Origin of the sequence: Spirulina subsalsa PCC 9445 (assembly GCF_000314005.1) — a bacterium.
GTDB classification, from domain to species: domain Bacteria; phylum Cyanobacteriota; class Cyanobacteriia; order Cyanobacteriales; family Spirulinaceae; genus Spirulina_A; species Spirulina_A subsalsa.
Map to the genome: position 1 here is coordinate 2325957 of NZ_JH980292.1, position 57671 is coordinate 2383627.

Consider the following 57671-nt stretch of genomic DNA (forward strand, 5'->3'; position numbering starts at 1 on the left):
TGGGTTTAGCATTGGCGTCTGAGGACTGGGGCAAGCTTCACAAGTTAGGCTTGTGTGCATTAATGGGAGGCTGGGACAGGAGAGATTACTGTTCCGCTCTCCTCCCCTTATATTGAGGATGTTTTTCATGAAACTGCAACGCACCACTTGGGGACTCTTCATTGCTGCCCTTGTGTTGGGGGGAGGAGTCTATGTTTATGAAATGGTTGTCAAGTCTTATCAAACTGAGGTGGCGGCACGACAACGGAAGGTGATCGACTTGAAGGAGCAGGATATTCAAGAGATTACCATTGAAAAGGACGGTGAAACGCTACAGTTTGAACGAGTCGAGGCGGAAACCTATAATTGGCGGATGGTGAAACCGAATGAGGAAATCGCCAATGATGCCGCGATCGCCTTTTTAACCAATTTGTTGGTGGAAAAGGAGCGGGATCGGATGTTTCTGATTGGGGTGGCCGAGAAGGAAACCTATGGTTTAGAGGAGCCTTTTGCGACTCTCACCTTGAATGTGGCCGGACAAGATCAAACGCTAGTTTTGGGTCGGCCTAACTTTGATCAAAAGTGGGTCTATGCTCAAATTAACCCACCCTCGGAGACTCCCCAAGAGTTAGAAGTTACTCTGATCCCTATTGAGTTTAGATACGCGGTTGAACGGGATCTTAAGGAGTGGAGGCGTTCGAGTCAGTAGCCAGAAAAGGCAGGGGGGAGTATCAACCAGCGCTTTCCCTATTCCCCAATGCTCCAGAATTCGGCTAGGCTGTAAGAAGAGCGGGACTGGGGGCGGGGACATTGACTAAATCAGAACAACCGATTAAAAAATATTTAAATCCCAATCAGACTATTGGGGTGGAGTCTGAGACTCACCCGGATTTGCCCTTTGCCAATGAAGAACAAGCGGCGGATCTGTTGGAACAAGGAATGCAGGCACTCCAACAGGGTGATTTAGAGATCGCGCTTTATGCTTTGCAAGAGTCGGTTCAGCACTATCGCGGGGTGGGCAACCCGGAACAAGAGGCGAAAGCTCTGTATTATGTTGGCTTGGTGGAATATGGACGGGGTAACTATGAACTGACGTTAAGTTGGGCTGAGTCTTGTTGTGATCTTTTGACTCCAAGGCCGCTGTGTCGTTTGTTGGGACAAGCCTTGAGTTTGATGGGCAATGCTTATCGCCATTGTCACTCTCCCGAGGAAGCGATCGCATTCCAAATTAAAAGCCTCAAGGTTTTTCAACAACTCGAAGATGCTTCGGGTCAAATGGCGGCCTACAATAACCTTGGTTTGGCTTACAAGGCACAGGGGCAAATGCAGAAGGCGATTGAGTGCCAACAGGATGCGCTGAAAATTGCCCAACAACTGGAGGATCGGAATATTATCGCCCAAATTCTGCGCAATTTGGGCAATGCTTGTTATTCTTTGGGCAATTATCGGGGGGCGATTCGCTACTATGAGGAGCGCTTTAAACTGGCCCAGGACATGAAGGATGAACGGACGGCGGTGCAGATTTTGCGCAATTTAGCCAATGCCTCTTATACGATTGGGGATTATCAACGGGCGATCGCCTATAGTGAACAGCGCCTCTATATTGCCCGTCAACTGGGAGATCACCGTTCCCAAGAACAAGCCCTCGGGAGTTTAGGTGTGGCCTATGATGCTCAAGGGGATTATCAAAAAGCGATTCAATGTTACGAAAACCGTTTAAAGGTGGCTCGTCTACTGAAAGATCATCGGGTAGAACGTCAAGCGTTAGGCAGTCTTAGAACGGCCTGTTATGCTTTGGGAGACTATGCCAGAATTATGGAATATCAATCGGAAGTGTGATCTACTGTTTAACCACAGTTTCATTTAAGGCTTTTTTGGCGATTTTTGTCACATAAACTGTTACGGCAACTGTTGCAGCAAAACCCAGTATTCTAATCCCCCACTCGGCCACGGGATTGGCGCTGGGACTTTCTGCCCCAATCCGGGCTAAATTCCCGGCTAAGGAGCCAAGATAAACATACATAATCGTCCCCGGAATCATACCCACTGAAGCGACAACATAATCTTTTAAAGATACTCCGGTAATTCCATAAGCATAGTTCAATAAATTAAAGGGAAAAACGGGGGACAGTCGGGTTAGTAAAACAATTTTAAAGCCTTCTTGACTGACGGCCTCATCAATGGCTTTAAACTTTAGATTCTCGGCAATTTTCCCCGCGACCCAGCCTCTGGCCAGGTAACGGCCGACCAAAAATGCCCCAGTTGCCCCCAGTGTGGCCCCAATGAACACATAAACCGACCCCAAGGCTACACCAAACACAATCCCCGCGCCGAGGGTGAGAATAGAACCGGGCAGGAATGCCACCGTTGCGACACTATAAAGGACGATAAAGGCGATCGCACCAACAGCCCCTAAACCGTCAATCCATTGTAAAGCATTCAATAACCACCCTTGAGGACTCATCGTATTTCCGGTAACATCTTGGGCAAAAACGGGATTCGCGAGTAAAACTATCCCTAATGCAAAACTTGAAACGGCAAGGGTTTCTAAGATATAACTGCCTATAAAAGCACAAAATGCCAGAATTGTAAAGCCCTGCCAAGTAAAGGGTTTAAACCGATGTTTAGGAGATGAAGGGGGTAAAAGTTGATGTTTAATTCGATTTTTTCGGTTGAACATAGGTCTGAATATTTCACTCAGTTTTTGCTTTAAACACATGAGAGATTTTATAAAAATCTCATGGCTATAACATAAAAGAATTTATAGCGGTAAGACCATTAAACAGAGTAAAAATGAAGAGAAGATGAAAAGAAACTGTAGCAAAAATAAAAGTTCTTCTAGGGGGAAGGAGCAAGGCTATTTCATTCCCCCAGAGCAAAAGTCTATATTCTGATGAGGGCCTCATAGGGCAAATCCCCCCCTAGTTCAACCACAGCCCCCGTCATCTGGGAGCGAGAACGGTTTTCCAGTTTGGCAAGCTGATCAATTTTCGCCACTGTGGTTTCCGCAACATGGGCAGAGATGGTTTTGCCTTTAGTCATGAGCTACACTTCTAGAAGTTCTATAGAAATTAGAACCGGGCGGCGACCAAACCGTGATCAGCGTCGAAAGCCGCGCCCCCCTGCGGGAACTGCATATTAAGGACGACTAAGCCTAATGTGCTAAACAACGAGTCTGCTAAGGGGTTTCCGGATCTAAGAAAGGATGCGCCGCCCCCTTCTCTCTTCTTATCCCTCCCATAGGGGCTGGCTTTGTGGCAGATGAACTGAACGGTCTAGATGGCTTCGTCCATTGCCCGGTCTTGGTGGAATTTGCCGTAGGCTTTGAACTCAAGTACAATCAGGGTTGTATTGTACCATGCAGTATAGAAAGCCATCCCAGAAGGACGGGGCTTTAGATCCAGGTTGTTTGATCAAACGTTCAACTCCTCTGTCTCGATATGTCGATCATCTTGTTACCCTCCTATGTCCACCCTTGTTATTGTTGAGTCGCCCACTAAAGCCCGCACTATCCGCAATTATCTGCCTTCGGGATACCGCGTTGAAGCCTCGATGGGTCATATTCGGGATCTCCCCTCGTCGGCCGATGAAATCCCCGCTAACTACAAGGGCGAGGATTGGGCGCAGTTGGGGGTGAATGTACAAGCCCAGTTTGACCCGTTGTATGTGGTGCCGAAAACCAAAAAGCAGGTGGTGAAGAGTCTCAAAGAAGCCCTCAAAGCCGCCGATGAGCTAATTCTCGCCACAGATGAAGACCGGGAGGGGGAAAGTATCTCTTGGCACCTGAAAGAGGTTTTAAAGCCGAAAATCCCCATTAAGCGCATGGTGTTCCATGAGATTACTCAGGAGGCTATTCGGGCGGCGTTAAAGGATTGTCGGGATATTAACTACAATTTGGTTCATGCCCAAGAAACCCGGCGGATTTTAGATCGGTTGGTGGGGTACACCCTCTCGCCCTTGCTGTGGAAGAAAATCGCCTATGGCCTGTCGGCTGGACGGGTGCAGTCGGTGGCGGTGCGGTTGTTGGTGCAACGGGAACGGGAACGGCGGCGGTTCCAGTCGGCGGGCTATTGGGATTTAAAAGCCAGTTTGGAACAGGAGAAAAGCCCTTTTGAGGCGAAGTTAATCACCTTGGGGGGAAAAAAATTAGTCACGGGGAGCGATTTTGATGCCAATACGGGGAAAATCGCTCAGGGAAAAGATGTAGTGCTGTTGAATGAACAGGGGGCGATCGCACTCAAAGACCGTCTAGAGGGTAAAATCTGGACGGTGACGAACATTGAGGAGCGCCCCACCACTCGTAAACCTTACCCCCCCTTTACGACTTCTACCCTGCAACAGGAAGCCAACCGGAAATTAGGCTTATCGGCCCGGGATACCATGCGCATCGCCCAGAAACTCTATGAGGAGGGCTATATCACCTACATGAGGACGGATTCCGTCCATCTCTCAGAACAGGCCATTACAGCCGCCCGGACTTGCGTAGAGGAGATGTATGGCAAAGAGTACCTCTCCCCAAAACCGAAACAATACACCACCAAAAGTAAAGGAGCCCAAGAAGCCCACGAAGCCATCCGCCCCGCCGGTTCTCGCTTTCGTACCCCCAAAGAAACCGGATTAGGCGATCGCGAATTCCGCCTCTATGACCTGATTTGGAAACGCACCGTTGCCTGTCAGATGAAAGATGCTAAACTCACCCAAATTGCCGTTAATCTGGAAGTCGAAGACGCAGGATTCCGCGCCAACGGCAAGCGCATTGACTTCCCCGGCTTCTTCCGCGCCTATGTCGAGGGCTCCGATGACCCCGATGCTGCCATTGAAGATCAAGAAGTCATTCTGCCCCCCCTGAAAGTGGGAGACAAGCCAGACTGTAAAGAATTAGACGTAGTGGGTCATGAAACCCAACCCCCCGCCCGCTATACCGAAGCCTCCCTAGTCAAAACCCTAGAGAGTGAAGGAGTCGGTCGTCCCAGTACCTACGCCAGCATTATTGGCACCATTATTGATCGGGGGTATGTGCAGATGCGCAATAAAACCCTGATTCCCACCTTTACAGCCTTTGCGGTGTCTCGCCTACTAGAGGAACATTTCCCCGATTTAGTCGATACAAGGTTCACCTCCCGCATGGAGCAAACCTTAGATAACATTGCCACCGGGGAGGAACAATGGCTGCCCTACCTAGAGCAATTCTATCTCGGCGAGAAGGGATTAGAAACTCAAGTCAAAGTACGGGAAAGCCAAATAGACCCCAGCACCGCCAAAAGTGTCATTCTGGAGAACTTAGACGCCGCCGTTAAAATTGGCAAATATGGACCCTATTTGGAAGTAATGCAGGGGGAAGAAAAGGTCAGTGCTTCCATTCCCCCAGACCTTACCCCCAGTGATTTAACGCCCGAACAGGTGCAACTCCTACTCAAGCAGAAAATTGAAGGTCCCGACAGCTTGGGACTCCACGAGGAAACCGGAGAACCTATTTATGTCCTGACTGGGAATTATGGCCCTTATATTCAACTGGGGGACAAAACCGACGAAAACCCCAAACCTAAACGGGTATCCCTGCCCAAGGGAGTTAAGCCTGAAGACGTGACCTTAGACATGGCGATGGGGTTATTGTCTCTTCCCCGTTTATTGGGGGAACACCCGGAAACCGGGGCAAAAATTAAGGCCAGCTTGGGGCGGTTTGGCCCCTATGTGGTGCATGATCAAGGGAAGGACGGGAAAGACTACCGTTCCATTAAAGCCCCTGATGATGTGCTGACCATCACCTATGAACGGGCTTTGCAACTGTTAGCCGAACCCAAACGGGGACGGGGGGCGAGTCGAAGCAAGACCAAAACACCATTACGGGAGTTAGGGAATCATCCCGATGATGAACAAGCGGTGAATATTTATGAGGGGCCCTACGGGATTTATGTGAATCATGGCAAGGTGAACGCAGGTTTACCGGAAGGGGAAACGGTGGAAAGTATAACCTTGGAACGGGCGTTACAGTTATTAGCGGAGAAGGCCGCAACGAAGAAAACCACCCGCAAGAAGACCACAACCAAGGCAACCGGGACGAAAAAAACCACAACGAAAAAAACCACCAGTCGGAAAAAATCCAGTTCTTGAGTCAACGATCAAGACGTTCTGTCGGTTGGGTTGCGCTGTCGCTTTACCCAACCTAGGGCGATTCTGGGTTTAGCTCATCGTCGGGAAGCCCCGCACTGTACGTTCGCGTTCACTTCGTGACGCTTCGTGAACGCGAAGCGTTGCGTAGCAAATGTTCTCATTGTGGGTTTGTAACGGATAGGGACGTTGCGGCGGCGATGGTTGTTGAGCAACGTTGGGGGTCAAGCTGCCTGGGTCGGAAGAGGTTATCAGGGATGTCCCTAAAAAGACATCTAGAGCCTCCCGTAGAAGCACCGAAAGCCTCATAGTGATATGGGGAAGCCCGCACCGTACCCCTAGGGTCGGTGTCGGGAGGATGTCACGGTGTGATTTGATCTAGGCGATCGCGGGTAAAGCCTTGTAATTCTTGGGCTTTCTCGTAAGATGTAGTGCCTGCTTGGATTCGCTCCAATTCGTTCAAGATCCCCTGCAACTGGGCTGCTACCCGACTCCGATTCACCTGATCCGGATCATCCGGTGTGGTGGCAATCACCTGTTCTATAAGCTCCTGAGCCTTCAATAACGCTGTGGCAGACTGTTCCTCGGCCTCCCGACGCAAGCGGATTTGACCCAGATTTTGGGTATATTCTGCAATCAAGGTCTGAGCTTGTAAATACCCCTGACTTTCCTCGGGTGGGACTTTCTGCAATTCCTCAATCGCCCGTTCCCAAGACTGCTCAATCTGTTGCCATTTTGTCGCGGGATGGGGCGGATTCTGGCTGCTTTGGGCGGCGTGCCAAGCAAACTGTTTGGCTACTGTAACTAAGGTACTAGACCGTTCATTACTACTCACCACACCCGCCACCTCCTGAAAATCCCGTTGGTAGGCCTGGAGTTTTTGTTGAGCATTGCGTCCGGCAAAGGTATCTGGGGGCAGTTGGGTTAATTGATCAATGGCTGCTCGCCAGGACAAGACGGCATTTTGTTGTTCACTGGGATTCGCCGCTTTTTGATAATCGAGTTTTGATTCTTGAATGGCTGCCTCGGCCTGTTCAAGTTGTTTCAGGGCATTGGTTTCTTGAAATACTTTCGCTTCCATGCGCCCCACGTTTTTCCGCGCTTGCTCAAACTCATCAAAGGTGAACCGCCAAGTACAGCCAAACCAATTACAATAGGTGACGGGTTCGTAGCCTAAAAACCATACTGGGAGGGCGTTAAGGTGTTTTTTGGCTTCTGTTACCTTGCGCGCTCCTAGTTCAAAATCTTCTTTACTGGTGGAACGATTCACCAGTTGATCGGCCTGTTCTACTTTAGAGACGGCTTGGCGATAGTTGGAGTCCATGCTGATAAAACTGGGTAGCAGGAGGAGGGGGGCTGCTTTGGCGACTGGGCGACGAATGGGGGGGAAGGGCAGATTAATCACCCAGATCAGCCCAACTAAACTGAGAATGAAGATCACGGGGAATTTTAGCCCATCAAGTGCTGTGGTGGGGGATTGATGGGTCTTGGCGGCTTCTGCAATGACTTCATCGCTAAACTGGGGAAAGATATCTTTCACCGTTGCGGCAATTTCGGCTTCTGAGAGTAAGCGACCTGAGCCGTTCCGCAGTTTGTCGAGGCGTTTACGGACAATGCGGAGTTCTACCTGAGCGTTGAGGGGGGCTAAGGCTGCACATTGTTGGGCTTCTTGGAGCAGCAGATTATAGGCGCGAGGGGTAATACGGGGCATGGTTGATCTCCTGACGGCTACGGATCTTTTTGGTTGGGTTGCGCTGCGCTTCACCCCACCTACGGGATACTGCGGGGCTTGAGGGTTAAAAATTTCCCCATCTCTCCTGACTTTCGATTTTTTGGTTGGGTTGCGCTGCGCTTCACCCCACCTACGGGATACTGGGGGAGGAGTCTATGAGGTCAAAACGATTAACTGCCGCTGTTGTAAATGGCGAATCATTCCCAAATCCAGCACCTCCCCCGGACAAAGTTCCTCAATGGTTTGCTGAGTTTGCCCATTTTCAGCACACTTTTGCATAAAAGTAAACTCATCGTCAGATAAGTTTACAATTTGGTAGTTGTAATCAAACAGACATTTACTTTCCCAGCCGTCAATGCAGGGATGGAGTTCTGGAATGGCGGCGAGGAGGGTTCTGTCCTCGGACCAATCTTGACGGGGGAGGGGGGGTTTCGTGAGGAAAAACTCGTAGTGGGTGATGTTTTTGGGGTCGAGGAGTTCGATTAAACGGTAGCGATCGCGCTCCGTCAACCCTTCCCCCCGTGCCATTAACCCAGAAGCCCTACCCAGTAAGCGTTCCAGTTGCCAGAAACCGGGATTAGAAAACCCCACAAACTCCAAACCTGACGCATCAATCAATTCAAACAGCGTGCGGATGTTGTAGTCCACCTCTTGGGGATGAACATACATATCGGCAAAACACTGATCACGAGTATTTTCTAAAGACCAGCGTTCCTTTTCCCGTTGCACGAGGGGGTTATTTTCTGGCAGGGTGGCGAAAATCTCTCGTCCCACCTTCACCCCGTCGGTATAGTCTCCCCTCTGTTGGCCTTGGAGGAGTGCGATCGCCTCCTGCATTAACTGAATTTCCCAGCGCCCCAACTCTGCATAGACAAAAATATGAAAAATACCCCCCGGTGCTAGTTTTTGGGCTAAGGCTTGAATCCCGGCGATGGGGTCTGGGAGATGGTGGAGGACTCCCACACAGTTAATCATCTCAAATTCTCCCCCAAGGTGAGTGTCCACTGCCGTTAAATCCATTTGGTGGAACATCACACGGTCAGCCCCTGACCGACGACAGCGCTCCTGTGCCACTTCAAGGGTGCCGGAGCTAATATCCACCCCCGTCACCGTTGCCTCGGGGTTTAAATGCACCAGATACTCCGTCCCTACACCGCTCCCACATCCCGCGTCCAAGATACGGATTTTTGAGGTGTCCGGTTTGCGTCCCGTGCAGAAATTATAGGCTGCGATCCAATTCCAGCGCCAATTATACCCCGGTGGTGGTTCGTCTAAAATCGGCTCAGGCGGAAAGGGGTAAGTATCGTAGAGTTTGGCCACCGCTTGGCTAACAGTTTTTGCGTCGGGCATGGCTTAAGGGTTAAGTGTGAGGTCAACAGATCCAGATTAGATTCAGAGGGGACTTTGAGCAAGGGGCATGGAGGATGGGGGAATTGCCTATTTCCCCATGCCTTGACTTCTCACTTGGGGTCTTAACTTGTCAAGATTGCCTATTCCCTATTCCCCCTTCTCTCCCCTTTATCTTCTCTCCGACCTTGCCCCTGTACCACTTGTTTAACGGTGGTGAAACTTTCTAGACTGATTAAACCCCGTCGTTGCCCTTTTTGATTGGAAATGCCTAAAAAAACGGAATCACCCCGTTGAGGATTGCGGGTAAACCGGGGGGAGGAGTTAATGTAAATCAGGGCGCTGTTGATTTCTTGGGCGAAATGGCGACTTTCTAAGTAGGACTCTGTCACTAAACAGTCGGCATGGCCGCTACTATGTTCGTTAATCCAGGCGATCGCACCCTCTAAATCTGGCACCATCTTAAAGGCGACGATTTTGGTTAAATAGGCTAGATCCCATTCTGCCTCTTGAACAGGTTTTAACAGGTCAGGAAATTCGGCCACCAGTGACTCATCACCCCGTAGTTCAAAGCCTTTTTCTTGTAAATCACTGAACAACCGCATCAAATAGGACAGTTTTTGCCCTTCTTGAATTAATACCTTTTCAATGGCATTGACCGCATCGGGTTCTCCTTCGTGGCTGTCGAGAATCATCCAGCGCATTAAATCTAAGTCGCCACTGGGGGAATAGTAAAGGTAACAGTTGCCCAAAGCAGAACGCAAGACCGGAGCCGTTGCCCATTGGCTGACCTGTTGGACTAAACTGGCGCGTCCGTAGGGGAGAATCAAGTTGAGATAGTGATCTTGGGTGACTAATTCTTGGATGGGGGTTCCGGTTTCGGCGGGTATAATCTCAATGCTACTGGGGGGCAGTTGGGTTTCTGCGATCGCCTCTTGGATGATTTGGGCGATAATTTCTGCCGTGTGGCTGGATTCGGTACTCCCCCGCAGAATCAACGCATTGCCCGTTTTGAGGGAAAATCCGGCGGTGATGGCGGCTAATTCGGGGAACGCTTCATAAACTAAAGCAATCACCCCAAGGGGCATCAATTGACAGTAGGTTTGGGAGGTTTCTAGGGGGTGGGGCGCATTCATCAAGCGCAAAATGGGATCTGAGAGTTCCGCCAAGCGTCGCAGGAGGCGGATGGTTTTGTGCAGGCGTTCTGGGGTGAGTTTGAGCCACTCTTGTACAATCTCAGGGATGGCCATTTCTCGACTGGCTTCTAAATCGAGGGTATTGGCTTCGAGAATTTCCGCTTGAGCGCCTTCGAGCATTTTAGCGAGGGTTTGAATGCCCCGACTGCGCTCTACTCCGCTTAAGGTATCCAGTTCTAAGGAGGCGTGATAAGCGCGTTGGACGGCCAACTGAACGGGGGATAGGGAGTTCTGGGAGTTGTCTAATTCCATCACCTTGCTGCTAACGCCGATAGGATAACCAAACCATAAAAGCCGGGAGAAGAGCGAGTAATACGGCTAACATTACCCAAAAAATTACACTGAGTCCAGACGGCGATCGCAGAGCTAAGGGCAACCAGACAATCAATAACATAACAATAATCGTTAAGGCAATGGGTAAATAGCGATCGCTTACAGAGGGATTCGCTGTCACCCACCGAGTCCCTGTCCAGCGCCAAACCCGTTTATAAGGATAGGTCGTAGACAGTTGTTCAATGGTTTGACCTGTCTCATCCACCACAAAAATCTGCTGACACCGATTACAGCCTAGGGCTTCTGTGAGGACAATAGGCTGCAATAATCCTTTCCGCCGACAGGGACAAGGGTATTCATGGTTTAAGTTGATTTTCTGCACGTTCTGGGGTTAGAGCAAGAGAACAGAAGTTTTTCACTTAGCATCATGTTATCGAATCTCTTCTCAAAACGGTTGCACAAATGCAACAGCAAAGGGTTTCAGGAGAAAATACTGAAACCCTTTTTAGAGTTCTTTTAAGCGGGTAACGCGATTCGAACGCGCGACATTCACCTTGGCAAGGTGACGCTCTACCCCTGAGCTATACCCGCAGTAAATTTGAGTCACTCTTCTTATAGTCCCACAAATCACAACCTTTGTCAAGGGGTTGGGTCAATTTTTCTCCCTCCTAGATTTTAAGCCTGATTAACTTGCCCAGTTTTTTGACCCGGTAAGAGATCCTCACCTGTGGGAGCAGGGAGTGCAGGATTAGCGTCTTCTACATAGGAATAGGGAGGAATGGTTAACTCGTGGCGCATTTGCTTCATCAGATTAGCCATTTCTAGAGCATTCATGGCATAACTCCAGCCTAAATTGCTCTTAATCCCTGCGCGTTCTAACGCTTGCTGCATGGTGTCCGTTGTTACCACACCAAACACCACCGGGACTCCGGTTTGAAAACTGGCGGCGGCAATACCTTTAGCCGCTTCCCCCGCCACAAAGTCAAAATGGGGAGTTTGTCCCCGAATCACAGCCCCCAAACAAATCACGGCATCGTAACGCCGAGACAGGGCAGCCTGACGAGCTACCATAGCAACTTCAAAACTCCCCGGCACCCAGAAATAATCGACCTGTGTTCCGTGGGGATTAATGTCTATCCCATGACGTTTTAGACAGTCTTGGCATCCGGCCAGTAGTTTTCCGGTTACAAGGTCATTAAAACGACCAATCACAATCCCAAAACGAAGGGATGCCGGGTCTTGATGGAAATTTCCCTCAAATACTGCCATGAGTGCCTCAATAATTGAATGTGCCGATAACGATTAGGAGAATGGTCTGGGCGGGCGATCGCATAATCGAGCGCGAACCACCCCACCCCATTGACGGGATGGGGTATTCCCAGCCATGGGTTAAACCACTAAAAAGTTCAGAACGCCCACCACAATCACTAGGACTAACCATAGACCAGAACTTAGGAAAATCAATCTTTTGGATTGATCCCAGTTTTGAGGAGTGGCATAAGCGACCGGAACCCCAATCACCATTGCTAAAGACAAGAAAACGAGTCCGGCTAACGCCAATTGAAAGAGAATAGACATTTTATTATGCTCCCAGTACAGCTATGAACAGAGATTAAAAAAACAGTTCAGCAGAATCCCCCCCATTGGGCATCAAAATTCCGCTTGATTAGTACGGTACCAAATATTGACCCGTTACACAAGACTCAGGGAATGCAGCGCAACGCTAGAATGATCTAGGCTAGATGGTTTTGAACATCCCCCTTGAAGGCACCGAGAAGAGAGGCCTAAAAAAGCTAAACCAAAAAAAAGCTAGCTCGTTACCAAGCTAGCTCTTTGAAAAAGCACCCGGGAGTCTGTCCTTGTTTCGACCCCGAGTGCTTCCTCTTACTTTCTCCTCACACTCGACTATTAGAATAACCGAATATTTCCGGTTGTCAAGCCATTCTGAGGGAAAATTAGCGCGATATTAAGGATTCATGACAAAAGCACAAACTTCTTTACATCTCCCCTAACCCCTGCATCCCTCTCTGTTGAGGGATGCCATTATTGCGGAAATTCATCTTGTCGGTGACTAAAATCACAACTTCATCGATAATTGATCCCATAGGTCGTGTAATTTACATCATCTTAGATATTGACGAAGTTCACGATTTATTGTAGGCGGTGTCACGGGAGGCGGATCGATTGTAGAGGATAGTGGACAATAGAAAGAGTTTATAACCCTGGCCATGACTATCCAACATCAATTAATTCCTGGTGCAATCTTTGAGATTTTGGCTTCGGTCGCTCAAACCGGAACCCTCACCCTGACGGATCGCTATGGTCTATTAGCAGCCATTTTAGAAGATAACCTAACGGAAGAAGAGAGACGGGCTGTCGATCGTCTGTTGCGTTCAGTCCAGCGGGGTCGTGTGAGAGTTGCGATCGCTTAAATCTGCTCCTTTTATCCTATTTCAGTCCATCAGCATTCGATAAACCTTGTCCAAATGTACATTATCATCGGCGGAGCAGGCATGATGGGTTTGGATCTTGCCAAAACCCTTTTAGACGCAGGTCATACCATTGCCGTAATTGATATTAACCCCCTAGCTTGTCAATACGCCCGGGAAAAAATCGGGGTCATGGCCTTTGAAGGCAGTGCTGTAAATACTACGGTATTGTTGGAAGCTGGCATCCGAAAAGCCGATGCCTTTATTGCCGCCCTCCCGGAAGATGCCCTAAATCTAGCCATTGTCACCCTGTCCAAACATTATCAGGTGGCGCAGATTTTAGTCCGCATGAGCGATCGCGATTTTGCCGATCCCTATCAACTCGCTGGAGCCACTCATATTATTAGCACATCCGAGTTAGCCATTGCCCGTATTGTCAACGCTATTGAGTATCCCCAAGTTGATGCTATGATGCACTTTGAACAGGGACAAATCGAAGTTTTAAAACTCTCCATCCCCCCCGTTTGTTCGGTTGTTGGACGAACTATTGCCGAAATTGCCCGAGATCCCAAATTTCCCACCGGAACCCTAATCATTGGCTATCAAGCACACCCCCATGAAGACTTAAGCATTCCTAATGGGGGTACAATTTTAGAGGGCGGATCGACTATTTTAGCTGTCACAAAGCCCCATCTTGTCCACCAGATGCTCGATTTTATGGGGTTATCGTGCTAATCTGGTTTTAAGGTTTCACCTCCTCAAGCAACTCCTATCTAATCCTCATTTAAAGATAACAACTTTTCGTTAATTTCCCTCAAATAGACCGCTCCCACTTCATCAGACAATAATCCCTTGCGCATAGCATCCTGAATCGCCACCTTTTCCGCCAGATACAAACGACGACGCAATCCATCTAAATAACCCTGTTCTTGCACACCATTAGACGGCTGGTTTATCCGTTGATTATACCAATGCCGTAACGCCTCTTCAGAGCGGGCAATTCTTGCCTGATAACTGGCAAAAAGTTCCTCATGGAGAGATTTAGGCAAACTCCCAGATTGTAACAAACTGCTTAATTCTTGTTGAGCGGCTTTCGAGGCAATTAAGTTTAATTGGAGTTCCTCAATTTGTTTTTGCTGGGGAGACTCCTGAGATAAGTGCAACTTTTTCACCAACCAAGATAAACTTAATCCTTGTCCCACCAAAGACAACAACACCGTACTAAAAACTAGGGTAATCACTTCTATTCGTCCGGGCAAAGTCAAGGGCAAACTCAGAGCTAACGCCATTGAAAGAGAACCCTTAACATTACCTAAAATTAAAACGTGCTGCCACCGTAACGGAAGAGGACGGTCAAAGAGCCGTAAAAAAGATAGTAACGGATAAATGGAAAAAATGCGCCCAATTTGATAGGCGATAATAGCGAATACTGCACCGGGTATTGTCGTGTAAATGGTTGTTGGATTAATTTCAATTCCGACTAACAAAAAAATAAAAGTATTCGCCCCAAACCCAGCATATTCCCAGAAATTAAGTAAACTCACCTTCGTTGTGGCTGAAGTTTGCCGAAAGCCTAGATTTCCCATGACTAAGCCCGCAATCACCACCGCAATCGCACTAGAAACCCCCAACATTTGCCCCACCTGGAACGTGCCTAACGATACCGCAACTGTGAGCAAAATATTACTTAACGCATCATCTAACTGGCGGAACAAACCCACACAGAGATAACCTAAACCTAACCCTAAAACTGTTCCCCCCACAAAAGCAATTAAAATCTGTTCTATTCCTTCCCCAATCGTAAAAGAACCGCGAGTATGAATCCCTGTAATGACACTTAATAGAACCAAAGCAATTCCATCATTAAATAAGCTTTCTCCTTCTACAATCGTCGCCAAACGTTTAGGCACAGAAACCGTTCTAAAAGCAACAATCACGGAAACCGTGTCCGTAATAGTTAAAATCACTCCTACCGCGCAGGCTGTAATCCAAGCTAAACCTAAGCCAAACTGAAGTAAACTAGCGGTGATGGCGGCTGCTAAAATTACACCAGGACCCGCTAACAGAAGAATGGGTTTAAGGGTACTGCGTAAGCGACTAATATCTGTATTAATAGCCGCTTCAAAAATTAAAATAGGGAGAAATAAATTTAGGATTACATCAGGATTTAAGCCAATTTCTGAAGGTAAAGCCCCTTTAGGAATCGCTAATCCAGCTAATACTAAGCCCACCACATAGGGAATCCTTAACCACCGAGTAATTAGAGCCACCGTTGTAGCGACCATTAAAAGCACAATTAAAGCATTAACCAGTCCCGTAAACTGTCCAGAGTTCTGGGGTAAAGTTTGCTCTAGTAAGGATGCCATGAGGGGATGAGTCAAGAGATCAGGAGTCCGCTTCAGGATAAAATGCTTTAAGATCATGTCATCTGTGAGAGAAGTTGAACAGTGCAGGATAGCCCAAACCCTTCCTATACTAACCCCCATCCACAAGCGTTACAGACCCAAGATATCGCTTGGCCTTTTTGGTTTCTGGTGCCAATTTATCCCTACGGACAACGAAAAACCCTATTCCGAGAAGTTGTCAAGGGGGAGGTTTGGATTTTTGAGCAACTCCAAGGGATTTTTTATGTCGTGGTGCCGATTCGTATGACGGTGGTGAGATTGGAGGAGGGAGGACTTTTAGTTTATGCACCCGTGGCTCCGACGCGGGAATGTTTGCAAGGCGTGGGACAATTAGAGGCACAATATGGGTCGGTGAAGTATATCATTATGCCGACCATTTCGGGGATTGAACATAAAGTTTTTGTTGCGCCTTTTGCGCGACATTTTCCCACAGCACAGATTTATGTTGCTCCCAATCAGTGGAGTTTCCCGGTCAATTTGCCCTTAAGTTGGTTGGGATTGCCTCCTCGACGGACTCACATTCTACCCCAAGATAGCCGAGAAGCCCCTTTTGCCGGACAATTTGATTATGCCATCTTGGATACCATTGAACTAGGGCCAGGGCGTTTTTCTGAGGTGGTATTTTTGGATCGGCGATCGCGCACCCTCCTAGTCACCGACTCCCTTGTATCCATCCCCCAAGATCCCCCCGAAATTCTACAACTCAATCCCTACCCCCTTCTTTTCCACGCCCGAGACAGCGCCTTTGATCCCATCCAAGATACCCCCCAAAACCGTCGCAAAGGATGGCAAAGAATTAGTCTATTTGCCTTTTATTTTCAACCTAGTGTCCTAGAAGTAGCCCCTTGGTCGTCCGTCTTCCGTGAAGCCACAAAAGCCCCAGAACGCAGTAAAAAAGCCTATTTCGGGCTATTCCCCTTTCGCTGGAAACCCAACTGGCAAGAGTCCTTTAATCAATTACAGGGAGGTGGACAGTTGCGCGTTGCCCCCATTTTACAAACCCTAATCCTCAACCGTGCGCCTGAAGCCGTGTTAAACTGGGCGGATCAAATCGCCCGTTGGTCCTTTGACCAGATTATACCCTGTCATCTGGCCGCCCCCATCATAACCACTCCTTGGGAATTTCGCCAAGCCTTCAACTTTTTACAAGGACATTCAGGACTCCCCGATGCAGACATGGCCTTTATGCGTCGTTTGGATCAAGGTTTAGCCCAGCGCGGCATTACTCCCCCCCCAAAAGTATAGGAATAGGGAACGGGGAACAGGAGAGGGGGAGAGGGGGAGCAGGGGGGCAGGGGAGAGGCAATCTCCCGACTCCTGACGATTATTGCTTCGTACCTCGCAATGACATTACTCCCGATTCCCGACTCCCGATTCCCTGTTCCCTGTTCCCTGTTCCCTTAAACTCAACCATGCTCAACGCCATTTTATTTGACCTAGACGGAACATTAGTTAACACAGACTCCCTCCATTTTGATACATGGATCACCGCCTTAAAACCCTTCGGAATCGAAATGGATCGACCCACCTATGATCAGGTGATTTCCGGCAAACATAACGATGATATAGTACAGGATATTCTCTCCCATTTGCCCCTAGAAGAAGCGAGAAAGGTCGCAGAAGAGAAAGAACGGCTTTTTCGTCAAATGGGCGACAAACTAAACCCTATTAATGGTTTAAACCAGATTTTAGAATGGGCAGATGAGCAACAACTCAAACAGGGAGTCGTCACCAATGCGCCCCGTGAGAACGCGGAATTTATGCTCAAAACCTTAGACCTCTGGGAACGGTTTCCCGTGGTCATTGTTGCCAACGATGCCCCTAAAGGAAAACCTGATCCCGCCCTTTATCAATTAGCCCTTTCCCGCTTAGAAATAGAATCCGAAGGAGTGTTAGTGTTTGAAGATTCTCCTTCTGGAATTCGTTCTGCTGTGGGGGCAGGATTATATACTATTGGCATTGCTTCCACCCATCCCGTGGAGTCCCTCTTACAAGCAGGAGCTAAACAGGTGATTGAGGATTTTACAGAGGCTAAACTATGGGAAACATTAGCACTGTTTACTCCAGTTTAACGGAGAGATTAGGTTGTTTTACTTTCAACTATCTCTCTTTTGTCAGATCAGCTTCAAAACCTGATTCTCTCGTTGGCTGTGATGGCGAAGATTCGTTAAAATCTTCCAGAGAGATAGAAGACTTGCTAAACTAAAAAAGACGATTCGCCCCTCACCCAGAGGAGAGGATTTCTATGACCATTTCCTTGGATTGTGAGATTTTTTATCCTGATAGTGACGGTCAGCCCATGGCAGACAATACCTTACAATTTCGCTGGATTGTACTGATTAAAGAAAACCTAGAACTGCTTTTTGCTGACCAGCCTGATGTTTTCGTAGCCGGAGATTTACTCTGGTATCCTGTGGAAGGACACCCAGAAATCCGAGTCGCTCCTGATGCTTTAGTAGCATTTGGTCGCCCTAAAGGAGAGCGAGGGTCTTATAAACAATGGGAAGAGGATAATATTGCCCCTCAAGTCGTCTTTGAAATCCTCTCCCCCGGCAATCGTTTAGCTGAAATGGGCAAAAAGCAGCAATTTTACGACGACTACGGGGTAGAAGAATATTATATTTACAACCCGAACCGCAATGATTTACATGGACTATACCGTACAGCAGAAGGATTGCGGCCAATAGAAGAAATCCAGAACTGGACAAGTCCCCGTTTAGGGATTCGTTTTGTTTTAAGTGGGACGACTTTGGAACTGTATCGTCCCGATGGGCGACCCTTCCTAAGCTTTTTGGAGTTGGAACAACGAGCCGAACAGGAACGGCAGCGGGCTGAACTGGAACGCCAACGAGCCGAACAGGAACGGCAAAGAGCCGAACAAGCTGACCAGAGGGCGGAATTGGAACGGCAAAGAGCCGAACAAGCTGACCGAAGAGCCGAGCGATTAGCCGCACAACTGAGAGCATTAGGCATTGACCCGGAAAACTAAACCCTAGAAAATAAGTATTCTTGTCCTAAAGATTTGCTAAACTAAAAAAGACGATTCACCCCTCACCCAGAGGAGATAATTGATATGACCATTTCCTTGGATTGTGAGATTTTCTATCCTGATAGTGATGGTCAGCCCATGGCAGACAATACCTTACAATTTCGCTGGATTGTACTGATTAAAGAAAACCTAGAACTGCTTTTTGCTGACCAGCCTGATGTTTTCGTAGCCGGAGATTTACTCTGGTATCCTGTGGAAGGCCGCCCAGAAATCCGAGTCGCTCCTGATGCTTTAGTAGCATTTGGTCGCCCTAAAGGAGAGCGAGGGTCTTATAAACAATGGGAAGAGGATAATATTGCCCCTCAAGTCGTCTTTGAAATCCTCTCCCCCGGCAATCGTTTAGCTGAAATGGGCAAAAAGCAGCAATTTTACGACGACTACGGGGTAGAAGAATATTATATTTACAACCCGAACCGCAATGATTTACATGGACTATACCGTACAGCAGAAGGATTGCGGCCAATAGAAGAAATCCAGAACTGGACAAGTCCCCGTTTAGGGATTCGTTTTGTTTTAAGTGGGACGACTTTGGAACTGTATCGTCCCGATGGGCGACCCTTCCTAAGCTTTTTGGAGTTGGAACAACGGGCTGAACAGGAGCGTCAACGGGCCGAACAGGAACGGCAACGGGCCGAACAGGAACGACAACGAGCCGAACAAGCTGACCAGAGGGCGGAACAAGAACGTCAACGAGCCGAGCGATTAGCCGCACAACTGAGAGCATTAGGCATTGATCCGGAAAACTAAACCCTAGAAAATAAGTATTCTTGTCCTAAAGGTTTGCTAAACTAAAAAAGACGATTCGCCCCTCACCCAGAGGAGAGGATTTCTATGACCATTTCCTTGGATTGTGAGATTTTCTATCCTGATAGTGACGGTCAGCCCATGGCAGACAATACCTTACAATTTCGCTGGATTGTACTGATTAAAGAAAACCTAGAACTGCTTTTTGCTGACCAGCCTGATGTTTTCGTAGCCGGAGATTTACTCTGGTATCCTGTGGAAGGCCGCCCAGAAATCCGAGTCGCTCCTGATGCTTTAGTAGCATTTGGTCGCCCTAAAGGAGAGCGAGGGTCTTATAAACAATGGGAAGAGGATAATATTTCCCCTCAAGTCGTCTTTGAAATCCTCTCCCCCGGCAATCGTTTAGCTGAAATGGGCAAAAAGCAGCAATTTTACGACGACTACGGGGTAGAAGAATATTATATTTACAACCCGAACCGCAATGATTTACATGGACTATACCGTACAGCAGAAGGATTGCGGCCAATAGAAGAAATCCAGAACTGGACAAGTCCCCGTTTAGGGATTCGTTTTGTTTTAAGTGGGACGACTTTGGAACTGTATCGTCCCGATGGGCGACCCTTCCTAAGCTTTTTGGAGTTGGAACAACGAGCCGAACAGGAACGGCAAAGAGCCGAACTGGAACGCCAACGAGCCGAACAGGAACGCCAACGAGCCGAACAAGCTGACCAGAGGGCCGAACAGGAACGTCAACGAGCCGAACAAGCTAACCAAAGGGCGGAATTGGAACAGCAACAAGCTGAACAGGAACGCCAACGTGCCGAACGATTAGCTGCCAAACTGAGAGCTTTAGGGATTGACCCTGAAAGCTAAATTCTGGAGTTTGCCATTCTGCACTTTTCCCTAAACCCCCATTTTCAGTCGCTCTTTTCCGTTGCCCCAAACTGGTCAACTAAAATCTCCCGCAACACCTCCGGCAACTCATCACAAGGAACCCCTTTGCGGAATAAATTGCCGAGTTTAGCATCCTTGCCGACCTTGCCTCCGGTGTAAATATCCACCCCTTCTACTGTTTTCCCATCCTTACGGACTTTAGTTCCTAATAAACCAATATCCCCTACTTGAGGCTGTCCACAGGAATTAGGACACCCTGTCCAATGAATGCGCACCCGTTGGGGAATATTCAATTCCTGATCTAACTGTTGGGCAAATTTTAACCCTCGTGCTTTGGTTTCAATGAGGGCAAAATTACAGTAATGGTTTCCGGTACAAGAAACAAGCGATCGCACCAAAGGATCCGGACTCACTGTAAACTCCTCCAGCAACGGTTCCGACAGCAACGCTTCAACATTCCCCTCGGCCACAAAGGGTAAAATCACATTTTGTTCCACCGTCAAACGGATTTCACCATTACCATACACCTGGGCCAGACGCGCTATTTCAAACATTTTATCGGCAGATAAACGACCCACCGGAACGTGCAATCCTACATAATAATAACCGGGCTGTTTTTGAGCATGAACCCCTAAATAATCCTTCTTCTCTTGGGTAATTTCATCCTCTGGGGCCGCTGGGAATAATTCTCGTCCCAAAACCTTCGCTACCTCAGCGCGAAACTTCTCCATCCCCCATTTATCCAGCAACCACATCAGACGCGCTTTTTGCCGAGTTTGTCGCAATCCCTCTGCGGCTCCATTTTCCGTATAAACCTTTAAAATGGCACAACTCAGGTCAATCACCTCATCATTGGCCGGCACCCACACCCCCATCGGAATGGCCTCAGCACAGCGTTGGGCCGATAAATACCCTCCCAACAACACATTAAACCCTAACTGTCCCTCCCGATAAGCGGGAATGAAGGCAACATCATTAATTTCTGCGTGAATCGAGTTATCTCGTCCCCCCTCAATGGCAATATTAAACTTTCGAGGAAGATTACTAAAGGTATAATTTCCTTGACCGTTATTCGTGATGACATCTTGCAATTTTTGCAATAATTCTCTAGTATCAATTAGCTCCTCGGCATCTAAACCCGCGACTGGAGAACCTGTTAAGTTGCGCACATTATCCATGCCGGATTGAATACTGGTTAACCCAACCTGTTCTAACTTCCGAAAAATATCAGGAATATCTTCTAATCTAACCCCGCGTAACTGGATATTTTGCCGCGTTGTAATATCCCCACTGCCATCCTCGCCGTAACGTTGGATGATTTCTGCCAAAACCCTCATCTGTGGGCTATTTAGCACACCATTAGGAATCCGTAAACGCAACATAAATTTACCCGGTGTCACGGGACGGAAGAAAATACCTAACCATTTTAAACGCACTTCTAAATCCGTTTTATCCAGTGCTTCCCAGCCAATTTTAGCAAAATGTTCTAACTCATCTTTAATCGCTAAACCATCTTTTTCTAGCTTCGCCTTTTCTATTTTATTGAGTTTGATTTCTGTTTGTATTGCTGTATTCATAAAGTTTTCCCTTTTTACTTTTTCCACAAGAGTTAACGGTTCGATTTAACTCGATATTTATGACCATTGATTTCTGTAGATTAGGAGAAAAAAACAGGTTAATTCGTATCTCCTGTTACATTTTTTAGCAATATTTGTATTTTTTGCATCAGATCAATGCTTTTGCTGCATAGAATTAGCGCACCGGATTCTAGGCTAGGGGAGATGGCGGAATTCCCGAAATAAGCGATGAAGTCTAGACTATAACTAAGGGTGAGTAGTGCGACTCCTACCCAAGGCTGTACTGATGCACTGGTTATTGAGATTCCCTCCTCATCCTGAAACGATGAACTCGCATTAGATTCCCTCTTAACCCATGATTTTAAGTATTATTGGCTTGGTTCTCATTGGCGTTGGTATTTTTGGCTTTTTTCGTCGCAAAACCTTAAGCAATCATTTGTTAAGCCTTAAGTTAACCGATTCTTCAAAGATTGCTGAATTGCAAGAGATGCAACAAAGTATTACCCAAGAATTAGGTCAACCGGGAGCTTTTTGTGAACTGGTTAAATTACGGGGTCAACTGCGCTGTAAAAACCCTTTAATGGCTCAATTATCCCAACGTCCTTGTGTTTACTATAAGGCTTCGATTACAGAAAAATATGAAACAGTGGAATGGGAAGCGGATAGTGAAGGGAAGCGGCGAAAAGTCAGGAGAACGAAGACGAGAACTATTAACCAAAATGAAAGCCAGATCAATTTTTTGTTAGAAGATGAGACGGGGAAAATTAAAATTAATCCCAATGAAGCTAAAATTGATGCCATTCAAGTGGTAAATCGTTTTGAACCTGCGACTAATCAAGGACTTTCTGTTTCTTGGGGAGGGGTTTCTCTGAATTTACCGACTCGGTTTGATTCAGATTATAAAACGCTAGGTTATCAGTATAACGAAGAAATTTTACCGATCGATATTGATATTTCAATCTTTGGGGAATTGCGAGATCAAGATAATGAGTTAGTGGTTAAACGTCCGGGAGATAAAAAACAACCCTTTTTAATTTCCCACAAATCACAGGATGAAGTGCTTCAAGACCAAGAAAAAGAACTTTCTAATACTATTCTCTGGTCTACCCTTTGTCCAATTTTAGGGGTTATTTTAATTATTATTGGGCTGGTCACAGGAGTTTAATTGACTGAGGCTGGAAAGCCCGCGTTGTACCTTTAGGGTTAGCGTCCCGAGGATGTCACTAAGTCGGTTCTCACGGTACCGTTGGTGCTGAAAATGACCCGTAGCTGTAAGGTGCGGTTGTCGGCGACGGGGGAGACAAAGGAACTGCCTAACGAGGGCATTCCGGTTTGAGCTAAGACTTCTTGGGCTTGGTTGTTCATGGGACGAAACCGCTTGAGGGACCCATCTCCGTCGATCCAGATGTGATATTCGACGGGTTGGTTGAGGGTTTCGGGGGGTTGCCAACGGTTGGCAAAGTAGGCCTGGACTTCGCCGATTTGGGGGTAGGTGTAGCTGGAGGAACTCCAATATTCACCGCGCATCACGCGCTCAAGGTTTTCTTGAATGGCTGTTGCGATTTGGGGGGACGCTCCGCGCACTCCTCGGGGGGTGGGGCGGGTTCGGGTGGGGGGGCGCTTTGCCCGCGTAGGGCGGGAATGGTGGGCGGGGTGGTGGGTGAGTCGAGAATTAGGGGGGGACGAGTTGGGGGAGGTGTGGGTTGGTCAAGGGGTGGGGGGATGGGGGGGAGTGGGTCGCTGGGGGCGAGGGCGGTTTCGGGTTCGGGAGTGGGTTGGGGGGCGGGGGCGGTTTGCCGGGCGGTGCTTGGGGAACGGCCGGGCATGGTGGGCGGGATGTTGAGGGGAACGTCGCTGGGGTTTACTGGGGGAGGTGGGGTGAGTCGTTGCCGTTGGGCGAGGTCTGGGGGGAGGCTGGGGGTGGGGGCTGGGGGAGCATCGGGAAGGCTGGGTAGGGTTTGTACGCCGATAGGAGGGCGGTTGAGGTCTTGTAGGTCTGGGATGGAGATGGAGGTCTGTCGTTGTTGTTCGGCTTGGTGGTTGAGGTAGAGGGTGGTGGTTACGCCGGAGGCAATGATGAGGAAGGCGGCGGTTTTGGCCCAGGCGGGGACGATGGTGGAGGATGAGGAGGAGAGGCGGGGGAGTAGATCGATTTCGGCTCGGTATTGGTCTAATACGGTGCCGAGGTCGAAGAGTTGGGTGGTGGAGAGGGGGACGGAGGTGGAGGGATTCAGGAGGGTACCGAGGAATAATTCGTGCTGTAATAGCCCTTGGGGACGTAGGAAGGGCAGTTGACTAGGGTTAAGGGGGGTGGGTGAGGGACTGGAGGGGGTGGCTCTCAGGGCGGCAGGAACGGGGGCAGCGAGGAGGAGGTTTTGAATGTAGGTGGTGACGGTATCACAGAGGAGTTCGAGTTGTTGGCGATCGCCTTTTAAGATGATTTGCTCGTCTTGCATCTGTCGAGGGTCATCAAAGCGCAGTTGAAATTGTAGGTTTTTAACGATGGGTCGTTTCTGAAATTTGGACAGGGGGGAGCGAGTCGCCCAAATTTCTAGGGTGCAGGTGGGGGGAGCATAGCGTCGTTTAATTTGGTTTAGGGGCAACATAAATCAAGAATCAATGATTAGGAATTCATTCTATAGAGTAATTCCCCTCTGGGTTCTGGGTTGGAGGGAATAGGGAATAGGTCGGTTCTGAAAGATTCTATTATAACGGCAATATTCCCTAAGACTGGGAGAGGAAGGCGGTCTGTTCCCCGGTTGCTTGAGAAGAGAAACTCCCCTAAGAGGAAACCGTCACCCGTGATTCATTTCTGGGGGGGAAGTGGTGAGACACTAGAGGAGGCGATAGGCGATCGCGTACAATGCTTTCAGAAGCACTCCAGAGAGTCAGTACCCGACCATGACTAAATCGAAGCGTCCTAAAGTTGTCTCTATTCACTCCTATCGTGGAGGAACCGGAAAATCGAATTCTACGGCCAATTTAGCGGTGACCATTGCCAGTTATGGCCATCGTGTTGCTATTGTGGACACGGATATCCAATCCCCCGGGATTCATGTTTTATTCGGCTATGGGGAGGAAAATCTCAGTCCCTGTCTGAATGATTATCTCTGGGGACGCTGTAAACTTTCGGCGGCTGCCCATGAGATGACCCATGTGTTAAAAGGTCAAGAGGACAAGGGGGGAAAGGTTTTTTTAGTGCCGTCGAGTATTAAGGCTGGGGATATTGCCCGAGTCCTGCGGGAAGGCTATGATGTGGGACTACTCAACGACGGTTTTCAGGACTTGATGGAAGATTTAAGCCTGGATTATTTGCTGATTGACACCCATCCGGGGCTGAATGAGGAAACGTTGCTTTCTATTACGATTTCTGATGTCTTGCTGTTGATTTTACGACCGGATCAGCAAGATTTTCAAGGAACGGCGGTGACGGTGGATGTGGCGCGGCGCTTGGAAGTGCCTAAAATGTTGATGATGGTGAATAAAGCCCCGACGTTGTTTGATTTTGAGCAGTTAAGGCAAAAGGTGGAAAGCGCTTATGAAGTCCCAGTGGCGGGGATTTTGCCCCATTCTGATGATGTGATGATGTTGGCGAGTAATGGGGTGTTTGTGGTGAATTATCCTGATCATGAGGTGACACAGACGATTCAGGCGATCGCAAAACAAATTATGCTCTAACTCCTTCTCTTGTTCTTTGGTATCTACTCCTATGTTAGAAAACCCCATGACGGCTGTGGGTCTGCTGGCCGGAGCCTTAACGACTATTTCCTTTTTACCCCAAGTCCTGAAAACTTGGAAAAGTAAGTCCGCGAAAGATATCTCCCTCGGAATGTTCCTCACCTTTTGCCTCGGGGTACTGTTGTGGATTATCTACGGGGTGGCGGTGGAGGATCTTCCGGTCATTGTAACTAATGTGGCAACGTTGATCCTAGCTGGGATGGTTCTGGGTCTGAAACTCAAATACAATCAGCACTGAATCATCCCTCGTCACTCATAGGCAAACGGTCGGTTCGTGGTAACGTCTTCTAGTACCCCCGTAATCCCTATGATTCTACCCTGCTGATCTAAGGTCGGACGCGCTGTTACCTCAAATAAACCCATGTCTTTATTGCCTCGAAAATAACGCACTAAATAACTCACTTCTGGAATATTTCCGGCAATTAAGGCCTCACATTGTGTTAGATGTAACCGTTGATCTTGAGGATGAATTAAGGTCACTAACGGACGGTTTAAGGCTTCTTTTACGGGTTGGGTAGTTAGGCGTGTCCAAGCCTGACTTAAAAAGATTAATGTTCCCTGTAAATCTGTTTGAAAAATAACGCCTTTTAAATTATCAACAACTGAGCGATATTTTGCCTCACTTTCTCTCAAGTTATCCTGTAACCGTTGCCGTTCAATGGCATAAAATATCGCACGAATTAAGGTCTGACTGCCTGTTTTCCCCTTAATTAAATAATCCTGCGCCCCCGCTTGAATGGCTTGGATGGCTAAATCACTGTCGTTGTAGGCTGTCAGAACAATGACGGGAAGATTATGCACTTGGTTAAAAATTTCACTAAAGGTTTCTAACCCATTACTATCGGGTAAGGACAAGTCTAATAAAATCAGGTCAAAACTCATGGTCTTGAGTTCATTTAATGCCCGATTTAAGGAGGGTACGATTCGCAGGGGGATGCTTAAGTGATACTGTTGACTCCCAACATTAATTAATTCCTCAATTAGTTCTGCATCGTCAGTATTATCCTCTACTAGGAGAATCTTTAGGGCAGTATCTTCCATCTGGATAGGAGGACGGGAGGGTTCAAGGGGAAAATAAGTCATCATAGGGCGATGAATTCTAAAAATTCTGAATTAACAGGATGAGTTAAAGAAGAGTGACAGATAATTGAATATTGAATCGAATCTCTAGGAAGAAGAAAGAATGCCTAAGCTAAAAGTTTTAAACCATGAGAACACAGCCGTTTCCCTAAACTTAAGGGCAATCCATCGGGTAAAGGTTTGGGCTGCCATAGGATGGCAGTTGGACAATATTAAACCAGTAATGCAAAAGGGATTGAAGTATTCTGATCAATGATTCAAGGGTCACGGGTCTTCTAATATAGCAATTAGCTCCTAACTCATAGCATTTTTGAATCTCGTCAGGATGATCGGAGGAGGAGAACATGACAACCGGAATTTTGCTGAATTGGGCGTTTTGTTTTAGCCAGGTTAAGGTTTCGATGCCATCCATTTGGGGCATATTCAAATCTAATAAGATCAAATCGGGTTGAGGATAGTCAGTCGGTTGCTTATGGGGGGTGATAGGCTCAAGGTACTCCACTAATTGTAAACCTGTTTCGACACAACGGAAATTTAGATGAAAGCGGGTTTCTTCGTGGGTTAACATTTGAACGACCTGTTGGGTCAAAATACAAGTATCCTCGTCATCATTGACCATTAGGAGGGTAAAGTTCTGAGCAGAAAGGTTCACTGTCCGATCCTCTGTTTGAAGTCTAGTGATTTATTGTAACAAAAAAATAATGTTTTCATCGGATTATGTTGCTATATTTTCTGAGCAGAATTCATTCGGTTAACGTTAGACCGGGTTAAGATTATGGCATTCACAGGTGAGGGGAATTTACAAGTTTACATGGGGTCTAAGGGAGGAAAGGTCAAGTAAAAGGTTGAGCCTTGCTTCTCTTGAGATTTTACCCAAATTTTGCCGCCATGACGTTGGACGATTTTCTCACAGATGGCTAGTCCAATGCCGGAGCCGGGGTATTCATTGGCGGTGTGTAAGCGTTGGAAGATTTGGAAGATGCGCGCTTGATGTTTGGGGGGGATGCCAATGCCGTTGTCTTGAATGGCGATTTGCCAGTGATTCTCTAGGAATTGGGCGGAAACTTGGATTTCTGGGGGATGATTTCCTCGGTATTTAATGGCGTTGCTGAGGAGGTTTTGCAGGAGTTGGAGGAGTTGGGAGCGATCGCCTTGTACCGTCGGTAATTCGCTAATCCTAAGACTGGCTCGGCTTTGGCTGATGTCTAGTTCTAAGTTGGCGATCGCATCTTGGATAATTTCCCCTAATTCACAAGCTTGAAACTCTTTCGGTTTCCGTTGCACTCGGGAATATTGCAGCAGATCATTAATCATCGTCTGCATCCGTTCACAACCCCGCACAATTCGCTCTAGATAACGATTAGACTGTTCATCAAGTTGTTCTCCCTTTAGTTGTTGTAACAATTGGGCATAACTGTTAATAATCCCTAAAGGCGCTTGTAAATCATGGGAGGCCACATAGGCAAACTGTTCTAACTCCGCATTGGAACGAGCTAGTTCCTCTTTTTGGCGAATATCTTCGGTAATATCCCGCGCACTGCCTAGGATTCTGTGGATTTGCCCCTGACTGTTGCGAATGGGAACTAATAAGGTGCGCCAAGTGCGTGTTCCAATGGGGAAAGCAAGGGTTTCCTCATAAGAAAGGGTTTCTCCGGCCTCCACACAAGCTTGATAGGATTGGGTTAAATGTTGGGCAATGGGTAAGGAATAGACCTCATAGGGACTTTTGCCGATGATCTCCTCCCGCGTAACACCAATTTGTTCCTCATAACAGGGATTAATCGTTTCATAAACAAATTGCTCCTCGGGTAACACTTGAACTAACCAAATGACCTCGGCAGAATGGTTAAAAATCCCCGCATAGAGAGCTTCTGAGGCTTGGAGTTTCAGTTCCGCTTCCCGTCTACTGTAGTGGTTATAAATCAACTCCCCAATAATGCGCAAGAGTTTTTGATCTAGTTCTAACCAGTTTTTAATGTGGGGTACTGTCGTGGCTAAACCAATAGCTCCCCACAGTTGACCGCTAGAATCCAACATGGGAATCTCTAAGATGGAGTTAAATTGTAACTCCCGCAAAAACTGTTCTTCGGTGTGGGCGCTCGGAGGTAGCTCATCAAGTTGGGAAAGAGCGATCGCACGATTCGCCCGAAGTTGCAACATCCACCAATCCATCGCCCTTGTATCTATATTTTGCAGATCATCCTGCAAATGATTTAACCCCGCTTCACACCATTCCGCCACCCAACTCCCTTGATGGCTATGGGAGTCAAAACGCACCAGATAAGCCCGTTGAATGCCCATAGCACGCCCTAAACAGAGCAAAATGGGTTCTAAGTCAAAATGCCAGCGAGAACGGTCTTCTTCCAAGGCAGAGAAGGGTTCTAATTTGACCAATTGTTGGGAAATTTGGGTGAGGGCAGTTTCTAATTTTAGTCGATAGGACAACTGTTCCGTTGCCGATTTTAGGGAAGTAATATCAATGGAGGTTCCCACCAAACGATAGGGGATTCCTTGGTCATCTCGGATGGCCTTAGCGCGACTCAACACCCAGCGCACCGCTTGACTTTTACAGAGGAGGCGATACTCAATATCATAGGTTTTTTGTTCTCCTCGTAGGTACTGAATGCTGTGTTGAATCACCTTCTCCCGATCTTCGGGGTGAATCAGTTGTTGTATTCTTTCACAAGATGTGCCAATCTCCCTCACGGAGTAGCCCAAAGACGCGATAAAGTCTGGGGAATAATAGATTTCGCGGTTTTTGAGGTTTGTATCCCAGACTCCAATATTGGCGCTTTGGGTGGCGATTGAATACCGTTCCTCACTTAACTGTAATGCCTCATAGGTCTGTTGTCGGTCGGCGTAAGCATAAATCATTTCCCCCACAATGGACAACAGTTGAATATCTTCTTCTAACCACACCTTCCGCCATTCCCCCATCGTAGACAATCCCAACACCCCCCACAACTCCCCTTTTGGGGTAAAAATGCCAATTTCTAGGACACTACAAGTTCCTTGCACAGTTAATAAAACCTTCTCCCAATGGGCTTGGGGGGGTAAATCTTCGGGATGTTCCAACACTACTCGTTTGTGTTGCAATAACTGCCGTAACCACCACTGAAACGGCACAAGATTTAAAAGCTTGAATTTTTCTTGTAAGGAAAATGTCTCCTCATCATGCCATTCATAAGTCCTTTGAAAAGAATAACTTAAAGGACTTACCGGATAAAGTGTTTGACCTAAAAAATGTGAATTTTCATCTCCCAAAATTGTATAAAGATAGACTCGATTCACCCGAATCACTCCCGCTATTTTTACTAATACTCTATTAAAATCATAAGGGTTATGAGTCGCTAAATACTGGGAAATTTGGGCTAGCACTTGTTCTGCTTTCAGGCGAGATTGAATCTGCTGTTCTGTCATTTTCCGATTTTGGATATCTTGGACAATGCCAATGCCAGATTCTAATCCACCTTGACTATCTCGTACCACAGAAACAGTAATTTCTACCCAATGAGCTTGTCCACTTTTGCTAATATAACGCTTCTCCCAAGAAACACTCTCTAAGTCTTCTTCGATTGCTTTTTGAATATATTCAAAATCTCTGGGCAAATCATCAGGATGGGTAACATCATAAAAACTTAAATTCATTAACTCATCTTCTGAATATCCCAACAAGTTACAGAGATATTGATTCACTAACAAAAACTCCCCTGATGGGATAGTATAAGCAATCCCGACTCCCGCTTGTTCTACAATGGCTTTCAGTCTAGATTCACTCTGACGCAACGCTGTTTCTGCCTCAATGCGATTGGTTACATCTAACGCCAAAGACATTAAAGAAACTAGGCTTCCGTCTTCGTTAAACAAACTGGAATTATACCACTCACAAAAAACAATATTCCCCGTTTTTGTATAATTGCGATTGTGACATATATTTTGAGCTTTATGGGGATCTTTAATGGAATCTACTGTGTTTTGGACTTTTTCCCAGTCTTCTGGATAAACAAAAAGCCATTCATCAAGTGCTTTTCCGAATACTTCTTCCTCAGTCCAGCCAAAAATTTCCTCGGCTCGTTTTGACCAACTCATCACCCGCATTTTCTCATCCCATTCTATAACAGCTAGGGGAGAATTACTCACATGAGCCGCTAGTTTTCTATAGGCTTTTTCAATGGAGGTGGTGGGTTGGGTTGGAATATCTGTTAATTGAAGGTTACGGCATAAGCTATCATGGGTAAAAACCCCAAGGAGTTGCTCCTCCTCTCCTAACAGGGGAAGATGACGAATCTGATATTTTTTCAGGGCTAACAAGACTTCAAAAATGTGGCAAACTTGGCTAGCATAAAGCATTACAGGATTGGGTGTCATGACGGATGCGATCGCCACCTGCCTAAAATCCTGTTGTAATGCGGCTAAACTCACCACATCCCGTTCCGTGAAAATCCCCACACAGCGTTTCTGTGCCATCACTAAAACATAACTTTTCTGCCGTTGCGTCATCTGTTGTAATACATCCAATAAGACGGCATTCGGGGAAACTTCAATCCAGTCTATTTCAGCGTATCCCAGAAGTGCTACATCAGAGTTAAACATGGGGAATTAAGGGGGCCGTTTTCCTATAGAATAACAGTACGATTGCGTCCTTGGTGTTTGGCTAGATATAAAGCGCGATCGCTTTTCCGAATTAAATCCTCTGTCTTGTCCTTCTCTTCGGGAATCCAACTCACCGCACCCAGACTCAACGTCACATAAGGAGCAATATCTGAACATTCATGAGGAATCGCTAATTTTAACAATCGATTTTGAATTTTTTCCGTTAATGTGATCAAAGACTTAGGGTTAGTTTTTGGTAAAATCAAAGCAAACTCTTCCCCCCCATACCGAGCGACTAAATCTCCAGAACGCTTGACCACTTCACTTAACATTTTGGCGATTCTAATTAAACAGTCATCCCCTTTTAAATGTCCATAATAATCATTATACTGTTTAAAATAATCCACATCACATAAAATAAAACCTAAATAGCTTTTTTGCTGTTTTGCGTCATTCCATTCTTGCTCTAAAATAGTGTCAAAATAACGACGATTAGCCACTTGTGTTAGTCCATCAATGTTAACTAAATACTCTAGCTTTGTTAAGGCTGATTGTAGCTGTAAATTAAGGTTCTCTAACGCCTCATTTCGCTCCTTTAACTGTCGGTTTAAATCAACTAATTGTAGATGATGTTTTACCCGTGCTACCACTTCTTCCACTTGAAACGGTTTAGTAATATAATCTGCACCTCCTACCCGAAAAGCCTTTGCCTTATCTAATCCTTCACTAAGCGCACTAACAAAAATAATCGGAATATGAGCCGTTTTTGAATCTGCTTTAATCTCTTTACAAACCTCATAACCATCGATTTCTGGCATCAAAATGTCCAGAATAATTAAATCTGGAGTAAAGCGAGAAAGGCTGGTTAATGCCAATTTTCCCCCATTAGCTAAACGGACTTCATATCCTTGATCTGTTAATATTTTTTCCAAGAGACGCAAGTTGTGGGGAAGATCATCCACCACTAAAATTTTAGGGATTGTAGTGCTTAAGAGCGAGGACATATCTCAAGGATTCTATAATGTTAAAATGGCTAAAAAGATTAATCATGGTTCACGATACAACAGGGTCAGATCAAGGAATTAATCATCAAGTATAATCCTGATAGATGTTCAAACAATCAGCCAAACTATTCTATTCTAAATTATGAGGATTTATTCAAGTTCATAGTTTGAGGTTTTTGGCTCAATATAAATCACTAAACTATACGCTCCTCGACCTTCAGGATTATAACTGTTCACAATCACTTGATAGATACCATCATCAGGCAATAAATATTCAAGTTCTGCATTCCAGTTTTCGGGACTAATATCATCGGCATCTGCTAGTTTTTCTCCTTGGGTGTTAAATAGCACCAGATAGGGATCAAAATCTTCACTCTCTAGACGAATCCGCACCCGTTGCCCTGCCTCTCCTGGAAAGGTGTAAAGATCATAAAAACTACCGTCTTCTAGTTTAGCATCACTCTCTTCAATCCGTCCTTGCTCATTTAAAATAGGGTTCGCCTTGACTACATTCTCCCCCACAACAGCAATCATTAGGCTTAAGAGGCAAGATAACCCCAAATAAATATAAAAGCGGCTCTTTGTGATCATGATCCTTTGCTCGTTAACTTGTCATCACACCCTATTATACGCTTCATGGCAATTTCCTACACCCTAAACGCCCTACCCTCTCAGCAGAGTGTGTTAATCTCTAGGAGATGGTTTTAGGAATAAACCCAATGATGTTTTCTCTGGCACGACAAAACTTTTATAGCGAAATCAAAAAAAACGAAGCTGAACTAGATTTAGCCAAAGCCGCCCTATATATTGCTCAAGAAGAATATGATTTTCTTGAACCGGATGTTTATTTGGGGGTTCTAGATAATATTGCTGCTGAATTGAGAGAACGATTACCGGATAAGCAATACCCCCTAAAGATGATTAGAATTATCAATAAGTATCTCTATGAGGACTTAGGATTCCGAGGAAACAAGGCCGATTATTATGATCCCCGTAATAGTTTCCTCAATGATGTTTTAGATCGTCGCTTAGGAATTCCAATTAGTTTATCTTTACTTTATTTGGAAGTTGCCAAGCGGCTAAATTTTCCTATGGTTGGCATCGGAATGCCCGGACATTTTATTCTCCGACCTGAATTTGAAAATGTCGGCATTTTTATTGATCCCTTTGAACAAGGTAATATTTTATTTGAACAAGATTGTCAAGACATTTTATCAAAACTTTACCAACAGTCTGTTATCTTGCAACCTGAATTTTTACACCCGATTAGTAAACATCAGTTTTTAGCCAGAATATTAACAAATCTTAAGTTTATTTTTCTGAATCGACAACTATTTTCTAAGGCTGTGGCCACGATTGATCGGATTTTATTGTTATTTCCTGAGAACTATGGGGAAGTGCGAGATCGGGGATTATTGTATTATCAATTGAATGAATGGGGGCTGGCTATTCAGGATTTAGAAGAGTATCTCACCCAAGTGCCTAATGCTCCTGACGCGTTGATGATTGAAGAGTTTTTAAATCAAATGCGGTAAAATGGACTCGTCCTAGAATCAGGAGGGGGGAAACCAGTGATGATTGAGGGCTTATTGCATCCATGCAATTAATCTTGTAACTGATAGAGGGTTTCGGCGACTCGTTTTAGGCGGCGGAGTTGGGCTTTCATGTCTTCTTTGGTTAGGGTGGCGGCAAAGGTGTTAAAGCCCCAACGGACGAGGGGATTGGGGATTTCAAATTCAAAGCGGTTGAGGAGTTGGGTTCCTTCGGGGGTGGGGGTACATTCCCAGCGATCGCGCCCTCGGAAAAAGCCGTCGAATTCCCACACCACTAACCCCGGTTCTCGTTCCACTACGGTATTTTTGAGGGTGGGTTGTAAAAAGGGAATCTGGATAATAAACCGACTACGACTGCCTAATTCGGTACTCCATTCCCCCATCGGTTCACAGCGTAGGGCGGGATTTAACCAGCGCTGCATGAGTTCCTGTTCCGTCACACAACGTTCTACGACAACGGCGCTGGCTCTAATACTAATCGATTGCTCAAAAACTTGGCGTGCAGACATGGGACGGGATAACAGACGGTTGGTTATGGGTATTTTATCTAAATTTGATGGTTTTTGGCGGAAACTTCGGTATTATTCAAAGTAGCAGGGGTTTTTAAGTGTTGCAGTGACCCCTGTAGATGCAGAATTCAGGTATATACCATGATACTGACCATTAGCAGAACTCTCGTGAGCCATGCACCTCCTGTGTTGGCACAGGCTTCTCCTATGCCCACTTGGGTGGATGAAACCCTGTCTACGGTGAGTTCTAACCTTGGTACTTCTTTAATTACGTTGGTTCAGGCGATCGCAATTTTAGTGGTGGGTTGGATTATTGCGAGCTTGGCGCGTCGTATTACCTACACCATCTTACATCGCACCGAGATTGATAATAAAATTGCCGCTTGGATGACGGGGGGAGATACTTCCTTCCCCATTGAAAAATGGATTGCAGGGGCCATTTACTGGCTGATTATTCTCTTTGTCATTATTGCCGCCCTCAGTGTTCTGAACTTAGAACAGGTTTCTAACCCCTTAGAAGCCCTGTTAGAGGAAGTGACGCGCTTTTTGCCTAAAGTGGGTGGGGCGGCCATTCTCTTGGGCCTAGCGTGGCTGTTAGCAACGCTGACCAAGTTGATTGTTGTCCGAGGATTACGCGCTACTCGTTTAGATGAAAAGCTGGGGGAACAAGTGGGTAGTTCCCCAGAAGGTGGGGAGTCTTTGCACCTCACGGAAACTCTGGCTAATGCCTTGTATTGGTTTATTTTCCTCTTGTTTTTGCCCTCGATTCTCAGTACCCTGCAATTAGAAGGAACGCTGGTTCCGGTGCAGCAGTTGGTGAATCAGGTGTTGGGGGTTTTACCCAATATCTTAGCGGCGGTGTTGATTGGCGGCATTGGCTGGTTAGTGGCGCAAATTGTCCGTCGAGTGGCGACGAATTTATTGGCCGCTTCGGGTTTAGATCGCATGGGGGAAGGGTTCGGTTTTTCCTCTGCCACGGGACAACGTTCTCTGTCTTGGATTCTGGGCACCTTAGCCTATATTTTGGTGCTGATTCCGGTGTCCATTGCGGCACTCAATGCGTTACAGATTGAGGCGATTTCTCAACCTGCGATCGCCATGTTGGAACAGATTTTAGCGGTGCTGCCCAATATCTTTATGGCGGCGATTGTGCTAATTCTGGGCTATGTGGCGGGGAAATATCTGTCGGATCTGGTGACCAGTTTGTTGGTGGGGTTAGGGTTTAATCATCTCTATGAATGGTTAGGGTTTGCCTCTCCTGCGGCGCCTCCCCAAGATATTAACCCGGAGGAACAAACAACACCCCCAAATGAAACGATTCCGGTTCGCACTCCCTCGGAAATTGTGGGGATGATTGTCTTCGTCGCGGTGCTTCTTATTGCCGCACTAACGGCGGTGGATATTTTACAGATCAACGCTTTAACGGGCTTGGTGGGCGGTATTATGACCATTGCCGGGCAGGTGTTGGCGGGGGCGGTGGTGTTCGCCATTGGCCTGTATTTCGCCAATTTAGCCTATAACTTGATTGCTAGTTCCGGTAATCGTCAGGCTTGTTTAGTGGGCAATGCGGCGCGCATTTCGATTATTACCTTGGTGTCTGCAATGGCCTTACAACAAATGGGAATCGCCCCGAATATTGTTAATCTGGCGTTTGGTTTAATTGTGGGTGCGATCGCCGTTGCTTTTGCGATCGCCTTTGGTTGGGGAGGTCGTGATATTGCCGCCGAACAACTCCGCCAATGGTTAGAATCCTTCAAGCGGGATTAATTGAAGGGGGGGAGTTAGAAGTTGGCAATTGGGAATAGCAGTAGGGGGAATCATGAATTCCCCCTACACCCCAAACTTCCCGATTATCCGCAATTACAGCCCGGATGACCACAGCCATGAGATCCGTCGGTGTGACCGTTGGCACAAGCTTCACCACAATAATATTTTCCGTCTTTCTCAATCGCTTTGTCGGGACTCACCATACATTCACAGGTACTACAAGCACATTTCACTTTTTCTAAGGTGGCTGCCATGTTAGTTCTCCTTCTTGCGAATATCTGAACAGCTATTCATATTTTAGCTCAAAAGTCTGAACAGGTGTTCAGATACTGTTCAATTTTCCTTAAGGTCTGGGGAAAGGTCTTGTCCTGCGATATCGGGGAGTTCGGGTTATCCTAGAGAGGGGGCAAACCTTTTTCCCCCAGTGAGTAACCGGAAGGATCGGCTACAGTATAGTATTTTTGTTTTTGTTTCTCAGAGTGGAAAACCGATGTCGGATCTTAATAGGGCCTTGATAGATGACCTAGAATGTGAGTTACCCCACCCCCTCGCAACAGATCATTTAGCGGAATTAGGGCAGGGGGTGTTAGACCCGGAAAAAGCCCAACGGATGGCGGAGTTTTTTAGTTTTTTGGGGGATCCCAATCGTCTGCGCATCCTGTCGCTGCTGGCACAAGAGGAACTTTGTGTCTGTGATTTGGCGATCGCCTTAACCATGAGTGAGTCAGCCGTATCCCATCAACTGCGTACCTTACGGGCAATTCGCTTAGTGCGTTACGAAAAACGAGGCCGTAAGGTTTTCTACCGTTTGGCCGATCATCACATTTTAGATCTCTATCAAGCGGTGGCTGAACATCTGGATGAAATTGATTAGACTGCATTGACCCCAAAATAGTCAATAATCCCACCCAAAAAATAGTCAAAAAAAACCTCCTCAAGGAGGAGGGCATTTCCGTTTCTATCTAGGGGATTTTTTCGCTTTAAACTCAAGATACTAAAAGATTGTGCAATTTTTGTGACAGTCCGACAGTTTTTCTTCAATTTAGCTGAATTCCCCAGAATCCCTGCACTCTAGCGTTAGCGCAGCCCGACACACCCTTGACACCCAAGGGAGGTAAAACAAAGTCAGCATCCTCTTCAAATATTAGTTTTTATTTATAAAATCCGTCTTTTATATTTGTTATTTGTAATAACATTAAGAATTAATACAAAAATAAGTCAACTTTTAAACTAAGATTTGACCAAATTTCAAGGGTTCTGGTACTCTTGACAAAGAGAATAATCCAGAGGCAGTTTCTTTAACTTTATGAAATTCTAAAGAAAATATAAAAAACATAGGCTAAAACCCTTATTCCACCGTACAATCCACCCGAAATTAAATACCTGATAGACCCGCTATATCACTTTCCGCACTCCTACTTGACCCCAATTTAACAAAAATGTTGCGGAATTCCCCTTCCTCGCTTGCAGGGAGGGGATGGATAACAACCCAGTAATAAACTGAGCGACAGCGAATCCTTAGATAAAATCCTTAGATATAGCAGGAGTCAGGAAAATTAGGACATCGAATGCGTTTGTATCCGCACCAAGCCAGACCAAGATATTGTCCTAACGGCTCAGGCGTTTGCTATAATATGTTATACTGTTATCGGCAACGCCGTTTCTCGATAATGTATAAGGCTTACAAGTATCGTATCTATCCTACTAACGAGCAAAAAGTATCCCTGGCTAAGGCGTTCGGATGCTGTCGTTGGTATTGGAATTTGGCCTTAGACTTGTGCCAGAAAACCTATATTGAGACGGGAAAAGGATTGTCCCGGGGATATATCCAAGGCCTATTACCAGGACTAAAAAAGGAGTATCCTTGGTTAACAGATGCCTACTCCCAATCCTTGCAGGTGGTTGCCCTTAATCTTTCTACTGCCTATAAAAACTTTTTTGAGAAACGGGCGCTGTCACCCCGTTTCAAGTCAAAGCATGGTCGGCAGTCTTTAAGTTATCCCGCTAACGTTAAGTTTGAAGGAGACTATCTCAAAGTACCGGGAAAAATTGGATTGATTTATTGCCGTCGTCATCGGGAACTTGAAGGGACAATCAAAACAGTTACTCTCTCCAAAAATCCTGATGGCAAATACTATGCTTCGGTGTTAGTGGATGACGGGAAAGATGCCATTAGCCCATCGGTTGAGGGCAAAGCCATTGGCATTGATGTTGGACTAACTCATTTTGCCATTACTAGCGATGGGTCTAAGTACGACAACCCTCGCCATTTTGCCAAGCATCAGAAAAACCTAAAGCGTAAGCAACAAAAGCTATCGCGTAAACAAAAAGGTAGTAAAAATCGAGCTAAGGCGAAACAAAAAGTCGCCAAAGTTCACAGTAAAATTGCCCATTGTCGTGAGGACTTTCTACACAAGCTATCCCGCAAGATAGTTAACGAAAACCAAGTAATTGCTGTAGAAAATCTGAACGTCAAAGGGATGGTAAAAAACCCTAAACTAGCCAAGGCAATTAGTGATGTGGGTTGGGGGATGTTTACCACTATGCTTAAATATAAAGCCGAGTGGGAAGGCAAAACCTATATTGAAGTTGACCGCTTTTTTGCGTCTTCAAAAACTTGTCACGTTTGCCTTAATCGAGTGGATAGCTTACCGTTAGAAGTTCGGCAATGGGAATGTCAAAATTGTGGCACTCACCATGACCGTGATATTAATGCAGCACAAAACATTAAAAATGAAGCCTTGCGGATATTGTCGTTGGGAACCAGCGATACGGCCTGGGGAGGGAACGTAAGACAACCTGGCAAGATTTCGGTTTTGCTAGATGTTCCATTGAATCAGGAAGCCCCATCCTCGCCAACGGCAGGGTGGGGTAGTTCACGCTAAGTATAATTGCTCATCATCGTCATGGGTATTGACAATATAACAAATCTGTGCATTATATTCCGTTTCTAAAAATTGTGCGGATTGTTATGGTCCTCTTCAGAAGACAATAACAAGCTAGAGATAAGACATAGCTTGATATTCGGTTTTTTCGCTGCCAAAAACAACAGATGATCAATAGGGGAAAAAGCTGGTTTTCTGAACTAACTCATCCTTAATGGGGTTCACCAATATCTAGGAGTTAGTTCAAGCATCATGGATCTTCTATGAGATGGTGAAAGCTAGAACGTAAATAAGTGTTAAGTTTCTCTCTTAATCTTCTCTCTTTCCTAGACAGTTCCATGCTAAAAGTGTCATCATCAATGAAAAGGGGATTAGATTAAGTTGGGGATCCACTCAATCCCATACACTATCCTGGTATATTTTTTTCTTTTGAGCATCTGCTAATGCGAATCAGCGTATTACCGTTCTGAATTAGGGAAATTCCTTAAATCAGTGCTGTATTTTTATTCAGACAAGGAACAGAACTATGACCTATTCATCTCCCTTAGAAAGCCTAGAGATTCCCTTAGAACGAGATGTTTTTCTGCGGACTTTAATCCGCGAACTGGCTGGCACCCTACAAAGTGTCGTCGGTTTAGAAGAAGCGTCTGGCTTTATTAGTGTAGTCGGTCAAGCTATGGGTCGAGCCATTGACGAGGATTACAAATCTGCTCTCCAAGTCTCCAAACTCTCCCGTGAGCAAGTGACCCAAGTCTTAATCGACCTAAAACGACGGATTCAAGGTGATTTTTATGTCATTGAAGAAAGCGACGAAAAAATTGTGTTTGGCAATCGAGTTTGTCCCTTTGCCGAAAAAGTATTAGAGCGTCCTTCCATGTGCATGATGACCTCTAATGTTTTTGGCTCCATTGCAGCCGATAACCTAGGCTATGCCAAAGTAGAATTACAAGAAACCATCGCCCAAGGTCATGATGGCTGCCGAGTGGTGGTTTATCTTCAACTGACAGAAGAAGCAGAAGATGCAGAAGGTCGGGAATATTTTGGCGCGTAAGAATTATGACACCTGAAGAGTTCCTAGAGTTTGCCCGCGTTTTACCAGAACCCCTGTTATTAGTCACCGTTCGAGGGGATATTTTAAATCTGAATCAACCTACTGCTAAATTACTCCAGCGCAACCGGAAAGACTTGCGCGGGGCGAGTTTATTTGACTTGGTAGAAGATGAGGTGGAGACTGTGCAGAATTATCTGCAAACCTGCGGTAGAAGTCGGCAACTAACTCTAGGCTCTTTAACCTTTACCCTGCCCGGAGAGGTTCTCATTTGCCGTGCAGAAGGGGGAGTCTTACAACCTGCTTCTGGGGACTCCCCCGCCTTAATTTTACTGCGCTTGGAGCAACGAGCCTCTGCGAATTTAGATTTTGCCGTTTTAAATCAAAAGATTGACGAACTCAGCGAAGAAATTCATCGTCGCAAACAGGTAGAATCAGAACTGGTGGAAAAAAATAGCCAGATAACTCATGCTTTGCAGCAACTAAAAACCACACAAATCAAACTCATTCAAACTGAAAAAATGTCCAGCTTAGGACAATTAGTTGCAGGAATTTGTCATGAGGTGAATAATCCTGTGAGTTTTATTCATGGCAATTTATCTCATGCTGAAGAGTATGTTCAAAATTTGGTTGAGTTAATTCGTTTATATCAGGAAGAGTATCCCGATGTACCCCCCCATATTAAGGAGTATCAAGCAGAGGTTGATCTTGATTTTATTCTCCAAGATTTAGATAGTTTACTGGGTTCAATGCGTATGGGAACCCAGCGTATTTTAGAAATTGTTCAATCCCTGCGTAACTTCTCCCGTCTAGATCAATCCGAGGCTAAAGCCGTGGATATTCACGACGGTATCGAAAGCACATTGTTGATTTTGCGCAACCGTTTAGGGACACCTTTACGAGGTTCTCCGATTGAGGTCATTCGGGACTATAACGACTTGCCTTTAATTCATTGCTATCCCGGTCAACTAAATCAAGTGTTTATGAATTTGATCAGTAATGCCATTGATGCGTTAATTGAAGCAGATATAGCGCGCAATAGTGACGAGCTTGAACAGTATCCTGCTCAACTGTACATTTCTACAAAACAGGTTAATTCTGAGACAATAGGTATTACGATTAAAGACAATGGCTTAGGCATTTGTGAGCAAGTCTGTCCGCATATTTTTGATCCGTTTTTTACGACCAAACCTGTGGGGAAAGGGACAGGATTAGGACTTTCAATTAGTTATAAAATTATCACAGACCTCCATCAAGGGCAATTAATCTGTCATTCTGTTCCGGGTCAAGGTTCAGAATTTAGGGTAGAAATTCCTGCCCGTCAATATTCCTCTGCGGCTCAACCCGAATCCACTCGGAGAGGATCTAATCTGCTTCCGACCCAACCTGAATCTAGTCAGATAGGCTCTAATCTTTTAGTCGGTTAATAGGGCTTGCTGAATAATTCCGAGAGTTGGTGGGAGCAGGGGAGAGGGAATAGGTAATAGGTAATGGGGAATACTAATTAATTCCCGATTCCCCTGTTCCCTATTCCCTAACCTTGATGACTGAGGGAATTTGATGGAGAATCTCCTGCACAATTTGCTCAGGGGTTTGTTCCGGTTCGAGGGTGATTTTGAGATCCGCTTGAGCATAAAAACTCTGACGTTGTTCTAAGAGTTGGCTTAAACGGGCTGGGAGGTTTTCGACTTCTAGTAAGGGTCGGGTAGTATCTCCTTGTAATCGTTGGACTAACAGGGAAACGGGGGCATCTAACCAGATAACTAAACCATTTTGGAGGTAACTCCAATTGCGGGGACGGATGACGATTCCTCCCCCGGTTGCGATCGCGCATCGAGTATAAGCGCAGACTTGTTCCAACACCTGACTCTCTAAATCTCGAAATGCTGCCTCTCCCTCACAGGCGAAAATCTCAGGAATCGTCGTTTGAGCCACCTTTTCAATTAGGCTATCTGTGTCCAAAAAGTGATAACCCAATTGACGGGCTAAACCTTCCCCCACTGTACTTTTCCCACAGCCCATCATCCCCACAAGAAACACACTCATTCCTTTTAATAATTCACCCACCACTGTTAATTTTTCTCCTACTCTTTATTCCCTATTCCCCATTCCCTGTTCCCTGTTCCCTAAATCCAATCCTCCTCATCCGTTGAAGAGTCAGGGCGAAACGGTGGTGTAATCACCCGATAATCCGCCTCATAAATATTATCAGTTTGGCGGGCGGGTTCTTCGGCAGTCGGTTGAGAAGTTCTTTCCCCGTACTGTTGACGGTAAACGGTTCCCTCTTTTTGGGTTTGGGGGGGAGGCTGGGGGACTTCATAACTGGGGGGAGGGTTGCGATAGTCCTCACGGGGAGGCTGGGGGACTTCGTAACTACGGGTAGGGTCGCGATAGTCTTCACGGGGTCGAGGACGGGGAATGGTGCGTTCACGGGGAGGTTCTTCAATATCCCACTCCTCCTCCCCCGGTGCGTCCCAATCTTCCGAGAGAGGTCTGTCCCAGCCATTGCTATCCTGAAGGCGGGTTTTTGCTCCTTCTGAGGCGTTTTCCGACTCTCGATACCGGGGAGCCGGTTGAGGGGGGGTACGGGGTCTAGAAGAGGCGGAAACGGGGCGATAGTTGAGGATTTGTAAAAGGATGCTGGTTAAAATTCCGGCTGCGATCGCCAACACCAACCAAATAGCCACCGGAAGAGATGCCGTCGTAGACCCAAACAGCACCAACGGCAACAGAGGGACCCAATTTTGAGCCACCAGCAAGACTAACCCCAAAACCAGTAACAAGAGAACAAAAATCTGCATCAATCCTCCCCCTTTCCTTGGTTCATGCCCCCCTGCCAACGTTGGAGGGGAACACAATCTATCTCGAACTGGTCTAACGCCCGGGCTACCACAAAATCCACTAAATCCTCAATGGTTTGGGGGTGATGGTACCAAGCGGGAATCGCTGGCACAATTCGCGTTCCTGCTTCAGCGAGAGTCGTGAGATTGCGCAGGTGAATCACACTCAAAGGAGTTTCCCGAGGGACAAGCACCAACTTCCGCCCCTCCTTTAACTGTACATCCGCCGCTCGTTCCAGTAAATCGGAACTTAACCCTTGGGCAATTTTTGCCACCGTACTCATGCTACAGGGAATCACCAGCATTCCCAACGTGGGGAAAGACCCACTGGCAATCGTAGCCCCCACATCTCCCCAACGGTGACAGCGTAACACCCCCTGACTGGGATTTCCTGCCTGTTCTCGCCAAAAAATGGCTTGTTCCTCTGGGTCTGGGGGCATTCGGATATTATGTTCTGCTTGCCAAACCATATAGGCCGCTTTTGAGGCAACAATATCTAGGGTATAGTCGGCACTGAGGAGATATTTAATCGCCCGGACGGCATAAATTAGGCCACTGGCACCACTAATGCCAAGAGTGAGAGGTTTCATAAAGTGAACCGTAAACAGATTAACTCAAAGCAAAAGCATCAATCATCTTAATTAACGTTTTATCCCCCAACCCTTTCACGGAAGCGACGACATCACCATACCCGCGAAAAACCTGCTGAGGTTGTTTGTCCCGTGCCGTTATAATTGCATTGGCTAAAATACTCGCTCGGGGAATATTTCGCCGTTCTAATTCCGAGCGTAAGGACTTCCCATCTAACACATTCAGCGAGTCTAATAACCCCATCACTGCCCCAGAAGGTTCAGCAGACGTTTCGGGTGGGGGTGCGGTTTCCAGTACCGTCATTCTCTCCGCTAACTGTTCATATAAACGGTTAAACTCAGCCCGAATGTCTTGCCCTTGTTGCTCTAAACGTTGTTCTAAATCTAATAGGCGTTGGTCATCTTGTGCCGGAACAACAGGAGAGGCTGCGGGGGGTTCAACAGTTAGGGGAATGGCGGGACTCTGTGCTTCGAGAAAAGCCGCCAACTGTTCTACAACATAACTCTGTTGTTCAGGCTGAATGACAAAAGCGTTGACCACTTCTCCCTGACTCGGATTCTTTTCTCTCGCCCGCATCGCCGCATGATAGGCCAGTTCTCCGGCGATTAATTCGTAACTCTCAAACCCTGCTTTTTTCACAATAACAGGTTGTAAAAGTCCCTCAACGTTCAGAATATGATCGGCTAGTTTTTCTACTTGCTCCTCACTAAAATTAGAACGGGGAGTATTGCATATAATGTTCTCAATGTCAATCATTAAAAAAATAACCATTTGTTATCTCCTTCCACTTCAATATTATGGGTCTATTTGGCTCAACACTTCATCAGCTAACTGTTCAAACTCCAAGGCGGAGGCTTTGGCTTCTTGAGGGGCTTTTAAGGCATAATCTAGGATAGATTGGGGGGCTGGGATTTCTAAATCGCCCATGACAACGGTTTGGTGAATACATTTAGAAAGGGCAGTTTTTTCTAGGATTATGGTTTCCATCAAGGGAAAGTTATAAACCTCCGTAATGGCAAGTTGATGTTTGGGAAATGTATGTTTTAAATACATGGGATTGGGGGAAATCTTAGAGGGTAAAACACCTAAAATTTTTAGGGGTTCTTTGCCTAAACCTTCCCGATTTTCATTAATAATGGAGGTCACAAAATCGCTAACACTGGATAACCCCTGATTAGAAAAGGGCTTTAAGTCTGAGGGAATAATCAGATAATCAGCCGCCGTAAGGGAGGCTTGGGCATATAAATCCAAGGAGGGGGGAGTATCAATAATAACAAAATCGTACTGATCTGTCACTTTATCCAGTTTGCGCGCTAAACGGATAGCGGTACTGGCAAAGCGGCTTAAATTAGGTTGTTGGGAAATGAGGGTGATATGAGAGGGAACGACATCAATTTCTGGCTGGTTAAAATAATTTGAGGGTTTCACTACATCTTCAACAAAGATGAGATGGGTATTTTCTAGGAGGTGGTAAACATTGCAAGTTTTGAGATCATCATCCTGCTCAAATTCAAACTTAATTAATCCCGTGGCGAAGGTGCTGTTAGCTTGTGCGTCGATGTCTACTAATAAAATCCGTTTTCCCCGTTTGCGCAAGGCGGCAGCTAGGTTAACGGCTACGGTTGTTTTCCCGACTCCCCCTTTGTGGTGATAAATCGCAATGGTTTTCATGATTGTCCTCCCGAAACCCTATCCCGTCGTGGGTGGGGTTGTTGACCTGCTACTGAAACAATGGTTAGGATATCCCTCTAGCCTATCATTGAATCGGTTAGGGGCGAATTTGGAGGCGTTGGTACTCGATTTTGATACAGGCGTTCAGAATCACGTTTAACCCGGCTTCTCGGGCGATTTGGGCGGCGCTGGGGTGGATAATGCCCAATTGAGTCCAGAGGGTTTTAGCTTGGATGGCGATCGCACTTTTGACAATTTCCGGTAAAAACTCCCCCCGTCGAAACACATTCACCAAATCAATGGGGGCGGGAATCTCTTCCAAACAACGATAACAGGGCTGTCCGTCTAGGGTTTCCAGTCGGGGATTGACTGGATAGACGAGATAGCCCTGTTGGGTGAGAAATTGACCGACTCGGTAACTGTCCCGGTGTGGTTTGTTGGAGTAGCCGATTAAGGCAATGGTTTGAGTTTGCGTGAGAATCTCGCGTAATGCGGCATCATCAATTTGCATACAGTGTGAAGTGTGAGGAAAGGATTAACGACCGAGTTTGTCTTGACACATTCCAATCATTCTCAAGTCATTGGCTGTTACTTCTAGGGGGGATAAACCTTCTAAACTCATTCCGGCGGCGGCGGGACGATTCACCGAAGCGCTGAGGGTTTCTGTTTCCCGCACGGCGATATCATGGCTAAACCGTTCGTTGGTGTAGCTATCGACTACGGTTAAGGCTAAGTTTGTCCCTTGAGGACGACCATAGAAGCAGTCAAAGGAGGAATACGGCTGATAAACAGCCCCTGTGACTTGACCATCTTGCACTTCAAAGGTCATGTAGACGGCACCGAGTTGGTCTGCTTCGGGAACTTCCCCGTAAAGATAGACCCCATCCCGGAGGAAGGCTGGGCTATTCCCTTGTACTTGTGTTTCTTCGTTGGCGATCGCACTTTGAGTAAAAATTACGCCAAAAGAAAGGGAAAGTAAAGCGGTGGTTAAGGTTAAAGCAAAAGTGCGTGGATTAAACATGATTCCGAGTCCCTGTGATTGAGAACAATTTCAATATCTCGTGTTTCCGGGATCTTCTCAGTGATGTCGTCTCACTCTCCCGGTGAGTTTAAACAGCTATCTGCGTGATTACTCGCACCCTTTGGGGTGATAAACAGGTTTTTACTCTGTGATCAAAATCAATGCGTAGCCGATACTCTTATGGTATCAAGTAAATCTACGGGGGAACGGTATATCAAGTTTTTTCTCAGAGTGTAAAGTATCGTAAATTTGCGGAGGGGTGCTATACCTCCCATGTTAGCATGAAAGGCTAGTTTGGCAAGTTCATATTTTAGTCGCTACAGCGTGGGATTTTGAACTAATATTCATATTTTGTAGGTTGGGTGAAGCGGCAGCGCAACCCAACCAAAAGGCAAGAACTTAATTTTTAGTAATTGTCAAAAAGTGCTAGGTAAGGCTCATAACGATATAGTCGATTACGTTGCCATCCTGTAATTTCTTTTAGTAAACCTAGTTCTTGAAATTGGTCAACTAATTTATTGGCAGTCACATAAGCACACCCTAAATTTTTTTCAATGAATCGAATATTAACAAGGGGTTGCTCAAATAATAAATCTAATAAACGTACATCGCCACAAATAAATCAGGATTAGGTAAAATCGAAATTACGCCATCAAGACGACCTAAAGCCCTGTCTGCATCAGAAAGCAAGCGTGTAAGCTCAGAATCCATGTTTATAGGGGGATTAGGCGGTAAAGGTGCAGGAATGAAAGCTGTGTAACCTTCAACTTGTTTTATAAATTGACCCGAACGCATAATAAGAACTAACAAGGAGGACTCTTATTTTAGATCACTAAAATATGATCCACAATCAGCAATCTTATTTTATTTTTTGATATTTTTGTAAAATAAGATTTTTTGTAGTAGGATTGGCTCTAGCCAAATGTAGTCATAGTATTGCTCTTGGGCTTTTGACACTCCCCCTCTTGCCTCCCCCCACGAGTGGTCACTGTATCTCGACTTCGCTTGATAACCACAAAGTCATTTGCGTAGCGTGACCCAGCAAAGTCCAGAGTTATTCAGCAAGCCCTAGGTTAGTTCTGACGCAGAGGCAGAATCACTTTAAACGTTGTGCCTACTCCTTGTTCAGAACAACAGATGAGTTGCCCGTTATGCTTATGAACAATGGTTTCATAACTCATATAAAGTCCTAATCCCACGGATTGCCCCACAGGTTTAGTCGTAAAAAAGGGATCAAACATTTTGCGCTGAACTTCCCGAGACATTCCTAAACCATTGTCACTAATGCTAATTTCTAGCCTATCATCCTCTAACAAACTTGTAGTAATTTCAATAATGCCTTCCGCTTGATCTTCCAGTTCTTGTATGGCATCAATAGCATTCATTAATAGTGTCATAAACACCTGATTGATTTCCCCAGCGAGACATTCAATTTCAGGTAAATCGCTGTAATTTTTTATAATTTGAATGGGTGGAAAATTTCGTTCGAGTTCGTCGGAGTAAAAACCCGCCAGACGATGTTGTAAAATCAACAGGGTGCTTTCTATGCCATGATGAATATTAACGCTTTTCATGTCTGCTTCGTCCAGGCGGGAAAAGTTGCGCAAACTCAGCACAATTTGGTGAATCCGATCGGCTCCAGATTTCATGGAATCCAGCAGTTTAAAAAAGTCCTCTTTGATAAACTCTAGATCCATCTCTTCCACTAATTCCTCAATTTCTGGGGAAGGCTCTACAACAATGGTTTCATACAGGGCTAACAAATCTAACAGGTCTGTTGCATATTCTGTAGCAGGTGTCAAGTTGCTATAAATAAAACTAATCGGATTATTAATTTCATGGGCAATTCCGGCGACTAAATGCCCTAAACTGGTCATCTTTTCGTTTTGAATCAGTTGGGCTTGGGTTTGGCGGAGTTCTTGTAGGGTGACGGTGAGGGAGTGGGCTTTTTCTTGCAGGTGGAGTTCTTTGCGTTGGAGTTCTTCGTTGGCTTGGGAGAGTGCGCGGGTACGTTCTAGAACGCGGGATTCTAGGTGTTCGTTGGCTTGTTGGAGGGCGAGTATGGCATAGCGACGTTCTTCAATGACGGCCATGAGGACGAGGGTGGTCACAGAAATGACGCTGATGAAGGATTCTAGGAGGAGGAGGGACTCGGTGAGATTGGGGCGCAGGAAAGAGCTTTTTTCAAGGAGAGTCCCGGTGATGGCCATAGCAGTGGCGAGGGCGATCGCCATGGTGGTGATCCGTTTGGGGAAACGGAAGGCTGCCCAGACGGTGAGGGGAATCATTAAGTATTCCACCGGATAAGCCCGCCAGAAGGCCAACACCACGACACTACTAAACAGAAACAACCAACCACACAGTTCTGGCAGTAAACGGCGTAATCTTAGCAGTAAAGGATGGGGATTTTTTTTTCCGCCCGGAGTCGCCCAGGTGAGAATCAGAGGGGTAATGATTAACACCCCCGTTACGTTGGAAATCCACCAAGTCATCCAGAGGGCGGGAAATAACGACCAGGGCACCCATCCCCCTAAACATAAGGCGCTCACGCCAATTGTGGCACTAATCCCTTGACTGAACACTGCCCCTAATAGGGCAAATTTAAACACTTCACTAGCTTTCTGGAAGGGGTAACGAGTGCCTGTGAAACGATAGATCAGGGCGGCCCCACAGAGGGGGGTTAAGGTGTTGCCAATGGAGGTTACAGCCCCAATGGCGAGACTCATGGGGGTGGGGTTAAATAAGACGGAAATGCCGAAAGATCCCAAGGTAATGGCCGGCCATATTTTCACCCCACCGAGGAGGACAGCCGCTAAACCAATACCAGCCGGAACCCAAATAGGAGTCACTTCTCCGGGTAGGGTGGCTAGATGTAAGCCTAATAGACCCAGACCACAATAGGAAATGGCGACTAGGGCGATCGCGCTTAAATCGTCCCAGCGCCAACGGGTTACAATTTCTTTCATCTTCAACCCCTCCCCTTGATAGATATAAGACATTGACTTCTCCTTGCCCTTAATAAAGTTATTGATACAAGAGTTGAATCGCGAAATGTGGGGTTTCGACTTCTTCAACTATCCTAACGTTACAGGGCTAAAGAGGTATTAAAATCTAACCACAATATTTACTTATATCAGCCCCAAAATTTAGTTATATTAAGGATTCAGGTCGGGAATATTGAGTAAAAAAGGATAAAAAAAAAGGGTTCGCTAAAAAACTCCGGGAGTCGGCAATAGGGGGAGTTGATAATTATTCCCTATTCCCTATTCCCTATTCCCTATTCCCTATTCCCCATTCGCTACTCCCTAATCCCCCACTTCCGACCAAGTAATGGGCAAAATGGGCGCAGAGAAAGAGGTTAAACCATGGGTATGGGTTTCTTGATCTAAAACCGTTTCTACGCGCTCATAAAGGGCTTCGGCCTCTTCAAAAGAATTGCCCACACTGGTTAACCCCAACTTGCCAAACTCGGATAGGGCTCCCATTAAGTGAAACACAGTCCCGGTTTTAGTGCTACTGTCAAAATGCAGATGATGGCGGGCAATAATATCCATCAAATCTCCCGGCAGTAAACCGCGATAACTCTCCTTTTGCAAGTTATCCGAGGCAATGTAATATTTCTCCTGACCGTGAGGACTTAAAAACACCCCCCGATCGGTGTAATACTTCCCATTGGTGAGCAGTTTTAGCGCCATAAACGGATGAGTTGTCCCCCCCTTGCGCAGGTTAATTTCAATGGCTTGGATGTCCCATTCTGGGGTTTTGCCCGGTTGATGAACGGCGATAAAATCTACCCCGAATCGTTCCATTGCCCCTTTTTGGGCTAGGACTTTGCCGATTTTTAGGCCATAGTCCTGTAGGGCTAAACAATAGGCCGGATCCGCCGGAAAACGACAGCCGAGATAGATTTGACCGTCGGGGCCGCCGAGAATTTGGTCATGGGTGGAGAGAATGTCCACCTCCCCTCGGGGGGAAATATACCCCTGAACACTGGGGGAACGTTTAACGCTCCCTTCGACAAACTGTTCTACAATTGCCCCTAATTCCGGGAGACGACTAGAAAAACTCGCCCAAGTTTCATCCTTAGCTTGAAAGCGGAGATGGGGGAGGCGATCGCGCAATATCTTAACCCGGACTTCCCAATTCTCCAAATGGGGGGAATATTCACTCAGGGGACTTAAATCTAAAATGGCGTTGCCTTCCCCAGAAAACCCCTCATTGAGTTTAATCACCATCCGTTGTAACTCCGGGTGTCTCTCCCACAACAGCGCGGCCGCTTCTATCACTTGTTCCTCATTCCACAAGGAGGCAGGACTCCCATCCGGGAAAGGGATCTCCGCTTGAGCAAAAATCGCCCGACTGCCACTTTTTGACCCCCAGTAGAGGAGATCGGGACGACAGGCCAACAGGGGGATTCCCAACTTAAGGGATAATTCCTGTTCTAAGACCGTGGCGTTAAAACAGACAATATAGGACTTTTTCGGCCGGAGGGCTTTACGAATGCGCTCAATGAGGCGAGGCCGTTCTAAAATCTTCTGGGAGAGGGGTTTAAGGGAAGCGTCATAGGTGGATAATAATAATAGGCGATCGCGGGCGTGGGAGAATGGAATCCCCGGCAACAACTGCAAATAATAGTCCACAATCGTATGAGAGAGCGGTTGAGACGTAACATAGATTAAGCGGGTGTGAGGATTGCGCAGGCGAATTAAGGAGAACAATAACCGTTCTTCATAGTGAAGAAAACCTGCAATTTTTTTTAGCTGGCTTTGGTCAATGCTAAAAGATGGGATAACGAGAATATCGAAATCATCCTGATCAAACAAATCCACACTCGGCGCACAATCCCGGAGTTGATTCTGTAGGTGTCGGAATTGCAGTCCGGCTTCAGAGGCGACGTTCAAGGTTGGCATCTTTTTCCCCCAGTTTTGATGAGCAATATTTTGAGTCCATGACACAGCAAACAGGCGATAATCGTCCAGACCAACGATTAAAAAAACAGCACAAATCCCTAGACCCTGAAGGTGAAGCCCTGACCTTTGAATTTGATTCCGTCGATGCTGCCTTAGCTGATTTTAAAGCAGGCCGCGCCATTGTGGTGGTGGATGACGAACACCGAGAAAACGAAGGTGATTTAATTTGCGCAGCCCAATTTGCCACCCCCGACATGATCAATTTTATGGCCGTTGAAGCCCGAGGTCTAATTTGTTTGGCGATGACGGGGGAACGTTTGGATCAGTTGGATTTGCCCCTCATGGTGATGAAAAACACCGATCCTAATCAAACAGCCTTTACGGTGAGTATTGATGCCGGGCCTCATTTGGGGGTGACTACAGGGATTTCGGCGGAGGATCGGGCAAAAACCATTCAGGTGGCAATTAATCCGGCGACCCGGGCGGAGGATTTGCGCCGTCCGGGGCATATTTTCCCCTTGCGGGCGAAGGAGGGGGGAGTATTAAAGCGGGCAGGTCATACGGAGGCGGCGGTGGATTTATCCCGTTTGGCGGGTCTGTATCCGGCCGGGGTGATTTGTGAGATCCAAAATCCTGACGGGTCGATGGCGCGACTCCCCCAATTAGTGGACTATGCGAAAAAATATAATCTCAAGTTAATTACCATTGCGGATTTAATTAGTTATCGTCTCGAACATGATCGTTTTGTCTATCGGGAGTCGGTGTGTAATTTTCCTAGTCAGTTTGGGGATTTTCAACTCTATGCCTACCGCAACAGTTTGGACAATACGGAACATATTGCCATTGTTAAGGGGGATCCGGCACAGTTTGCCCAGCAGCCGATTTTAGTTCGGATGCACTCGGAATGTTTGACCGGGGATGCTTTGGGGTCCTTACGCTGTGATTGTCGGATGCAGTTGAAAACGGCGTTAAAGATGATTGAACACGCGGGCTTAGGGGTGGTGGTTTATTTGCGGCAGGAGGGGCGGGGGATTGGTTTGGTCAATAAGTTAAAGGCCTATTCATTGCAGGATTTGGGGCTGGATACGGTGGAGGCTAATGAGCGGTTAGGGTTTGCGCCGGATTTGCGGGATTATGGTATGGGGGCGCAAATGTTGAACGATTTGGGGGTGAAAAAAATCCGCCTGATTACCAATAATCCGCGCAAGATTGCGGGGTTAAAGGGTTATGGTTTGGAAATGGTGGATCGGGTGCCGTTGTTAATTGAGTCTACGGATTACAATACGGAGTATTTGGCGACCAAGGCGCAAAAGTTGGGGCATTTGCTGTTACAAACCTATCTGGTGATGGTGGGGATTCGTTGGGGGGCCGAGGTTCAAGGGCTGACGGAACGTTATGATTTGTTGGAGAAGTTGCGGGATCTCTGTCAGTCGGTGAATTTGGTGGTCCAGGAGGAGGCGCGACCCATGGCGATCGCTTTATTTACGACTCCTTCTTTAGTGGTGCATTTGGGGCTGGATCAAGCGGGGGTAGCGGCGTTGGATTGGTACAATAATGAGTCTCATCCCTATGTGGAGGCGATCGCCAAAATTCTGGATCATCTCGCTTGTTGGCCTCAAGTGGAGTCTCTAGAATTCCTCATTTCCACGGGGGAAGATCCCCTCAATCGTCTTCAAGTCCAGCTTTCTCGCCAGACTTGCCCCCCCGGAAAACCTCCCTCTAGTATCTGTTCGAGTTGGCAACCTCAGACCATTTATCGGGTGGAGTAAACGGGAGAAAATCTTGGATTCCTTCACAAAATTCTCACAATGTTTCGATATCTTGGGGTTAAAGCGAAAAAATCCCCTGGATAGAAACGGAAACGCCCTCCTCCCTGAACAGAGGAGGCTTTTTTTTGGGCTAGGGAACGGGGAATGGGTAATAGGGAATAGGGAATAGGTAACAGGGAATAGGTAATAGACATCTCCCCTGCTCCCCTGCTCCCCTGCTCCCCTGCTCCCCCTCTCCCCTGCCCCCCTGCTCCCCTGCTCCCCTGCTCCCTAATCCAAAAAAAAAGTCACTTTGCGACCTTGGCTGTCACAAAATTTGCATAATCTTCCAGTAGTTTAAAAGCTGAAGCGAAAAAATCCCTTGGATAGAAACGGAAATGCCCTCCTCTTTTAATGAGGAGGTTTTTTTTAGGGAATAGGGGAGGGGAAACTCCAGAGAGTTAGTAGATACTGTCTCAAGGAATAATCACAGATGATTCAAACCCGCTACCGCTTCTTCTTGATCCGAGTCCGAGAATGTAGTGATTTTAACCCCTGTGTTCCTAGTTTTTCCGATAGATCCCTGCAACCTTACTTAGTTTTCCCATCGAAACTTCCCTGTGGGATGGTCATTCTAACCATCAAGTGTCACTATGAAAAGATAACTAGATTTTTTAGTATCAGAAATATCCAACCCAAGCCGCTATTTCAGGAGTAGTACACTGTGTTGACTTCACTGATGACCTTGTTTAGCCCTCATGGAGACAAGCTGTTATATATTCCCCATGGTCATTGCTTCCTCTGGCAACGATCTTTAGTCAGTCTTCATGTGGTGAGTGATGGCTTAATTGCCGTTGCTTATTTCTCCATTCCCACCATGTTAATTTACTTTATTCACAAACGGCGGGATATTGCCTTTTCGAGTGTCTTCGCCATGTTTGGGGCATTTATTATCCTCTGTGGGGTGGGGCATTTATTAGACATTTGGACTCTTTGGCATCCTGACTATTGGTTATCGGGGATAGAACGGGCTATTACTGCCCTTGTTTCCTGTTATACTGCCCTGCGTTTGGTGGAATTACTGCCCCAATTTTTAGCCCTGCGGACTCCGGAACAACTAGAACAAGTTAATCAGGAATTAGAGCGACAAATTGCCCAACGTCAGAGGACTGAAGCCACCCTCAAAACCGTTGTTTTCAGTACAGCAACCGCGATGGGAGAGGATTTTTTCTGGGCGCTAGCGGAAAATTTAGCCAAAGCGCTGAAGGTTCCCTATGTACTGATTTCTGAATGGGCAGATGAGCAACATAAAAACCTTGAAAGTATTGCCTTTTGGGCGATTGATCATGCTGTAACCAACTTTAACTATCCCATTGCAGATACACCTTGTGAACAAGTTTTACAACGGCAAGAAACCTGCTACTATCCTCAAGGCGTAGGGGAAATTTTTGCTCAAAGTCCTTTGATTCAAGAGATTGAGGCAGAGGCTTATTTTGGTCTGCCATTGTTTGATAGTGACCATCAAGTAATCGGCAATTTGGCTATTGTCAGCACAGACCTTTTAGGGCTAGATGAAAACGAACAAGCTATTGTACAGATATTTGCCAATCGTGCGGCGACAGAACTACAACGCAAATGGGCGGAAGAGGAAAAGAACAAAGCTTATGAACAGTTGGAATTGCGGGTACAAGAACGAACCGCAGAACTGGTGAAAGCGAATGCGGTGTTAGAAGTAGAAGTCCAAGAACGTCGCAGTGCAGAGAAAGCGATTCGCTTAATTGCCCAACGGGAAAAAGCGATTAACTGGATTACCCTGCGAATGCGCCAGAGTTTGGACTTAAACGCCATTCTGGCAACCACAACCGCAGAACTGCGAGAGGCTTTAGAATGCGATCGCGTCCTCATTTATCGCTTCAATCCTGACTGGAGTGGAACCGTCCTTTGTGAGTCCGTCGCCTCCGGTTGGAAGTCTATCCAAGATCCGGAACTCAACCTCCCCCAACTCACCCAAACCGTCACCGGAAATCCCGATTGTGGGGCTACCCAGTTTGATTTTACCAACCTCACCCTAGAAGATACCTATTTACAAAGCCAAGCAGGGGGCAAATATCGCCAACGAGATACTTTCTGTTGTGTACCCGATATCTATCAAGCGGGATTCAATGATTGCTATTTGGAACTACTAGAAACGATTCAAGCCCGTTCCTATATCATATCTCCTATATTTTGTCAACAAGAACTCTGGGGATTAGTCGCCGTTTATGAAAACAAATCTCCTCGGGATTGGCAAAGGGCAGAAGAGCAAATTGTTACCCAAATTAGTAATAAACTAGGTATCACTGTCCATCAGGTTCAACTGTTCAGCCAAACGCAAAAACAAGCCACTGAACTCAAAGAAGCTAAAGAAGCAGCTGAACAAGCTAACCGGGCGAAGAGTCAGTTTTTAGCCAATATGAGCCATGAACTGCGAACGCCCTTGAACGCTATTTTAGGCTTTACCCAACTGATGCAGCAAGAAGCCAAGTTTCAGGCAGGGGAATGCCGCCTTAGCCCTACTTATCAAGAATATGTACGCATCATTAATCAAAGCGGAGAACATTTACTCCAACTGATCAATGATGTCTTAGAAATGTCCAAAATTGAAGCAGGACGGATCACCTTAGAAACGTCCGAGTTTAAACTGCATGAATTAATTTACAATCTAGAGTCTATGTTGCGACTCAAAGCCCATTCTAAAGGGCTTTCTTTTCATTTCGATATTGCCCCTAATGTTCCAAACTTGGTACAAGGAGATGCGAACAAACTCCGTCAAGTATTGTTAAATTTATTAGGCAACGCCCTTAAATTTACCCAAGCGGGTGGCATTAGTTTACGAGTTTTCTTAGCGAACATCCCGGAAACAGCAACAGATCCTGAACAGCCTATGAACGTTGAGTTTCGCGTTGAGGATACTGGTCCAGGGATTGCCCCCGAGGAGTTAAATCACCTCTTCCAAGCCTTTTCCCAAACTCGCACCGGGAAACAGTCTCAAGAAGGGACAGGCTTAGGACTGCGCATTTCTCAGCAATTTGTGCAGTTGATGGGGGGGGAGATTACCGTGGAAAGTGTGGTGGGACAAGGCAGTTGTTTTGCCTTCTCTATTGCGGTGATTCCCTGCCCGGAAGCAACGACAACCTCCTCCACCTCCCAATTTACCCACGCCCTCCGTTTAGCCCCTAATCAGCCCTCTTACCGCTTGCTGGTGGTGGAAGATCATCCGGTGAATCGCTTACTCCTGACTACCGTCCTCCTCAACTTGGGTTTTGAGGTGAAAGAGGCGGAAAATGGTCAGGATGCGATCGCCCTTTGGCAAACTTGGCACCCACATCTGATCTTTATGGATATGTATATGCCAGAGTTAAATGGGTATGAAACCACTCGTTTTATTAAACAACAGCCCTCTCCTACTCTCCCGTTTATCGTGGCCATTACAGCCAGCGCCTTTGCAGAACAGCAACAGGAATGTTTACAAGCCGGGTGTGATAGTTTTGTGGGGAAACCCTTCCGTCGGGAAGAAATTCTAGAAGTTTTAGCGCATCATTTAGGGGTGCAATATTCCTACCGAAATATTGACCCAAAACCCTTTACACCAGCTTCAGAAGCAACACTACCATCTCAGGGCGTCGATATTCAAGTGATGCCCTCCTCGTGGCAAGAAGAACTTTATGCCGCCGCCGCCCAAGGGAATGATCATCTTTGTCTCGAATTACTCAATCAAATTCCTGAGCCTTATTTAGCGTTGCAAAACCATTTGAAGGAATTAGTAGAGGGCTATGAGTTTTACGAAATTGTGCTGTTAATTAAACCGGAAAAAGCCTAATTTTGAATAAACCATGATTGAAACTGTGCCAAACCCAGAGAAATTAGCGGATATCTTGATTGTGGATGATAAGGTAGAAAATATTCGCTTTTTGTCAGAGTTTTTAGCTACTAAAAATTATCAAGTCCGAAAAGCAATTAATGGAAAATCAGCATTAACGGCTATTCGCTTTAATCCTCCTGATTTAGTTTTATTGGATATTAATATGCCAGAAATGGGAGGCTATGAGGTTTGTGAGACGTTAAAAAAAGACCCTCAATATTGTTCTATCCCCATTATTTTCTTAAGTGCAGGCAATAGTACAGAAGATAAAATTAAAGCCTTTGCTGTTGGGGGAGTTGATTATATTACTAAACCCTTTCAACTGGATGAAGTGCTAGCACGAGTCCAGTCTCAACTGATGATTCAAGGCCTCCAGAAGAATCTGGAAGATCGTAATGCAGCACTAGAATCTATCATTCTCGATTTACGCAAAACCCAAGAACGCCTAGAACAATCCGAACGAGAAAATCAGGCATTGTTTAACGCCATGAATGAATTAGTAGTCATTTTAGACCGCCAAGGCAATTGTCAAAAAGTGGCTACCCCTAACAGCTATTTAATGGGGTTAAAAGAGGTGGCTCAAAACGGCAAAAATATTGTTGATATTTTACCCCCCTCCTTCCCTTGGTTAGAAACCTTAGAAAATGGCTTAAAAAATCAATCGAGTTGTGATGTAGAATGTGCTTTAATTCGCAACCAAATTAAACTAAATTTATGTGTTTCCTTTTCTCCCATTTCAACAGAAAAAGCCCTCTGTGTCATTCGAGATATTAGTGAACAAAAGAAACGGGAAGAAGCCTTGCACTTAATCGTTGAAGGAACAGCCGCTAAAACCGGAACTGAATTTTTCCAATCCTGTGTTCGTTACCTTGCTCAAATGCTGAAAGTGCGCTATGCCTTTATTACTAAATGTCTCGATGGAGAAAAAAACCGTGTGCAAACCTTAGCCTTTTGGCATCATGACAATTTTGGGGAAAATTTGGAGTATGACCTAGCCGGAACTCCCTGTCAAGAAGTCGTTCAACAAGGAAAATCCAACTGTTACCCCGATCATCTCATTGCTTGTTTTCCCGACGATG

Annotated in this window: 51 protein-coding genes, 1 tRNA gene and 3 pseudogenes (2 of these 55 cut by a window edge); 24 read left to right on the top strand and 31 right to left on the bottom strand. The window is 46.3% G+C overall.

Annotated elements, in window-relative coordinates; translation table 11 throughout:
* The 3 genes from SPI9445_RS0110825 to SPI9445_RS0110835 form a co-directional block, all read left to right on the top strand.
* Positions 1 to 9 carry the 3' end of a DUF1257 domain-containing protein gene (locus SPI9445_RS0110825; RefSeq protein WP_017304767.1) on the top strand. Its footprint begins 366 nt before the window's first position, so only the last 9 of its 375 coding nucleotides appear in the window; its start codon lies off the left edge, out of view; it ends in the stop codon at positions 7 to 9.
* Positions 10 to 127: 118 nt separating this feature from the next.
* Positions 128 to 688 (top strand): hypothetical protein, encoded by a 561-nt coding sequence (locus SPI9445_RS0110830; RefSeq protein WP_017304768.1) that lies wholly within the window; start codon positions 128 to 130, stop codon positions 686 to 688.
* Positions 689 to 789: 101 nt separating this feature from the next.
* On the top strand, positions 790 to 1818 hold the full coding sequence (locus SPI9445_RS0110835) for a tetratricopeptide repeat protein (protein WP_017304769.1): 1029 nt from the start codon (positions 790 to 792) through the stop codon (positions 1816 to 1818).
* A 1-nt stretch (position 1819) separates the two neighbouring features.
* On the opposite strand, the gene SPI9445_RS0110840 is transcribed toward SPI9445_RS0110835, so the two are convergent.
* Positions 1820 to 2659, bottom strand: coding sequence for a TVP38/TMEM64 family protein (locus SPI9445_RS0110840; protein WP_017304770.1), 840 nt, complete (start codon positions 2657 to 2659; stop codon positions 1820 to 1822).
* Positions 2660 to 2862: 203 nt separating this feature from the next.
* Positions 2863 to 3021 (bottom strand): ribbon-helix-helix domain-containing protein, encoded by a 159-nt coding sequence (locus SPI9445_RS29210; RefSeq protein ID WP_017304771.1) that lies wholly within the window; start codon positions 3019 to 3021, stop codon positions 2863 to 2865.
* A gap of 423 nt (positions 3022 to 3444) precedes the next feature.
* On the opposite strand from SPI9445_RS29210, the gene topA reads away from it, so the two are divergent.
* Together topA and SPI9445_RS32080 are read left to right on the top strand one after the other, a co-directional pair.
* Positions 3445 to 6090, top strand: coding sequence for a type I DNA topoisomerase (gene topA / locus SPI9445_RS0110850; protein WP_017304772.1), 2646 nt, complete (start codon positions 3445 to 3447; stop codon positions 6088 to 6090).
* Positions 6091 to 6239: 149 nt separating this feature from the next.
* Positions 6240 to 6391 (top strand): annotated as a pseudogene (locus SPI9445_RS32080) (RNA-guided endonuclease TnpB family protein); the annotation flags it as partial.
* A gap of 57 nt (positions 6392 to 6448) precedes the next feature.
* Here the strand turns inward: SPI9445_RS32080 and SPI9445_RS0110855 are convergent.
* From SPI9445_RS0110855 to psbZ, 7 genes are all read right to left on the bottom strand, one after another.
* Positions 6449 to 7798: a hypothetical protein gene (locus tag SPI9445_RS0110855; RefSeq protein WP_017304773.1), complete on the bottom strand. Its 1350-nt coding sequence runs from the start codon at positions 7796 to 7798 to the stop codon at positions 6449 to 6451.
* A gap of 174 nt (positions 7799 to 7972) precedes the next feature.
* Positions 7973 to 9169, bottom strand: coding sequence for a class I SAM-dependent methyltransferase (locus SPI9445_RS0110860; protein WP_017304774.1), 1197 nt, complete (start codon positions 9167 to 9169; stop codon positions 7973 to 7975).
* A gap of 140 nt (positions 9170 to 9309) precedes the next feature.
* Positions 9310 to 10614 carry a glutamate-5-semialdehyde dehydrogenase gene (locus tag SPI9445_RS0110865; protein ID WP_017304775.1) on the bottom strand — a complete coding sequence of 435 codons (1305 nt, stop codon included), beginning with the start codon at positions 10612 to 10614 and terminating at the stop codon, positions 9310 to 9312.
* Between the two features lie 10 nt (positions 10615 to 10624).
* A complete protein-coding gene (locus tag SPI9445_RS0110870; RefSeq protein ID WP_017304776.1) occupies positions 10625 to 11017 on the bottom strand; it encodes a hypothetical protein in 393 nt (130 codons plus the stop codon).
* Positions 11018 to 11154: 137 nt separating this feature from the next.
* Positions 11155 to 11226 (bottom strand) — tRNA-Gly (locus tag SPI9445_RS0110875).
* Positions 11227 to 11310: 84 nt separating this feature from the next.
* Entirely contained in the window at positions 11311 to 11904 is a 594-nt protein-coding gene (gene ribH, locus SPI9445_RS0110880; RefSeq protein ID WP_017304777.1) for a 6,7-dimethyl-8-ribityllumazine synthase, read from the bottom strand.
* Between the two features lie 120 nt (positions 11905 to 12024).
* On the bottom strand, positions 12025 to 12213 hold the full coding sequence (gene psbZ / locus SPI9445_RS0110885) for a photosystem II reaction center protein PsbZ (protein ID WP_017304778.1): 189 nt from the start codon (positions 12211 to 12213) through the stop codon (positions 12025 to 12027).
* Positions 12214 to 12863: 650 nt separating this feature from the next.
* Here psbZ and SPI9445_RS0110895 point away from each other — a divergent pair.
* Positions 12864 to 13067: a hypothetical protein gene (locus tag SPI9445_RS0110895; protein ID WP_017304780.1), complete on the top strand. Its 204-nt coding sequence runs from the start codon at positions 12864 to 12866 to the stop codon at positions 13065 to 13067.
* 54 nt (positions 13068 to 13121) lie between these two features.
* Positions 13122 to 13799: a potassium channel family protein gene (locus SPI9445_RS0110900; protein WP_017304781.1), complete on the top strand. Its 678-nt coding sequence runs from the start codon at positions 13122 to 13124 to the stop codon at positions 13797 to 13799.
* A gap of 38 nt (positions 13800 to 13837) precedes the next feature.
* On the opposite strand, the gene SPI9445_RS0110905 is transcribed toward SPI9445_RS0110900, so the two are convergent.
* Complete coding sequence (locus SPI9445_RS0110905) at positions 13838 to 15430, bottom strand: cation:proton antiporter (protein ID WP_193379271.1); 1593 nt, start codon at positions 15428 to 15430, stop codon at positions 13838 to 13840.
* An 81-nt stretch (positions 15431 to 15511) separates the two neighbouring features.
* Between SPI9445_RS0110905 and SPI9445_RS0110910 the strand changes: the two genes are divergently transcribed.
* The 5 genes from SPI9445_RS0110910 to SPI9445_RS0110930 all read left to right on the top strand — a co-directional run bounded on the left by SPI9445_RS0110910 (position 15512) and on the right by SPI9445_RS0110930 (position 20135).
* Positions 15512 to 16714 carry a DUF4336 domain-containing protein gene (locus tag SPI9445_RS0110910; RefSeq protein WP_017304783.1) on the top strand — a complete coding sequence of 401 codons (1203 nt, stop codon included), beginning with the start codon at positions 15512 to 15514 and terminating at the stop codon, positions 16712 to 16714.
* A gap of 167 nt (positions 16715 to 16881) precedes the next feature.
* Positions 16882 to 17541 (top strand): HAD family hydrolase, encoded by a 660-nt coding sequence (locus SPI9445_RS0110915; RefSeq protein WP_017304784.1) that lies wholly within the window; start codon positions 16882 to 16884, stop codon positions 17539 to 17541.
* Positions 17542 to 17714: 173 nt separating this feature from the next.
* Positions 17715 to 18458: a Uma2 family endonuclease gene (locus SPI9445_RS0110920; protein WP_017304785.1), complete on the top strand. Its 744-nt coding sequence runs from the start codon at positions 17715 to 17717 to the stop codon at positions 18456 to 18458.
* Between the two features lie 84 nt (positions 18459 to 18542).
* The gene (locus SPI9445_RS0110925; RefSeq protein ID WP_017304786.1) at positions 18543 to 19265 is read left to right on the top strand and encodes a Uma2 family endonuclease; all 723 of its coding nucleotides are present in this window, start codon (positions 18543 to 18545) and stop codon (positions 19263 to 19265) included.
* 84 nt (positions 19266 to 19349) lie between these two features.
* Positions 19350 to 20135, top strand: coding sequence for a Uma2 family endonuclease (locus SPI9445_RS0110930; RefSeq protein ID WP_017304787.1), 786 nt, complete (start codon positions 19350 to 19352; stop codon positions 20133 to 20135).
* Between the two features lie 44 nt (positions 20136 to 20179).
* Here the strand turns inward: SPI9445_RS0110930 and SPI9445_RS0110935 are convergent, their stop codons facing one another.
* Positions 20180 to 21733 (bottom strand): ferredoxin--nitrite reductase, encoded by a 1554-nt coding sequence (locus SPI9445_RS0110935; protein WP_017304788.1) that lies wholly within the window; start codon positions 21731 to 21733, stop codon positions 20180 to 20182.
* A gap of 355 nt (positions 21734 to 22088) precedes the next feature.
* On the opposite strand from SPI9445_RS0110935, the gene SPI9445_RS0110940 reads away from it, so the two are divergent.
* Positions 22089 to 22898 carry an E3 ubiquitin ligase family protein gene (locus SPI9445_RS0110940; protein WP_017304789.1) on the top strand — a complete coding sequence of 270 codons (810 nt, stop codon included), beginning with the start codon at positions 22089 to 22091 and terminating at the stop codon, positions 22896 to 22898.
* Positions 22899 to 22936: 38 nt separating this feature from the next.
* Here the strand turns inward: SPI9445_RS0110940 and SPI9445_RS0110945 are convergent, their stop codons facing one another.
* Both SPI9445_RS0110945 and SPI9445_RS25185 read right to left on the bottom strand, forming a co-directional pair.
* Complete coding sequence (locus SPI9445_RS0110945; protein WP_026079700.1) at positions 22937 to 23260, bottom strand: hypothetical protein; 324 nt, start codon at positions 23258 to 23260, stop codon at positions 22937 to 22939.
* Positions 23260 to 24339, bottom strand: a complete 1080-nt coding sequence (locus tag SPI9445_RS25185) for a DUF4335 domain-containing protein (RefSeq protein WP_033373992.1) — start codon at positions 24337 to 24339, stop codon at positions 23260 to 23262. Before SPI9445_RS25185 ends, SPI9445_RS0110945 begins: the two co-directional genes overlap by 1 nt.
* A 295-nt stretch (positions 24340 to 24634) precedes the next feature.
* On the opposite strand from SPI9445_RS25185, the gene SPI9445_RS0110955 reads away from it, so the two are divergent.
* Both SPI9445_RS0110955 and SPI9445_RS0110960 read left to right on the top strand, forming a co-directional pair.
* Positions 24635 to 25411: a MinD/ParA family ATP-binding protein gene (locus SPI9445_RS0110955; RefSeq protein WP_017304790.1), complete on the top strand. Its 777-nt coding sequence runs from the start codon at positions 24635 to 24637 to the stop codon at positions 25409 to 25411.
* A 31-nt stretch (positions 25412 to 25442) separates the two neighbouring features.
* Positions 25443 to 25709 carry a SemiSWEET transporter gene (locus SPI9445_RS0110960; protein WP_017304791.1) on the top strand — a complete coding sequence of 89 codons (267 nt, stop codon included), beginning with the start codon at positions 25443 to 25445 and terminating at the stop codon, positions 25707 to 25709.
* 11 nt (positions 25710 to 25720) lie between these two features.
* On the opposite strand, the gene SPI9445_RS0110965 is transcribed toward SPI9445_RS0110960, so the two are convergent.
* The 5 genes from SPI9445_RS0110965 to SPI9445_RS25195 form a co-directional block, all read right to left on the bottom strand.
* Entirely contained in the window at positions 25721 to 26557 is an 837-nt protein-coding gene (locus SPI9445_RS0110965) for a PAS domain-containing response regulator (protein ID WP_083883521.1), read from the bottom strand.
* A gap of 148 nt (positions 26558 to 26705) precedes the next feature.
* Positions 26706 to 27203, bottom strand: a complete 498-nt coding sequence (locus tag SPI9445_RS0110970; RefSeq protein WP_017304793.1) for a response regulator — start codon at positions 27201 to 27203, stop codon at positions 26706 to 26708.
* A 155-nt stretch (positions 27204 to 27358) separates the two neighbouring features.
* Positions 27359 to 31144 carry a PAS domain S-box protein gene (locus SPI9445_RS27540; RefSeq protein ID WP_017304794.1) on the bottom strand — a complete coding sequence of 1262 codons (3786 nt, stop codon included), beginning with the start codon at positions 31142 to 31144 and terminating at the stop codon, positions 27359 to 27361.
* 23 nt (positions 31145 to 31167) lie between these two features.
* Complete coding sequence (locus tag SPI9445_RS0110980) at positions 31168 to 32148, bottom strand: diguanylate cyclase domain-containing protein (protein ID WP_017304795.1); 981 nt, start codon at positions 32146 to 32148, stop codon at positions 31168 to 31170.
* Positions 32149 to 32298: 150 nt separating this feature from the next.
* Positions 32299 to 32739: a PPC domain-containing protein gene (locus SPI9445_RS25195; RefSeq protein WP_017304796.1), complete on the bottom strand. Its 441-nt coding sequence runs from the start codon at positions 32737 to 32739 to the stop codon at positions 32299 to 32301.
* Between the two features lie 128 nt (positions 32740 to 32867).
* On the opposite strand from SPI9445_RS25195, the gene SPI9445_RS0110990 reads away from it, so the two are divergent.
* Entirely contained in the window at positions 32868 to 33683 is an 816-nt protein-coding gene (locus SPI9445_RS0110990; protein ID WP_026079701.1) for a SirB1 family protein, read from the top strand.
* A 68-nt stretch (positions 33684 to 33751) separates the two neighbouring features.
* Here SPI9445_RS0110990 and SPI9445_RS0110995 read toward each other — a convergent pair whose 3' ends face one another.
* Positions 33752 to 34210, bottom strand: a complete 459-nt coding sequence (locus SPI9445_RS0110995) for an SRPBCC family protein (protein WP_017304798.1) — start codon at positions 34208 to 34210, stop codon at positions 33752 to 33754.
* A gap of 141 nt (positions 34211 to 34351) precedes the next feature.
* Here SPI9445_RS0110995 and SPI9445_RS0111000 point away from each other — a divergent pair, with 141 nt between their 5' ends.
* On the top strand, positions 34352 to 35977 hold the full coding sequence (locus tag SPI9445_RS0111000; RefSeq protein WP_071525279.1) for a mechanosensitive ion channel: 1626 nt from the start codon (positions 34352 to 34354) through the stop codon (positions 35975 to 35977).
* Between the two features lie 83 nt (positions 35978 to 36060).
* Here the strand turns inward: SPI9445_RS0111000 and SPI9445_RS28455 are convergent, their stop codons facing one another.
* On the bottom strand, positions 36061 to 36231 hold the full coding sequence (locus tag SPI9445_RS28455) for a metallothionein (RefSeq protein ID WP_071525280.1): 171 nt from the start codon (positions 36229 to 36231) through the stop codon (positions 36061 to 36063).
* A gap of 236 nt (positions 36232 to 36467) precedes the next feature.
* Between SPI9445_RS28455 and SPI9445_RS0111010 the strand changes: the two genes are divergently transcribed.
* The 4 genes from SPI9445_RS0111010 to SPI9445_RS25200 all read left to right on the top strand — a co-directional run bounded on the left by SPI9445_RS0111010 (position 36468) and on the right by SPI9445_RS25200 (position 41337).
* Positions 36468 to 36851, top strand: a complete 384-nt coding sequence (locus SPI9445_RS0111010; protein ID WP_017304801.1) for an ArsR/SmtB family transcription factor — start codon at positions 36468 to 36470, stop codon at positions 36849 to 36851.
* A 796-nt stretch (positions 36852 to 37647) separates the two neighbouring features.
* Complete coding sequence (gene tnpB, locus SPI9445_RS0111020; protein WP_017304803.1) at positions 37648 to 38862, top strand: IS200/IS605 family element RNA-guided endonuclease TnpB; 1215 nt, start codon at positions 37648 to 37650, stop codon at positions 38860 to 38862.
* Between the two features lie 526 nt (positions 38863 to 39388).
* Positions 39389 to 39913: a methanogen output domain 1-containing protein gene (locus tag SPI9445_RS0111025; RefSeq protein WP_017304804.1), complete on the top strand. Its 525-nt coding sequence runs from the start codon at positions 39389 to 39391 to the stop codon at positions 39911 to 39913.
* Positions 39914 to 39918: 5 nt separating this feature from the next.
* On the top strand, positions 39919 to 41337 hold the full coding sequence (locus SPI9445_RS25200) for a PAS domain-containing sensor histidine kinase (RefSeq protein ID WP_017304805.1): 1419 nt from the start codon (positions 39919 to 39921) through the stop codon (positions 41335 to 41337).
* Between the two features lie 100 nt (positions 41338 to 41437).
* On the opposite strand, the gene SPI9445_RS0111035 is transcribed toward SPI9445_RS25200, so the two are convergent.
* From SPI9445_RS0111035 to SPI9445_RS0111075, 11 genes and pseudogenes are all read right to left on the bottom strand, one after another.
* Positions 41438 to 41956 (bottom strand): shikimate kinase, encoded by a 519-nt coding sequence (locus SPI9445_RS0111035; RefSeq protein WP_033374529.1) that lies wholly within the window; start codon positions 41954 to 41956, stop codon positions 41438 to 41440.
* Positions 41957 to 42036: 80 nt separating this feature from the next.
* Positions 42037 to 42711 (bottom strand): hypothetical protein, encoded by a 675-nt coding sequence (locus SPI9445_RS0111040; RefSeq protein WP_017304807.1) that lies wholly within the window; start codon positions 42709 to 42711, stop codon positions 42037 to 42039.
* Complete coding sequence (locus SPI9445_RS0111045) at positions 42711 to 43340, bottom strand: flavin prenyltransferase UbiX (RefSeq protein ID WP_017304808.1); 630 nt, start codon at positions 43338 to 43340, stop codon at positions 42711 to 42713. The genes SPI9445_RS0111040 and SPI9445_RS0111045 overlap by 1 nt, the downstream gene beginning before the upstream one ends.
* A gap of 19 nt (positions 43341 to 43359) precedes the next feature.
* Positions 43360 to 44112 carry a ParB N-terminal domain-containing protein gene (locus tag SPI9445_RS0111050; RefSeq protein WP_017304809.1) on the bottom strand — a complete coding sequence of 251 codons (753 nt, stop codon included), beginning with the start codon at positions 44110 to 44112 and terminating at the stop codon, positions 43360 to 43362.
* A gap of 24 nt (positions 44113 to 44136) precedes the next feature.
* Positions 44137 to 45021: pseudogene (locus tag SPI9445_RS25205) on the bottom strand (ParA family protein); the annotation flags it as partial.
* A gap of 88 nt (positions 45022 to 45109) precedes the next feature.
* Positions 45110 to 45523 carry a CoA-binding protein gene (locus SPI9445_RS0111060; RefSeq protein WP_017304811.1) on the bottom strand — a complete coding sequence of 138 codons (414 nt, stop codon included), beginning with the start codon at positions 45521 to 45523 and terminating at the stop codon, positions 45110 to 45112.
* Positions 45524 to 45547: 24 nt separating this feature from the next.
* The gene (locus SPI9445_RS27545) at positions 45548 to 46033 is read right to left on the bottom strand and encodes a hypothetical protein (RefSeq protein WP_017304812.1); all 486 of its coding nucleotides are present in this window, start codon (positions 46031 to 46033) and stop codon (positions 45548 to 45550) included.
* Between the two features lie 406 nt (positions 46034 to 46439).
* Positions 46440 to 46652 carry a helix-turn-helix domain-containing protein gene (locus SPI9445_RS32085; protein ID WP_164674602.1) on the bottom strand — a complete coding sequence of 71 codons (213 nt, stop codon included), beginning with the start codon at positions 46650 to 46652 and terminating at the stop codon, positions 46440 to 46442.
* Positions 46634 to 46828, bottom strand: a pseudogene (locus SPI9445_RS32090) (Fic/DOC family N-terminal domain-containing protein); the annotation flags it as partial. The gene SPI9445_RS32085 and the pseudogene SPI9445_RS32090, both read right to left, overlap by 19 nt.
* A gap of 278 nt (positions 46829 to 47106) precedes the next feature.
* Positions 47107 to 49032, bottom strand: coding sequence for an MASE1 domain-containing protein (locus tag SPI9445_RS0111070; protein ID WP_017304813.1), 1926 nt, complete (start codon positions 49030 to 49032; stop codon positions 47107 to 47109).
* 306 nt (positions 49033 to 49338) lie between these two features.
* Positions 49339 to 50943 (bottom strand): peptide ligase PGM1-related protein, encoded by a 1605-nt coding sequence (locus SPI9445_RS0111075; protein ID WP_017304814.1) that lies wholly within the window; start codon positions 50941 to 50943, stop codon positions 49339 to 49341.
* Between the two features lie 38 nt (positions 50944 to 50981).
* On the opposite strand from SPI9445_RS0111075, the gene ribBA reads away from it, so the two are divergent.
* The 3 genes from ribBA to SPI9445_RS0111095 form a co-directional block, all read left to right on the top strand.
* Positions 50982 to 52712, top strand: a complete 1731-nt coding sequence (ribBA, locus tag SPI9445_RS0111080) for a bifunctional 3,4-dihydroxy-2-butanone-4-phosphate synthase/GTP cyclohydrolase II (protein WP_017304815.1) — start codon at positions 50982 to 50984, stop codon at positions 52710 to 52712.
* Positions 52713 to 53430: 718 nt separating this feature from the next.
* Positions 53431 to 56550: a GAF domain-containing protein gene (locus tag SPI9445_RS0111090; protein WP_017304817.1), complete on the top strand. Its 3120-nt coding sequence runs from the start codon at positions 53431 to 53433 to the stop codon at positions 56548 to 56550.
* A gap of 13 nt (positions 56551 to 56563) precedes the next feature.
* A protein-coding gene (locus SPI9445_RS0111095; protein ID WP_017304818.1) for an adenylate/guanylate cyclase domain-containing protein crosses the window boundary here: on the top strand, positions 56564 to 57671 show its 5' portion. It continues 830 nt past the right edge of the window; the window shows 1108 of its 1938 coding nt (coding positions 1-1108); it begins with the start codon at positions 56564 to 56566; the stop codon falls past the right edge of the window.

Bases quoted from the DNA above. Each gene is read 5' to 3' on its own strand.
- SPI9445_RS0110830 (WP_017304768.1), top strand. From the start codon at position 128: ATGAAACTGCAACGCACCACTTGGGGACTCTTCATTGCTGCCCTTGTG.
- SPI9445_RS0110840 (WP_017304770.1), bottom strand. From the start codon at position 2,659: ATGTTCAACCGAAAAAATCGAATTAAACATCAACTTTTACCCCCTTCA.
- SPI9445_RS29210 (WP_017304771.1), bottom strand. From the start codon at position 3,021: ATGACTAAAGGCAAAACCATCTCTGCCCATGTTGCGGAAACCACAGTG.
- topA (WP_017304772.1), top strand. From the start codon at position 3,445: ATGTCCACCCTTGTTATTGTTGAGTCGCCCACTAAAGCCCGCACTATC.
- SPI9445_RS0110855 (WP_017304773.1), bottom strand. From the start codon at position 7,798: ATGCCCCGTATTACCCCTCGCGCCTATAATCTGCTGCTCCAAGAAGCC.
- SPI9445_RS0110860 (WP_017304774.1), bottom strand. From the start codon at position 9,169: ATGCCCGACGCAAAAACTGTTAGCCAAGCGGTGGCCAAACTCTACGAT.
- SPI9445_RS0110865 (WP_017304775.1), bottom strand. From the start codon at position 10,614: ATGGAATTAGACAACTCCCAGAACTCCCTATCCCCCGTTCAGTTGGCC.
- ribH (WP_017304777.1), bottom strand. From the start codon at position 11,904: ATGGCAGTATTTGAGGGAAATTTCCATCAAGACCCGGCATCCCTTCGT.
- psbZ (WP_017304778.1), bottom strand. From the start codon at position 12,213: ATGTCTATTCTCTTTCAATTGGCGTTAGCCGGACTCGTTTTCTTGTCT.
- SPI9445_RS0110895 (WP_017304780.1), top strand. From the start codon at position 12,864: ATGACTATCCAACATCAATTAATTCCTGGTGCAATCTTTGAGATTTTG.
- SPI9445_RS0110900 (WP_017304781.1), top strand. From the start codon at position 13,122: ATGTACATTATCATCGGCGGAGCAGGCATGATGGGTTTGGATCTTGCC.
- SPI9445_RS0110905 (WP_193379271.1), bottom strand. From the start codon at position 15,430: ATGGCATCCTTACTAGAGCAAACTTTACCCCAGAACTCTGGACAGTTT.
- SPI9445_RS0110915 (WP_017304784.1), top strand. From the start codon at position 16,882: ATGCTCAACGCCATTTTATTTGACCTAGACGGAACATTAGTTAACACA.
- SPI9445_RS0110920 (WP_017304785.1), top strand. From the start codon at position 17,715: ATGACCATTTCCTTGGATTGTGAGATTTTTTATCCTGATAGTGACGGT.
- SPI9445_RS0110925 (WP_017304786.1), top strand. From the start codon at position 18,543: ATGACCATTTCCTTGGATTGTGAGATTTTCTATCCTGATAGTGATGGT.
- SPI9445_RS0110930 (WP_017304787.1), top strand. From the start codon at position 19,350: ATGACCATTTCCTTGGATTGTGAGATTTTCTATCCTGATAGTGACGGT.
- SPI9445_RS0110935 (WP_017304788.1), bottom strand. From the start codon at position 21,733: ATGAATACAGCAATACAAACAGAAATCAAACTCAATAAAATAGAAAAG.
- SPI9445_RS0110940 (WP_017304789.1), top strand. From the start codon at position 22,089: ATGATTTTAAGTATTATTGGCTTGGTTCTCATTGGCGTTGGTATTTTT.
- SPI9445_RS0110945 (WP_026079700.1), bottom strand. From the start codon at position 23,260: ATGCGCGGTGAATATTGGAGTTCCTCCAGCTACACCTACCCCCAAATC.
- SPI9445_RS25185 (WP_033373992.1), bottom strand. From the start codon at position 24,339: ATGTTGCCCCTAAACCAAATTAAACGACGCTATGCTCCCCCCACCTGC.
- SPI9445_RS0110955 (WP_017304790.1), top strand. From the start codon at position 24,635: ATGACTAAATCGAAGCGTCCTAAAGTTGTCTCTATTCACTCCTATCGT.
- SPI9445_RS0110960 (WP_017304791.1), top strand. From the start codon at position 25,443: ATGTTAGAAAACCCCATGACGGCTGTGGGTCTGCTGGCCGGAGCCTTA.
- SPI9445_RS0110965 (WP_083883521.1), bottom strand. From the start codon at position 26,557: ATGATGACTTATTTTCCCCTTGAACCCTCCCGTCCTCCTATCCAGATG.
- SPI9445_RS27540 (WP_017304794.1), bottom strand. From the start codon at position 31,144: ATGTTTAACTCTGATGTAGCACTTCTGGGATACGCTGAAATAGACTGG.
- SPI9445_RS0110980 (WP_017304795.1), bottom strand. From the start codon at position 32,148: ATGTCCTCGCTCTTAAGCACTACAATCCCTAAAATTTTAGTGGTGGAT.
- SPI9445_RS25195 (WP_017304796.1), bottom strand. From the start codon at position 32,739: ATGATCACAAAGAGCCGCTTTTATATTTATTTGGGGTTATCTTGCCTC.
- SPI9445_RS0110990 (WP_026079701.1), top strand. From the start codon at position 32,868: ATGATGTTTTCTCTGGCACGACAAAACTTTTATAGCGAAATCAAAAAA.
- SPI9445_RS0110995 (WP_017304798.1), bottom strand. From the start codon at position 34,210: ATGTCTGCACGCCAAGTTTTTGAGCAATCGATTAGTATTAGAGCCAGC.
- SPI9445_RS0111000 (WP_071525279.1), top strand. From the start codon at position 34,352: ATGATACTGACCATTAGCAGAACTCTCGTGAGCCATGCACCTCCTGTG.
- SPI9445_RS28455 (WP_071525280.1), bottom strand. From the start codon at position 36,231: ATGGCAGCCACCTTAGAAAAAGTGAAATGTGCTTGTAGTACCTGTGAA.
- SPI9445_RS0111010 (WP_017304801.1), top strand. From the start codon at position 36,468: ATGTCGGATCTTAATAGGGCCTTGATAGATGACCTAGAATGTGAGTTA.
- tnpB (WP_017304803.1), top strand. From the start codon at position 37,648: ATGTATAAGGCTTACAAGTATCGTATCTATCCTACTAACGAGCAAAAA.
- SPI9445_RS0111025 (WP_017304804.1), top strand. From the start codon at position 39,389: ATGACCTATTCATCTCCCTTAGAAAGCCTAGAGATTCCCTTAGAACGA.
- SPI9445_RS25200 (WP_017304805.1), top strand. From the start codon at position 39,919: ATGACACCTGAAGAGTTCCTAGAGTTTGCCCGCGTTTTACCAGAACCC.
- SPI9445_RS0111035 (WP_033374529.1), bottom strand. From the start codon at position 41,956: ATGAGTGTGTTTCTTGTGGGGATGATGGGCTGTGGGAAAAGTACAGTG.
- SPI9445_RS0111040 (WP_017304807.1), bottom strand. From the start codon at position 42,711: ATGCAGATTTTTGTTCTCTTGTTACTGGTTTTGGGGTTAGTCTTGCTG.
- SPI9445_RS0111045 (WP_017304808.1), bottom strand. From the start codon at position 43,340: ATGAAACCTCTCACTCTTGGCATTAGTGGTGCCAGTGGCCTAATTTAT.
- SPI9445_RS0111050 (WP_017304809.1), bottom strand. From the start codon at position 44,112: ATGGTTATTTTTTTAATGATTGACATTGAGAACATTATATGCAATACT.
- SPI9445_RS0111060 (WP_017304811.1), bottom strand. From the start codon at position 45,523: ATGCAAATTGATGATGCCGCATTACGCGAGATTCTCACGCAAACTCAA.
- SPI9445_RS27545 (WP_017304812.1), bottom strand. From the start codon at position 46,033: ATGTTTAATCCACGCACTTTTGCTTTAACCTTAACCACCGCTTTACTT.
- SPI9445_RS0111070 (WP_017304813.1), bottom strand. From the start codon at position 49,032: ATGTCTTATATCTATCAAGGGGAGGGGTTGAAGATGAAAGAAATTGTA.
- SPI9445_RS0111075 (WP_017304814.1), bottom strand. From the start codon at position 50,943: ATGCCAACCTTGAACGTCGCCTCTGAAGCCGGACTGCAATTCCGACAC.
- ribBA (WP_017304815.1), top strand. From the start codon at position 50,982: ATGACACAGCAAACAGGCGATAATCGTCCAGACCAACGATTAAAAAAA.
- SPI9445_RS0111090 (WP_017304817.1), top strand. From the start codon at position 53,431: ATGACCTTGTTTAGCCCTCATGGAGACAAGCTGTTATATATTCCCCAT.